This window comes from Noviherbaspirillum pedocola (assembly GCF_016632335.1).
GTDB lineage: Bacteria > Pseudomonadota > Gammaproteobacteria > Burkholderiales > Burkholderiaceae_D > Noviherbaspirillum_A > Noviherbaspirillum_A pedocola.
This window is the reverse complement of sequence record NZ_JAEPBG010000009.1, coordinates 56703-112833: the sequence shown is the minus strand read 5'-3', so window position 1 is coordinate 112833 and position 56131 is coordinate 56703. Positions and strand designations below refer to the sequence as shown.

The 56131-nt window shown below is 63.0% G+C and carries 53 protein-coding genes and 5 tRNA genes (2 of these 58 only partly in view); 20 read left to right on the top strand and 38 right to left on the bottom strand.

Going from position 1 to position 56131, the window contains the following annotated elements:
- The 4 genes in view from JJB74_RS19845 to JJB74_RS19830 are tightly spaced (at most 3 nt apart) and all read left to right on the top strand, a layout consistent with a single transcriptional unit that may run on beyond the window.
- Window positions 1–732, top strand: partial view of a branched-chain amino acid ABC transporter permease gene (locus JJB74_RS19845; RefSeq protein WP_200594749.1) — the 3' portion only. The gene continues 150 nt to the left of window position 1, outside the view; the window shows 732 of its 882 coding nt (coding positions 151–882); its start codon lies off the left edge, out of view; it ends in the stop codon at window positions 730–732.
- 3 nt (window positions 733–735) lie between these two features.
- Window positions 736–1605, top strand: coding sequence for a branched-chain amino acid ABC transporter permease (locus JJB74_RS19840; RefSeq protein WP_200594747.1), 870 nt, complete (start codon window positions 736–738; stop codon window positions 1603–1605).
- Window positions 1605–2366: an ABC transporter ATP-binding protein gene (locus tag JJB74_RS19835; RefSeq protein ID WP_200594746.1), complete on the top strand. Its 762-nt coding sequence runs from the start codon at window positions 1605–1607 to the stop codon at window positions 2364–2366. Before JJB74_RS19840 ends, JJB74_RS19835 begins: the two co-directional genes overlap by 1 nt.
- Window positions 2363–3076: an ABC transporter ATP-binding protein gene (locus tag JJB74_RS19830; RefSeq protein WP_200594744.1), complete on the top strand. Its 714-nt coding sequence runs from the start codon at window positions 2363–2365 to the stop codon at window positions 3074–3076. Before JJB74_RS19835 ends, JJB74_RS19830 begins: the two co-directional genes overlap by 4 nt.
- A gap of 83 nt (window positions 3077–3159) precedes the next feature.
- Here JJB74_RS19830 and pmbA read toward each other — a convergent pair whose 3' ends face one another.
- Entirely contained in the window at window positions 3160–4524 is a 1365-nt protein-coding gene (gene pmbA / locus JJB74_RS19825) for a metalloprotease PmbA (protein WP_200594742.1), read from the bottom strand.
- A gap of 68 nt (window positions 4525–4592) precedes the next feature.
- Here pmbA and yjgA point away from each other — a divergent pair, with 68 nt between their 5' ends.
- The 3 genes from yjgA to JJB74_RS19810 are packed head-to-tail and all read left to right on the top strand — an operon-like array spanning window position 4593 to window position 6488.
- Window positions 4593–5195, top strand: a complete 603-nt coding sequence (gene yjgA / locus JJB74_RS19820) for a ribosome biogenesis factor YjgA (protein WP_200594740.1) — start codon at window positions 4593–4595, stop codon at window positions 5193–5195.
- On the top strand, window positions 5185–5796 hold the full coding sequence (gene mog / locus JJB74_RS19815; protein ID WP_200594738.1) for a molybdopterin adenylyltransferase: 612 nt from the start codon (window positions 5185–5187) through the stop codon (window positions 5794–5796). Before yjgA ends, mog begins: the two co-directional genes overlap by 11 nt.
- Before the next feature lie 20 nt (window positions 5797–5816).
- A complete protein-coding gene (locus JJB74_RS19810) occupies window positions 5817–6488 on the top strand; it encodes an alpha/beta hydrolase (protein ID WP_200594736.1) in 672 nt (223 codons plus the stop codon).
- Between the two features lie 211 nt (window positions 6489–6699).
- Here JJB74_RS19810 and purU read toward each other — a convergent pair whose 3' ends face one another.
- Both purU and JJB74_RS19800 read right to left on the bottom strand, forming a co-directional pair.
- The gene (gene purU / locus JJB74_RS19805) at window positions 6700–7569 is read right to left on the bottom strand and encodes a formyltetrahydrofolate deformylase (protein WP_200594734.1); all 870 of its coding nucleotides are present in this window, start codon (window positions 7567–7569) and stop codon (window positions 6700–6702) included.
- 159 nt (window positions 7570–7728) lie between these two features.
- Window positions 7729–8283, bottom strand: coding sequence for a bactofilin family protein (locus JJB74_RS19800; protein ID WP_200594732.1), 555 nt, complete (start codon window positions 8281–8283; stop codon window positions 7729–7731).
- 298 nt (window positions 8284–8581) lie between these two features.
- Between JJB74_RS19800 and JJB74_RS19795 the strand changes: the two genes are divergently transcribed.
- The 3 genes from JJB74_RS19795 (at window position 8582) to JJB74_RS19785 (ending at window position 11766) form a co-directional block, all read left to right on the top strand.
- Window positions 8582–9622, top strand: a complete 1041-nt coding sequence (locus JJB74_RS19795) for an NADP-dependent oxidoreductase (protein ID WP_200594730.1) — start codon at window positions 8582–8584, stop codon at window positions 9620–9622.
- An 82-nt stretch (window positions 9623–9704) separates the two neighbouring features.
- A complete protein-coding gene (locus tag JJB74_RS19790) occupies window positions 9705–10775 on the top strand; it encodes a YjgN family protein (protein ID WP_200594728.1) in 1071 nt (356 codons plus the stop codon).
- A gap of 4 nt (window positions 10776–10779) precedes the next feature.
- A complete protein-coding gene (locus JJB74_RS19785; RefSeq protein ID WP_200594726.1) occupies window positions 10780–11766 on the top strand; it encodes a M48 family metallopeptidase in 987 nt (328 codons plus the stop codon).
- 95 nt (window positions 11767–11861) lie between these two features.
- Here the strand turns inward: JJB74_RS19785 and efp are convergent, their stop codons facing one another.
- The 8 genes from efp to JJB74_RS19745 all read right to left on the bottom strand — a co-directional run bounded on the left by efp (window position 11862) and on the right by JJB74_RS19745 (window position 20657).
- Window positions 11862–12419 carry an elongation factor P gene (efp, locus tag JJB74_RS19780; RefSeq protein ID WP_200594724.1) on the bottom strand — a complete coding sequence of 186 codons (558 nt, stop codon included), beginning with the start codon at window positions 12417–12419 and terminating at the stop codon, window positions 11862–11864.
- Between the two features lie 171 nt (window positions 12420–12590).
- Window positions 12591–13757, bottom strand: coding sequence for an elongation factor P maturation arginine rhamnosyltransferase EarP (gene earP / locus JJB74_RS19775; RefSeq protein WP_200594722.1), 1167 nt, complete (start codon window positions 13755–13757; stop codon window positions 12591–12593).
- Window positions 13758–13760: 3 nt separating this feature from the next.
- Window positions 13761–14555, bottom strand: a complete 795-nt coding sequence (locus JJB74_RS19770; protein ID WP_200594720.1) for a MetQ/NlpA family ABC transporter substrate-binding protein — start codon at window positions 14553–14555, stop codon at window positions 13761–13763.
- Between the two features lie 21 nt (window positions 14556–14576).
- Window positions 14577–15230 (bottom strand): methionine ABC transporter permease, encoded by a 654-nt coding sequence (locus JJB74_RS19765; RefSeq protein ID WP_200594718.1) that lies wholly within the window; start codon window positions 15228–15230, stop codon window positions 14577–14579.
- Complete coding sequence (locus tag JJB74_RS19760; protein WP_200594716.1) at window positions 15220–16269, bottom strand: methionine ABC transporter ATP-binding protein; 1050 nt, start codon at window positions 16267–16269, stop codon at window positions 15220–15222. The genes JJB74_RS19765 and JJB74_RS19760 overlap by 11 nt, the downstream gene beginning before the upstream one ends.
- Window positions 16270–16379: 110 nt before the next feature.
- Window positions 16380–18491 (bottom strand): diguanylate cyclase domain-containing protein, encoded by a 2112-nt coding sequence (locus JJB74_RS19755; RefSeq protein ID WP_234484348.1) that lies wholly within the window; start codon window positions 18489–18491, stop codon window positions 16380–16382.
- A 221-nt stretch (window positions 18492–18712) separates the two neighbouring features.
- Window positions 18713–20158 carry a YsnF/AvaK domain-containing protein gene (locus tag JJB74_RS33325; protein WP_234484333.1) on the bottom strand — a complete coding sequence of 482 codons (1446 nt, stop codon included), beginning with the start codon at window positions 20156–20158 and terminating at the stop codon, window positions 18713–18715.
- A gap of 58 nt (window positions 20159–20216) precedes the next feature.
- Window positions 20217–20657: a YsnF/AvaK domain-containing protein gene (locus tag JJB74_RS19745; RefSeq protein WP_200594712.1), complete on the bottom strand. Its 441-nt coding sequence runs from the start codon at window positions 20655–20657 to the stop codon at window positions 20217–20219.
- A gap of 219 nt (window positions 20658–20876) precedes the next feature.
- On the opposite strand from JJB74_RS19745, the gene JJB74_RS19740 reads away from it, so the two are divergent.
- A complete protein-coding gene (locus JJB74_RS19740; protein WP_200594710.1) occupies window positions 20877–21290 on the top strand; it encodes a hypothetical protein in 414 nt (137 codons plus the stop codon).
- A gap of 92 nt (window positions 21291–21382) precedes the next feature.
- Window positions 21383–22798 (top strand): amidase, encoded by a 1416-nt coding sequence (locus JJB74_RS19735; protein ID WP_200594708.1) that lies wholly within the window; start codon window positions 21383–21385, stop codon window positions 22796–22798.
- A gap of 149 nt (window positions 22799–22947) precedes the next feature.
- On the opposite strand, the gene JJB74_RS19730 is transcribed toward JJB74_RS19735, so the two are convergent.
- The 3 genes from JJB74_RS19730 to JJB74_RS19720 all read right to left on the bottom strand — a co-directional run bounded on the left by JJB74_RS19730 (window position 22948) and on the right by JJB74_RS19720 (window position 27057).
- The gene (locus tag JJB74_RS19730) at window positions 22948–24483 is read right to left on the bottom strand and encodes an ankyrin repeat domain-containing protein (protein WP_200594706.1); all 1536 of its coding nucleotides are present in this window, start codon (window positions 24481–24483) and stop codon (window positions 22948–22950) included.
- A gap of 404 nt (window positions 24484–24887) precedes the next feature.
- Window positions 24888–25502 (bottom strand): regulatory protein RecX, encoded by a 615-nt coding sequence (locus JJB74_RS19725; RefSeq protein WP_200594704.1) that lies wholly within the window; start codon window positions 25500–25502, stop codon window positions 24888–24890.
- 88 nt (window positions 25503–25590) lie between these two features.
- Window positions 25591–27057 (bottom strand): iron-containing redox enzyme family protein, encoded by a 1467-nt coding sequence (locus tag JJB74_RS19720; protein ID WP_200594702.1) that lies wholly within the window; start codon window positions 27055–27057, stop codon window positions 25591–25593.
- Window positions 27058–27323: 266 nt separating this feature from the next.
- On the opposite strand from JJB74_RS19720, the gene JJB74_RS19715 reads away from it, so the two are divergent.
- Complete coding sequence (locus tag JJB74_RS19715; RefSeq protein WP_200594700.1) at window positions 27324–28172, top strand: endonuclease/exonuclease/phosphatase family protein; 849 nt, start codon at window positions 27324–27326, stop codon at window positions 28170–28172.
- 151 nt (window positions 28173–28323) lie between these two features.
- Here JJB74_RS19715 and ugpQ read toward each other — a convergent pair whose 3' ends face one another.
- The 14 genes from ugpQ to gltX form a co-directional block, all read right to left on the bottom strand.
- Window positions 28324–29097 carry a glycerophosphodiester phosphodiesterase gene (gene ugpQ / locus JJB74_RS19710; RefSeq protein WP_200594698.1) on the bottom strand — a complete coding sequence of 258 codons (774 nt, stop codon included), beginning with the start codon at window positions 29095–29097 and terminating at the stop codon, window positions 28324–28326.
- A gap of 24 nt (window positions 29098–29121) precedes the next feature.
- A complete protein-coding gene (locus JJB74_RS19705; protein WP_200594696.1) occupies window positions 29122–30195 on the bottom strand; it encodes a sn-glycerol-3-phosphate import ATP-binding protein UgpC in 1074 nt (357 codons plus the stop codon).
- A 15-nt stretch (window positions 30196–30210) separates the two neighbouring features.
- A complete protein-coding gene (ugpE, locus tag JJB74_RS19700) occupies window positions 30211–31062 on the bottom strand; it encodes a sn-glycerol-3-phosphate ABC transporter permease UgpE (protein ID WP_200594694.1) in 852 nt (283 codons plus the stop codon).
- The gene (gene ugpA / locus JJB74_RS19695; RefSeq protein WP_200594692.1) at window positions 31059–31943 is read right to left on the bottom strand and encodes a sn-glycerol-3-phosphate ABC transporter permease UgpA; all 885 of its coding nucleotides are present in this window, start codon (window positions 31941–31943) and stop codon (window positions 31059–31061) included. The genes ugpE and ugpA overlap by 4 nt, the downstream gene beginning before the upstream one ends.
- 265 nt (window positions 31944–32208) lie before the next feature.
- A complete protein-coding gene (locus tag JJB74_RS19690; RefSeq protein ID WP_200594690.1) occupies window positions 32209–33141 on the bottom strand; it encodes a DUF808 domain-containing protein in 933 nt (310 codons plus the stop codon).
- 15 nt (window positions 33142–33156) lie between these two features.
- Window positions 33157–33993 (bottom strand): metallophosphoesterase family protein, encoded by an 837-nt coding sequence (locus JJB74_RS19685; protein WP_200594687.1) that lies wholly within the window; start codon window positions 33991–33993, stop codon window positions 33157–33159.
- On the bottom strand, window positions 33990–34922 hold the full coding sequence (locus JJB74_RS19680; RefSeq protein WP_234484326.1) for a diacylglycerol/lipid kinase family protein: 933 nt from the start codon (window positions 34920–34922) through the stop codon (window positions 33990–33992). The genes JJB74_RS19685 and JJB74_RS19680 overlap by 4 nt, the downstream gene beginning before the upstream one ends.
- A 231-nt stretch (window positions 34923–35153) precedes the next feature.
- A tRNA-Glu gene (locus JJB74_RS19675) sits at window positions 35154–35229 on the bottom strand.
- 37 nt (window positions 35230–35266) lie between these two features.
- Window positions 35267–35342 (bottom strand) — tRNA-Glu (locus JJB74_RS19670).
- A gap of 47 nt (window positions 35343–35389) precedes the next feature.
- Window positions 35390–35465, bottom strand: a tRNA-Ala gene (locus JJB74_RS19665).
- A gap of 544 nt (window positions 35466–36009) precedes the next feature.
- A tRNA-Glu gene (locus tag JJB74_RS19660) sits at window positions 36010–36085 on the bottom strand.
- 52 nt (window positions 36086–36137) lie between these two features.
- A tRNA-Ala gene (locus JJB74_RS19655) sits at window positions 36138–36213 on the bottom strand.
- A gap of 65 nt (window positions 36214–36278) precedes the next feature.
- Window positions 36279–37850, bottom strand: coding sequence for an ATP-binding protein (locus JJB74_RS19650; RefSeq protein ID WP_200594683.1), 1572 nt, complete (start codon window positions 37848–37850; stop codon window positions 36279–36281).
- Window positions 37851–38009: 159 nt separating this feature from the next.
- A complete protein-coding gene (gene gltX, locus JJB74_RS19645) occupies window positions 38010–39437 on the bottom strand; it encodes a glutamate--tRNA ligase (RefSeq protein ID WP_407672386.1) in 1428 nt (475 codons plus the stop codon).
- Window positions 39438–39555: 118 nt separating this feature from the next.
- Between gltX and metG the strand changes: the two genes are divergently transcribed.
- Both metG and JJB74_RS19635 read left to right on the top strand, forming a co-directional pair.
- Window positions 39556–41625 (top strand): methionine--tRNA ligase, encoded by a 2070-nt coding sequence (gene metG / locus JJB74_RS19640; RefSeq protein WP_200594679.1) that lies wholly within the window; start codon window positions 39556–39558, stop codon window positions 41623–41625.
- Between the two features lie 6 nt (window positions 41626–41631).
- Entirely contained in the window at window positions 41632–42111 is a 480-nt protein-coding gene (locus JJB74_RS19635; RefSeq protein ID WP_200594677.1) for a GNAT family N-acetyltransferase, read from the top strand.
- Window positions 42112–42210: 99 nt separating this feature from the next.
- Here JJB74_RS19635 and JJB74_RS19630 read toward each other — a convergent pair whose 3' ends face one another.
- A complete protein-coding gene (locus tag JJB74_RS19630) occupies window positions 42211–42723 on the bottom strand; it encodes an outer membrane protein assembly factor BamE (protein ID WP_200594675.1) in 513 nt (170 codons plus the stop codon).
- Between the two features lie 102 nt (window positions 42724–42825).
- Between JJB74_RS19630 and JJB74_RS19625 the strand changes: the two genes are divergently transcribed.
- Genes JJB74_RS19625 through panC form a run of 3 tightly spaced genes read left to right on the top strand, consistent with a single transcriptional unit; the run spans window position 42826 to window position 44789 of the window.
- Window positions 42826–43032, top strand: a complete 207-nt coding sequence (locus JJB74_RS19625; protein WP_200594673.1) for a DUF3460 family protein — start codon at window positions 42826–42828, stop codon at window positions 43030–43032.
- Between the two features lie 52 nt (window positions 43033–43084).
- Window positions 43085–43894 carry a segregation and condensation protein A gene (locus JJB74_RS19620; RefSeq protein WP_407672393.1) on the top strand — a complete coding sequence of 270 codons (810 nt, stop codon included), beginning with the start codon at window positions 43085–43087 and terminating at the stop codon, window positions 43892–43894.
- 49 nt (window positions 43895–43943) lie between these two features.
- Window positions 43944–44789 carry a pantoate--beta-alanine ligase gene (gene panC, locus JJB74_RS19615; RefSeq protein ID WP_200594670.1) on the top strand — a complete coding sequence of 282 codons (846 nt, stop codon included), beginning with the start codon at window positions 43944–43946 and terminating at the stop codon, window positions 44787–44789.
- A gap of 95 nt (window positions 44790–44884) precedes the next feature.
- Here the strand turns inward: panC and JJB74_RS19610 are convergent, their stop codons facing one another.
- The 9 genes from JJB74_RS19610 to JJB74_RS19570 form a co-directional block, all read right to left on the bottom strand.
- Window positions 44885–45169, bottom strand: coding sequence for a hypothetical protein (locus tag JJB74_RS19610; RefSeq protein ID WP_200594668.1), 285 nt, complete (start codon window positions 45167–45169; stop codon window positions 44885–44887).
- Between the two features lie 273 nt (window positions 45170–45442).
- Window positions 45443–48028: an ATP-dependent chaperone ClpB gene (gene clpB / locus JJB74_RS19605; protein WP_200594666.1), complete on the bottom strand. Its 2586-nt coding sequence runs from the start codon at window positions 48026–48028 to the stop codon at window positions 45443–45445.
- A 180-nt stretch (window positions 48029–48208) separates the two neighbouring features.
- Complete coding sequence (gene crcB, locus JJB74_RS19600) at window positions 48209–48583, bottom strand: fluoride efflux transporter CrcB (RefSeq protein WP_200594664.1); 375 nt, start codon at window positions 48581–48583, stop codon at window positions 48209–48211.
- Window positions 48580–49047 (bottom strand): molybdenum cofactor biosynthesis protein MoaE, encoded by a 468-nt coding sequence (locus JJB74_RS19595; RefSeq protein WP_200594662.1) that lies wholly within the window; start codon window positions 49045–49047, stop codon window positions 48580–48582. Before JJB74_RS19595 ends, crcB begins: the two co-directional genes overlap by 4 nt.
- Before the next feature lie 104 nt (window positions 49048–49151).
- The gene (gene moaD, locus JJB74_RS19590; protein WP_200594660.1) at window positions 49152–49409 is read right to left on the bottom strand and encodes a molybdopterin converting factor subunit 1; all 258 of its coding nucleotides are present in this window, start codon (window positions 49407–49409) and stop codon (window positions 49152–49154) included.
- On the bottom strand, window positions 49406–50638 hold the full coding sequence (locus JJB74_RS19585) for a molybdopterin molybdotransferase MoeA (RefSeq protein WP_200595006.1): 1233 nt from the start codon (window positions 50636–50638) through the stop codon (window positions 49406–49408). Before JJB74_RS19585 ends, moaD begins: the two co-directional genes overlap by 4 nt.
- 21 nt (window positions 50639–50659) lie before the next feature.
- Window positions 50660–52120 (bottom strand): threonine synthase, encoded by a 1461-nt coding sequence (thrC, locus tag JJB74_RS19580; protein WP_200594658.1) that lies wholly within the window; start codon window positions 52118–52120, stop codon window positions 50660–50662.
- 93 nt (window positions 52121–52213) lie between these two features.
- A complete protein-coding gene (locus JJB74_RS19575; RefSeq protein ID WP_200594657.1) occupies window positions 52214–53524 on the bottom strand; it encodes a homoserine dehydrogenase in 1311 nt (436 codons plus the stop codon).
- A gap of 67 nt (window positions 53525–53591) precedes the next feature.
- On the bottom strand, window positions 53592–54818 hold the full coding sequence (locus tag JJB74_RS19570) for a pyridoxal phosphate-dependent aminotransferase (RefSeq protein WP_200594655.1): 1227 nt from the start codon (window positions 54816–54818) through the stop codon (window positions 53592–53594).
- A 182-nt stretch (window positions 54819–55000) separates the two neighbouring features.
- On the opposite strand from JJB74_RS19570, the gene JJB74_RS19565 reads away from it, so the two are divergent.
- On the top strand, window positions 55001–55384 hold the full coding sequence (locus JJB74_RS19565; protein ID WP_200594653.1) for an Mth938-like domain-containing protein: 384 nt from the start codon (window positions 55001–55003) through the stop codon (window positions 55382–55384).
- Window positions 55381–56131: the beginning of a glycosyltransferase family 39 protein gene (locus tag JJB74_RS19560; protein ID WP_200594651.1), read on the top strand. It continues 926 nt past the right edge of the window; the window shows 751 of its 1677 coding nt (coding positions 1–751); the start codon lies at window positions 55381–55383; its stop codon lies beyond the right edge, outside the window. The genes JJB74_RS19565 and JJB74_RS19560 overlap by 4 nt, the downstream gene beginning before the upstream one ends.

Sequence of the window (56131 nt, the reverse complement as noted above, 5' to 3'; positions counted from 1 at the left end):
TTCGTCGACAAGCTGGCGCTGCCGCTATGGGCGGCGCTGATCGCGGCGATGCTGGTCACCGGCTTTATCGGCCTCATCGTCGATTACCTGGTGCTGCGCCCGCTGCGCGCACGCAATGCGCCGCATCTGTCGCCGATGATCGCGACCATCGGCGTGGCCATCATGCTGACCAACGTTGCGCAGGGCATCTTCGGCGCCGAGAACAAGCGCTTCCCGGTTGGCATCATTCCCGAGGAAAGCTTCGGCTGGGGCAATCTGCACATCACCGCGCTGCAGGTCGGCATCGTCGTCATTTCCTTCCTGCTGATGATCCTGCTGCTGGTGGTGATGCGCCGCACCCAGCTCGGCCGCGCGCTGCGCGCGATCGCGGAGTCGCCCAAGGCGGCCTATCTGCTGGGCATCAATGTCGAGGGCCTGTTCTACCTCACCTCCTTCGCCGCGGCGGCGTTTGGCGGTGCGGCCGGCGTGCTGGTCGGGCTGTCGTTCAATGCCATCTCGCCGTTCATGGGCCAGCCGATGCTGCATAAAGGCATTGCCGTCATCATCCTTGGTGGCATGGGCGACATACGCGGCGCCATGATCGGCGGACTCTTCCTCGGCTTCGCTGAAGTGCTGAGCGTGGCCTATGTATCGAGCGACCTGCGCGATGCGGTCGCCTTCGGCTTGCTGTTTTTGATCCTGCTGGTGCGGCCCTCGGGCATGTTCGGCAAGGTCCTTGAAAGAAAGGCTTAAATCATGGCCGAATGGTGGGACGGATTCTGGTCCACATACAACGCGGTGGTGTACGGCATCGGCGTGAACGCGATGCTGGCGCTTTCCATTTATCTGACACTGTCCTGCGGCTTGCTGTCGCTGGCCAATGCCGCCTTCATGGGCATAGGCGCGTATGCGGCCGCGATGATCAGCATGAATACCGAGCTGGCCTTTCCGGTCGCACTGGCCGCGGGCACGGTGTTGCCGGCGCTGGTGGCGATCATCATCGGCATTCCGGTGCTGCGCCTGTCCGGCGTGTACCTGGCCATGGCCACGCTCGGCTTTGGCGAGGTGGTGCGCGTCATCGTGCTGAACATGGAAATCACCGGCGGCCCGATGGGCCTGAATGGCATTCCGCAGAAGACCGAGTTCTGGCATATCGCGCTGCTGCTCGCGGCGACGATGTTCCTGCTGGCGCGGCTGCGCCGTTCCAAGATCGGGCGCGCCTTTGAAGCGATCAAGGAAGATGAGATCGCAGCGCGCCTGATGGGCGTGAACGTGGCCGGCTACAAGCTGCTGGCCTTCACGCTGGGCGCGGCCATCGCCGGCCTGGCTGGCGGTCTGAATGCGCACTACACCTTCACCATCGGACCGGGCAACTATGCCTTCGAGAATGCGGTGGACATCCTGACGATGGCAGTCTTCGGCGGCACCAGCAACCTGATCGGCCCGACGCTGGGTGCGACCATCCTGACGCTGCTGCCCGAAGTGCTGCGCCAGTTCCGCGACTTCCGGCTTGCGGCCAACGGCCTGATCCTGGTGCTGGTGATCCTGTATCTGCCCAAGGGCATCTGGGATCCGCGCCGCATCCGCGGCTATTTCCGCCGCCAGAAAATCGGAGGAGCGGCGTAATGCTGGAATTTTCGCAAGTCAGTAAAAGCTTCGGCGGCCTGCATGTGCTGCAGGACGTGAGCTTCAACGTGCCCGAAGGCGGCATCTATGGCCTGATCGGTCCGAACGGCGCCGGCAAGACCACGGTGTTCAACCTGATCACCGGCCTGTTGCGCCCCACCGGCGGCGGCATCCGCTTCAACGGCCAGGACCTGACACAGGTCGCGCCGCACCGCATCACCCAGCTCGGCATCGCGCGCACCTTCCAGAACATCCGCGTGTTCAAGGAAATGACGCTGCTGGAAAACGTGGTGGTCGGCATGCATGAGCATCTGCGCTACAGCCTGCCTGGCATCCTGTTCAACCTCGCTGGCTTTCGCGACAGCGAGAAGCGCGCGCGCGACCGGGCGCTGGAATTGCTGTCGTGGGTGCGGCTGGATCACAAGGCCGGCATGCTCGCCGACAGCCTGTCGTACGGCGAGCAGCGCAAGCTCGAGCTGGCGCGCGCGCTGGCGACCGAGCCCAAGCTCCTGCTGCTGGATGAACCGGTGGCCGGCATGAATTCCTCGGAAAAGACCGAGCTGATGACCGAGATCGTCAACATCAAGAACCGCGGCTACAGCGTGTTCATGATCGAGCACGACATGCGCTTCGTGATGGGCTTGTGCGAGCGCATCGCGGTGCTGAACTTCGGCCGCATCATCGCCGAAGGCGTGCCCGACGAGATCAAGAACAATCCGCAAGTCATCGAGGCCTATCTCGGCCAGGAAGAGCCGGCATGAAACCGATACTGAGCATTTCCGATCTGGCCGTCTCCTATGGCCATATCGACGCGGTCAAGGGCATCGACCTGACGCTCAATGAAGGCGAGATCACCGCGCTGGTCGGCGCCAACGGCGCAGGCAAGAGCACCTCGCTGCTGGCGATCTCGGGCTTGCTGAAGCCCAAGCGCGGCAGCGTCGTCTTCGACGGCGAGGACCTCACCCGGCTGTCGCCACACCGCATCGTCGAGCGCGGCGTGGTGCAGGTCGCCGAGGGTCGCGCGATTTTGACGACCCTGACCATCGCCGAAAACCTTGAGCTGGGCAGCTATGCGCGGCGCGACAAGAGCGGCGTGGCGCGTGACCTGGAATGGGTGTATTCGCTGTTCCCGGTGCTGAAGAGCCGGGCCAATGGCCTGGCGGGCAATCTGTCCGGCGGCGAGCAGCAGATGCTGGCAATCGGCCGCGCGCTGATGGCCAAGCCGCGCGTGCTGCTGCTGGACGAGCCGTCGATGGGCTTGGCGCCGATCATCGTGCAGGGGATTTTCCGTACGCTGCAGGAAATCAACCGCACCGGCCTGACCATCCTGCTGGTCGAGCAGAACGTGCGGCAGGCGCTGCGCATCGCGCAGCGCGGCTATGTGCTCGAGACAGGGAAGATCGTGCTGGCTGACAGCGGGCAAGCGCTGCTGGATGATCCGAAGGTGGTGGAGGCGTATCTGGGAGGTTGAGGCCTTCTTTCCCCGTAGGGTGGGCGCAGCCCACGCGTGGATCGAAGAACCGCGTGGGCTGCGCCCACCCTACGCATGAATGCCTAATTGCCCGCAATCGTCATGCTCTCGATGAGCACCGACCCTACCTGCTTGGTCCCGCGGATCAGAGTATCCGCGCCGATCGCCACGATCCCCTCGAACATGGTCTTCATGTTGCCGGCGATCGTGATCTCTTCCACCGGATACTGGATCACGCCGCCCTCGACCCAGTAACCCGATGCGCCGCGCGAATAATCGCCGGTCACGTAGTTCACGCCCTGCCCCATCAGCTCGGTCACCAGCAGGCCGGTACCCATCTTCCTCAGCATCGCCGCGAAATCGTCGCCTGCCTCGGTGCGCGTCGAGGTCATGGACAGGTTATGCGAGCCGCCGGCATTGCCGGTGGTCTTCATGCCGAGCTTGCGCGCTGAATACGAAGACAGGAAATAGCCCTGCACCACGCCATCGCGCACCACGTCGCGCGCAACCGTCCTCACGCCTTCCTCGTCGAAGGGCGAAGATCCGACCGCGCCGATCACGTGCGGGTCTTCCTTGATCTGCACATGGTCGCCGAACACCTGCTTGCCGAGGCTGTCGAGCAGAAACGTCGACTTGCGATACAGCGCGCCGCCCGACACCGCCTGCACGAAGGCGCCCAGCAGGCCCGCAGCCAGCGGCGCTTCGAACAGCACCGGGCATTTGCGGGTATCGAGCTTCCTGGCATTAAGCCGCGCCAACGCGCGCTCGGCGGCATAGCGGCCTATTGCTTCGGGCTCGGCCAACCTCGCCGGATTGCGTGATGAGGAATACCAGTCGTCGCGCTGCATGCCGGCGCCGCGGCCGGCGATGGGCACGGCCGAGATCGTGTGCCGGGAATACGGGTAGCCGCCGATGAAGCCGCGGGTATTGGCCGCGACGAAATGCGATTGCTGCGCATGCACGCCGGCGCCCTCGGAATTGCTGATGCGCTTGTCCACCGCGAAAGCGGCATTCTCAGCGCGCAGCGCGATCGCGATGGCTTCTTCAGCCGAGATCGACCACGGGTAGAACAGCTGCAAGTCCTTCGGATCACGCTCGATGACGTCTTCATCCGGCAGGCCGGCGCAATCGTCTTCGGCGGTGAAGCGCGCGATGTCGTAGGCCGCGGTCACCGTGTCGCGCAGAGAACGTTCCGAAAAATCCGAGGTGCTAGCATGGCCGCGCCGCACCGCGCCGCGTTCGCCGAGATACACCGTCACGCCGATTCCCTTGTCGCGGTTCTGTTCGATGGTCTCGACATTGCCGCGCCGCACCGATACCGACAGACCGTTGCCTTCGCTGATTTCCACCACGGCATCCGACGCGCCCTTTTCCTTCGCGAAGCGCAACACGTCCTGGGCAAGCTGCCGCAATTGATCCTGGCTGTAGACAAACGGGGAATCGTTCATGGGGCTTTTTCGGGGAAGGTGTAAAGCGGTTATCATAGCAGCCGTTCAATGAAAGCCGTTGCTCCATCATGCCTAATTCCAACCGGGGTTCGACCGGATTCCAGTCCAATGAATTCGACCAGGAATACGACCGCCCCTCCAAATCCCAGCGCAAGCGGGAAATGACTGCGCTGCAGGTTCTCGGCGCGGAACTCATCGCAGAACCACGCGAACGCGTCAAGCGCGTGCCCATGCCCGAAGATGTGCGTGACGCCATCCTCGAATGCCAGGGCATCAAGGATCACGAAGGCAGGCGCCGCCAGTTGCAATACGTCGGCAAGAAGATGCGCTCGCTGACCGAGGAAGAAGTCGACATCATCCGCAAGACCATCGACAGCTGGAAGGCGCCGTCACGCGCCGAGACCGCGGCGATGCATGCGCTGGAGCGCCACCGCGAGCGGCTGCTGGCCGACGATGGCGCGCTGACCGAGTTGCGCGCGCAGCATCCCGAACTCGATGTGCAGCACATGCGCACGCTGATCCGCAATGCCCGCCGCGAGCAGGCCGAAAACAAGCCGCCGAAAGCCTATCGCGAAATCTTCCAGATCCTGAAGGGATTCCAGGCGAGCGCGAAGGCCGCAGCCAGCGCGGCCGCCGAGTCCGAAGACGAGGAGTCTCCCGATGAAGAATGATGCCGATCGCGCCCGCATTGGCCTGGTGTCGATTTCCGACCGCGCATCAAGCGGCGTCTACCAGGACCAGGGCATCCCGGCGCTGCAGGAATGGTTGAAGTCGGCGCTGACAAGCGAGTTCGAAACCGAAACCCGGCTCGTCGCCGATGAGCGCGAAGCGATTGAAGCCGCGCTGATCGAGCTGACGGATGAGAAGCAATGCGACCTCATCGTCACCACCGGCGGCACCGGCCCGGCCCGGCGCGATGTGACGCCCGAAGCCACGCTTGCCGTGGCGACCAAGGAAATGCCGGGCTTTGGCGAACAGATGCGCCAGATCAGCCTGCATTTCGTGCCGACCGCGATCCTGTCGCGCCAGGTCGCGGTGATCCGTGAAACCGAAGGCCATGCGGCCCTGATCATCAATCTGCCCGGCCAGCCGAAATCGATACGCGAGACCCTGGAAGGCCTGAAGGATGCGGATGGCAAGCCTGTCGTGCCCGGCATCTTCGCTGCAGTGCCTTATTGCATCGACCTGATCGGCGGTCCCTATATCGAGACCGATGAAGCGGTGTGCAAGGTCTTCCGGCCGAAGTCCGCCATCCGCCCCAAGTCCGCCTGAACCCACGACAACGATCCAACATGACCGCTACCCTTCCCGCCGTACAAATCGATACCGCACCGAATCCCACCGCTTCCGTGATCTGGCTGCATGGCCTGGGCGCTGATGGCAATGATTTCGTGCCCATCGTGCGCGAGCTCGATCTCGCCGGCCTGCCGGCGATACGCTTCATCTTTCCGCATGCGCCGACGATGCCGGTGACGATCAACAACGGCTATGTGATGCGCGCCTGGTATGACATTCTCGGCACCGAATTGGTCAAGCGCGAGGATGAAAAGGGCTTGCGCGCTTCGCAGGCGCTGGTGGAATCCCTGATCGCGGTGGAACGCGCGCGCGGCGTGCCGTCGAACCGCATCGTGCTGGCCGGCTTCTCGCAGGGCTGCGCGATGACGCTGCAGACCGGCTTGCGCCATTCGGAAAAGCTGGCTGGTCTGCTGTGCCTGTCCGGCTATGTGCCGCTGGCCGGCGTGATCGCGGCCGAGCGCCATGCGGCCAATCATGCGACGCCGATCTTCATGGCCCATGGCCGCGCCGACAATGTGATTCCCGTAGCGCGCGCCGAGGCTTCGCGCGATCTGCTGGTATCGCTCGGTTATGAAGTCGAATGGCACGAGTACATGATGCCGCACTCGGTATGCCAGGAAGAGGTGGACGACATCAGCGCATGGTTCAAGCGGGTGCTGAAGGATTGAAGCGTTGATAGGCGTAGGTTGGGCTGACGAAGGAAGCCCAACGGCAGTCCGCACAGGCGCAGGCCTCACGTTGGGCTTGGCAGACCAATCTACCGAAAGAAGCCCAACATGCCAGCGGTCTGCGTACGCCCGATGTTGGGCTTGTCAGCCCAACCTACACAAATACGGCCGCGCGCAGAATGAGCGCACCCCGCCCGCGAAAACAGCGTTCCTACCGAAACACCACCGTCTTGTGCCCGTTGAGCAAGATCCTGTGCTCGACGAACCATTTCACCGCTCGCGCGAGCACCACGCATTCCACATCGCGGCCGATCGCCGTCAATCCTTCCGGCCCCATCGCATGGTCGACGCGCTCGACATCCTGCTCAATGATCGGGCCTTCATCGAGGTCGCTGGTAACGAAGTGCGCGGTCGCGCCGATGAGCTTCACGCCGCGTTCATGCGCCTGATAGTACGGCTTGGCGCCCTTGAAGCTCGGCAGAAAGGAATGATGAATATTGATCGCGCGGCCCTTGAGCGCTTCGCACATCTGCGGCGACAGGATCTGCATGTAGCGCGCCAGCACTACCAGGTCGATGTCATGCTCACGCACGATTTCCAGCACCCTCTCCTCCTGCGCGCGCTTGGCATCGCTGGAGGCGCTGGCGGCCAGCGGCAGATGATGGAACGGGATGTTGTAGCTCGCCGAGAGCTGATAGAAATCGGTATGGTTCGAGACGATCGCCGAAATCTCCACCGGCAAGAGGCCGCTCTTGTAGCGGAACAGCAGATCGTTCAGGCAATGGCCGATCTTCGAGACCATGATGATCACGCGCGGCTTCTTCAACGCGTCATGCAATTGCCAGTTCATGCGCATTCCATCGGCCAGCGCCGCGAAATCCGTACGCAGCGCCGCTTCTGTCACTGCCGTGTCCTCCGACGCGAAATGCACGCGCATGAAGAACAGTTCGGATTGCGCATCGCCGAACTGCGCGGAGTCGATGATGTTGCAGCCATGCTCGGCGAGAAAGCCCGAGACGCGATGCACGATGCCGCGCTGGTCCAGGCAGGAAAGGGTCAGGATGTATTCCGGGTGCGTCATGTTCTTGCTGGTCGAATTCGGAGGGGCAAAACGGAGCGTTTTGCCCCGTTGCAAAGGGCGCTATTCTCTCACGCCCGGCGCGACCACACGTGAAAACGCCGGCGTCCCTTGCGGAACGCCGGCGTTGGATGTCGATGCGAGGTCGGATGGACCGCGCGATCAGACTGCGGCTTTTGCCACCGACAGATTGTTGCGGTTGGCGCCGTCGAGGCCGACCTGCACATCGCCCGAAAGCTGGCCGCCCTCTTCGATGACGATCTTGCCGAAGCGGATCGTGCCGGTGACCTTGCCGGTGGAATGAATCACCAGCTTCTGACGCGCGGTGAGGTCGCCGTCGAAGGTACCGTTGATTTCGGCGACTTCAACCTGGACCGAGCCCTTGAAGGTGCCGCTTTCGGCGATCTGGATCACGCGCGATTCCATCGTGGCCTCGACCTGTCCCTCGACTACCAGGGTGTCGCAATCGGCGATTTCGCCCTTGAGCTTGATTTTCTGGCCAACGATCAGCTTGCTGCCGCCGCTGACTTCCGGGGTGTCGGATACGGATTGTCCGGGCGCAGTGGCCGGTGTGGCGGACGGCGGCATGCCGACCGGAGCCGGGCCACCCGGCTTGGCGACGCTAGGCTGGGCGCTGGACGCATTCATAGGCGAATTGGGAGTGGTATTGCCGGAAGCCGGCTCGCGCTTGCCAAATAGCGTTTCGGAACGAAGCATGGAATCTCCTGGATAAGACTGTAACTAGAACTTGAAATGGGTTTGGGTCGGAACGTTCCCTGACGTTCGCCGCTGCTGCCGCTCCCGTAGCCGCCGCGCGGCTCCATATTTCGACAACAGCATTCGCCTGGCAGGTCCATACGGTTGATGAACCGCAAAGTCATTGAGCGAATCTGGCTTTGGCCGGCATATGCCGATAAAGTTCCGACGATTTCGGCGCCTTGCTAAAAAAGCACGGTCGTTCCAGATTCAGTTATAGTGGCTGCCACTTCAACCTGATAACAAACAGGAGACTTCCATGACCGAACCAACCGTCAATCATCAATTCCGTCTTGCCGCGCGTCCGATGGGCATGCCCAAGGCGAGTGACTGGAATCAGACCACCGAGCCGGTGCGCGAACCGAGCGATGGTGAAATCGTCGTCCGGACCATCTATCTGTCGCTCGATCCGGCAATGCGCGGATGGATGAATGAAGGCAAGTCCTACATCCGCCCGGTAGGCATCGGCGAAGTAATGCGCGCTGGCGGCATCGGCGAAGTCATCGCCTCGAAGTCGCCGCGCTTTGCGGTTGGCGACGTGGTGTCGGGCGCGATCGGCGTACAGCAATACTGGATCGGCGCGGCCGACAACCGCGAAGCGGGCTTGTTCAAGGTCGATCCGAAGATGGCGCCGCTGCCGAAATTCCTGAATGCGCTCGGCATGCCCGGCATGACGGCTTACTTCGGCTTGCTCGAGGTCGGCATGCCGAAGGCCGGCGAAACCGTCGTGGTTTCCGGCGCTGCCGGCGCGGTTGGCCAAACCGTGGGCCAGGTGGCCAAGCATCGCGGCTGCCGCGTCGTCGGCATCGCCGGCGGCCAGGACAAATGCCGCTTCGTGGTCGAGGAGCTCGGCTTCGATGCCTGCATCGATTACAAGAGCGGCTCGGTCAAGGACGGCCTGAAGGCGCATTGCCCGGATGGCGTGGATGTCTACTTCGACAACGTCGGCGGCGACATCCTCGATGCCGTGCTCACCCGCATCAACATGAAAGCCCGCATCATCATCTGCGGCGCCATCTCGCAGTACAACAACACCACGCCGGTGAAAGGGCCGTCCAACTATCTGTCGCTGCTGGTGAACCGGGCGCGCATGGAAGGCATCGTGGTGTTCGACTACGCGGCGCGCTATCCGGAGGCGGTTGCCGAGATGGCCAAGTGGATGCGTGAAGGCAGCTTCAGAAGCCGCGAGGATATCGTGCAGGGCCTGGACAAGTTTCCCGAAGCGCTGAACATGCTGTTCGAAGGGAAGAATTTCGGCAAGCTGGTGCTGCAGGTCGCCCCGGAGCCGGCCACCGCCTAACATTTGCAATATCGGTTGACATTCCCGGGCGCCTGCCAAAGCATAGCCGGCGCTTCGTTCCAATAACAAGACAGGGAGTGCAATGGATATCACGATGCATCACGAGGCCGGCGCCGCGCCGGCCAAGCGCGAGGAAGCCTTTCATTTCACCGGCAGCGGAAGCGAGTACTTCCGCATCTGGGCCGTCAACAGTCTGCTCACCATGCTGACCCTGGGCATTTATTCCGCCTGGGCCAAGGTCAGGCGCAACCGCTACTTCTATGGCAATACGCGGGTTGCCGGCGCCAGCTTCGATTACCACGGCAATCCGATATCAATATTGAAGGGACGATTGATCGCAGCGACGCTGCTCGGCTCCTATCACTTTACCGGTCAGGCTTATCCGCTCGTGGCCGGGGTGCTGTTCCTGCTGATCGCGGCGGCGATGCCCTGGCTGCTGTGGAAGAGCCTGCAGTTCCGGCTCTACAACTCCAGCTATCGCGGCATACGTTTTGGCTTTCGCGGCAGTGCCGGCGGCGCTTATGTCGCCTATCTGCTGTGGCCGGCGCTCGCGATGATGACGGCCTACCTGCTGGCGCCGCTGGCGCATCAGCGCATCAAGCGGTTCCAGCACAGCGAGAGTCGCTTCGGCGCAAGCCAGTTCTCCTTCAATGCTGGCGTCGGCGGCTTCTACCGCGCGTACCTGGTCGTCGGCGCGATGGCGCTTGTGCTGTTCCTGGGCATGGGCCTGCTGATTGCCAGCTTCATGGCAAGCGCCATACCGCATTCCAACGCGTCGAGCGCGAACTTCCTCAGGTATGTGTTCCCAATGTTCCTTATCCTCTACGCCTGCTTTGTCGCCCTTGCCCCAGTCTTCACTGCGATGATCGAGAACCTGGTCTGGAACCATACCCGCCTTGATGCGCACCGCTTCGTCTGCCGCCTGGCATGGACGCGCATGGCCTGGATTGGCGTGACCAATCTGCTCGGCATCATCGTCACGCTCGGCATGTTCATTCCGTTCGCCAAGGTGCGCATGCTGAAGTACCGCGTGGAATCCATGGCCCTGCTGCCCGACGGCGATCTCGACGGTTTCCTTGCCGATGCGCAAGCCAGCGCTTCGGCCACCGGCGAAGGCATGGCCGACCTGCTCGACTTCGACCTTTCGCTGTAAGGCCATGACGATCGCTGCAAGCTATTTCGACGGCAAGAGCTCGCGCCGGCACCGCGTCACGCTGCATGTCGAGGATGAAATCGCTCGTATTCAGGGCGACGCCGAGCGCCGTTGTCCCCTGGCGCAACTGCGCGTCTCGGAGGCCACCCGCCATGGCGCGAGCATGGTTACCTTCCCCGACGGCGCTTATCTGGAAGTCGACGATGCCGCGGCCTTTGCCACGCTGCTGAGCGACACCGGCCATGTCGACGGCATCGTGGCGCGACTGCAGCAAAGCTGGCGCGCAGCGCTACTGGCAACGCTGGCGCTCGTATTGCTGCTCGCTGTCGGTTGGCGTTATCTGCTGCCGCCGCTAACCGCGGCGGCAGCAGCGGCCATTCCGCCGGCGGTGGAACAGTCGCTGGGGGAGCGCATGCTGGCGTTTCTCGACGATCGCCTGATGCGGCCGTCCAAGCTGCCGGCCGAGCGGCAGGAAGCGATTCATGAACGCTTCCTGCGCATGCTCCCCGATGACACGGTCGCGCCACCGGCGCTGCTGTTTCGCGCCAGCCGCATCGGTCCGAACGCATTGGCACTACCGGGCGCGCGCATCGTTCTTACCGATGAACTCGCGCAATTGCTTAAGGATGATGACGATGCGCTGATGGCGGTGCTGGCGCACGAGGCAGGACACCTGCGAAGGCGTCACCTGATGCGCCGCCTGGTGCACGACAGCGCTACCGGCGCCGCGATGACAGCCTTATTCGGCGATGCCTCCGGCCTGTTCGCCGCGCTGCCTGCGATGATGCTGGATACACGCTACAGCCGGGATGTCGAGCGCGAAGCCGATGACGAAGCCGCCATGCTGCTGCGCTCCAATGGCCTAGCGTCATCGAAGCTCGCCGATGCGCTGGAAAAGCTGTCCGCCGGACGGAAGGAGCCGCCGCCGTGGCTGGCGACGCATCCGCCGACGCCGGAGCGCATCGCGCGCCTGCGCGGCAGCCCGGACTGATACCCATCCCGATTCCCGATGCGCCAAAGACGAAGGGCATTGCAGCCTGAACTGCAATGCCCTTTCTGCAACCTGCGGCCGAAACCGCTGGGGTATTACTTCGCGCGGCTGCGGTATTCGCCGGTGCGGGTGTCGATCTCGATCTTGTCGCCCTGTTCCACGAACAGCGGCACCGGGACTTCAAAACCGGTGGCGATTTTCGCCGGCTTGAGCACCTTGCCCGAGGTGTCACCCTTCACGGCCGGCTCGGTGTAGGTCACTTCGCGCACGACCGAAGTCGGTAGTTCGACGGAGATCGCCTTGCCGTCGTAGAACACGACTTCAACCGCCATGCCGTCTTCGAGGTAGTTGATCGCGTCGCCCATGTTCTCGGCTTCGACTTCGTACTGGTTGTAGTCGGCGTCCATGAACACATACAGCGGATCGGCGAAGTAGGAATAAGTGGCGTCCTTGCGCTCGAGGGTGACGACGTCGAACTTGTCATCGGCGCGGAATACGGATTCCTGACCGCCGGTGGTCAGCAGGTTCTTCATCTTCATCTTCACGACGGAAGAGTTGCGGCCAGACTTGGTGAATTCGGCTTTCAGCACGACCATCGGCTGATTGTTGACCATGACGACATTGCCGACGCGGACTTCTTGTGCGGTTTTCATAGGTAATAAAAGGATTTTGAAAAACGTGGGAAAGATACTCTGCGCAACAGGACACTTGCCGGCAGGTCGCGTGGCGGCCGGGGAAACAACGCCGCTGCGCGCGAATACAAAGCCCGCAATTCTACCCGAAATCCATTCTGATCTGTTGCTTTGCGGCTGCTCGGCCGCGCCTCAAGCCTTGTGACGCGTGCGCACCTGCGCCGCGAAGCCCAGCAGCTTGCCCGCCAAGTCGCCATGTGCCGCAAGCCCTGCGCTCCACGCGCTCGCATGCGCGCGCAGCGCCGGCAGGGCTTTTCGGTACGCCGGCCAGGCGGCGCGCCAGTCGCCGTCGCCGTTCCAGGCGTGCCAGGCGCTCTTCACCGTGGCGGCCAGATCGGCCGGCATGCCGGCGCAGTAACGCGCAAGGAAAGCATCGAGCTTCACCAAGTGTGCGCCTTCTTCCTGCGGATAGATGTGCCACACCAGAGGCCGCTGTGCCCATTGCGCGCGCAACACACTGTCCTCGCCGCGAACGAAGTTCAGTGCGCAGCTCCACAGCAGGCGGTCATAACCGGGCTGATCGGTAAAGGGGATGGTCTGCAGCCGCAGGTTGCCGAACCGCAGCGGCACGCCGCGTTCGGGAAGCGCGCCGGCCCACGCGCGTATCGCATCGCTGGCCACGCCTTCGGGAACGAGCAGCAGGCTGCGCGCGGCATCGTCGCGCAGCGCATCCAGCAATGGCACCACCGGCGCATGCGGGTAGCAGAACAGCGAGATCAGGGTTTCATCCGGTTCCGGACTCACCCCGAGTTCGGCGAGCGAGCTGCGCATGCTTTCGGCATTTGCTTCGAACGCGGTGCGTCGCGCATCGAGATCTCGCTCGCGCAGCAAGCCGCCAGTGTTTTCGGTAAAACCCGGAAAGAAGAAATGCTTTGTCAGCGGCAGCATCGGATGCGGCGACGGCAGACGATGGCAACCTTCGACCCAGTCTTCGGCGCTCAGGTATTCCAGGTTGATCCACACTGGCGGCACCTGGCGCGCCGCCATCGCCGCGATCAACGCATCCGGCAGTCGGCAGCCAAAGGCTTCGATTACCACATCGGCCACTTCCGCCGGCGCAGGCAACGCCATGCCGGCGTGCCAGCGGCGTACCGTCACCGGCTGCGCCTGCTGGCTTTCGGCCGCCGGATCAATGCCATCGCAGATGCGCGCGAAGCTCTTCATGTCATCGACCCACAGCCGCACCGCCACGCCATGCTCGTCGGCCAGCTGTCGCGCCAGGCGCCAGCACACGCCGATGTCGCCATAGTTGTCGACGACATTGCAGAACAGATCGAGCGAGGCGACGGCTTCAACCATGACTTACCAGGACGGCACGACCGAGTTCTTGAACTGAGTCTGGATGAATTGCTTCACTTCCGGGCTGTGATAGGCCTTCACCAGGGTTGCCACCCAGGGCTTGTCGCGATCGGCGGTACGTACTGCGATCACGTTGGCATACGGCCCTTTCGGATCTTCCATCGCAATCGCATCGCGCAGCGGATTCAGGCCGGCGCTTTCGGCATAGTTGCCATTGACTGCGGCAGCATCGAGGTCATCCAGCGAGCGCGGCAATTGCGCCGCATCGAGTTCGACGATCTTCAGCTTCTTCGGATTGCTGGTGATGTCCAGCGGCGTGGCCTTCAAGCCGGCTTCGGGCTTGAGCTTGATCATGCCCTTCGATTGCAACAGCAGCAGGCCGCGGCCGCCATTGGTTGGATCGTTGGGCACGCCAAAGCGTGCGCCATCCTTCAATTCATTGATGGACTTGATCTTCTTCGAATAGATGCCCATCGGGAAAGTGATGGTGGTAGCCACCGAGCTGAACTTGTAGCCGCGATCGCGGATCTGCTGCTCGAGGTAAGGCAGATGCTGGTAGCTGTTCGCATCCAGGTCACCGGCAGCAAGCGCCGCGTTCGGCTGGACATAGTCCGAAAACTCGACGATGGACAGCTTCAATCCATCCTTCTCCGTCACCTTCTTCACCACTTCCATGATTTGCGCATGCGGCCCGGCGGTCACGCCGATCTTGATCGGCTTGTCCTGCGCCAGCGCCGGCGCGGCGCAGGCCACGGCAACCGCGATGGCCGCAACTTTGAGCAAATGACGACGATGCATGTTTTCTCCCTCTTCTGTTGATCAACGATGACGCAGCCTGCGGACCAGACGGTCCCCGAGCGACTGCACGAGCTGCACGAACACAATCAGTATCACCACCACCAGCAGCATGACTTCCGGCAGAAAGCGCTGGTAGCCGTAGCGTATGCCCAGGTCGCCCAGTCCGCCGCCGCCGATGGCGCCGGCCATGGCCGAATAGCCGACCAGGCTGACGAAGGTGATCGTGAGTCCGGCGACGATGCCCGGGAACGCTTCCGGCACCAGCACCTTCCAGACGATTTGCCAGGTGGTTGCGCCCATGGCCTGCGCGGCTTCGATCAGGCCGCGATCGACTTCGGCCAGCGAGGCTTCGACCAGGCGCGCGACGAAGGGCGCGGCGGCGATGGTCAGTGGCACGACGGCGGCGGCGGTGCCGATCGACGAGCCGACCAGCAAGCGCGTGAATGGAATTACCGCCACCAGCAGGATGATGAACGGCGTCGAGCGCACCGCATTCACCAGCAGTCCCGCAATGCGATTGAATCCGGGGCTGGGCAGGATGCCGCGCCCATCGGTCAGATACAGCAGGATGCCGAGCGGCACGCCGACGGCCGCGCCGAGCACGCCCGAGATGCCGACCATCACCAGGGTTTCCCAGAACGCGGACAGGAACAGATCGAGCATTTCAGAGGACATGGTTGAGCTCCTCGATAGTCACGCCGCGCTCGCGGAAGAACGCGGTGGCGCGGCCAACATCGGCCGCCTCGCCGGAAGCCAGCACCGCCAGCGAACCAAAGGCCTGGCCCTGGATTTCATCGATCTGCCCATGCAGGATCGAAAAGTCGATGCCGAAGCGGCGCACCGCCTCGGACAGCAGCGGCTCATCCACGCCAGCGCCGGTGAAGGCAAAGCGGAACAGATGGTCGCGCCCGGCGCCGGCCTGCGTTTGCGCCAGGCGCGCACGCAGCCGCTCCAGCAAGCCGCGCGGCAATTCCTGCGCGATCACATCGCCGATCAGGGCGCGCGTGACTTCATGCCTGGGCTCACGGAACACATCGAGCACATTGCCCGACTCGATCACCCTGCCCGCATCCATCACCGCGACCCGGTCGCACACCGCCTTGATCACTTCCATCTGATGCGTGATCAATACGATGGTGAGATTCAGCTCGCGGTTGATCCTGCGCAGCAGCTCGAGTATCGAGCGCGTGGTTTCCGGATCGAGCGCCGATGTCGCTTCGTCCGACAGCAGCAGCTTCGGTTGATTCGCCAGCGCCCGCGCGATGCCCACGCGCTGCTTCTGGCCACCGCTGATCTGCGCCGGATAGCGCTGACGGTAATCCGACAGGCCAACCAGCTCCAGGAGCGGCGGCACGCGCTTTTTGATTTCCTCGCGCGGCACGCCGGCCAGCTCCAGCGGCAAGGCGACGTTGTCTTCGACGGTGCGCGAAGACAGCAGATTGAAATGCTGGAAGATCATGCCGATGTCGCGGCGCGCGGCGCGCAGTTCGGCTGGCGCCAGCGCGGTCATGTCGCGACCGTCGATGACGATGCGTCCCTCGCTGGGACGATTCAGGAGATTCAGCGTGCGCACCAGGGTGCTCTTGCCGGCGCCGCTCTTGCCGATGATGCCGAAGATCTCGCCGCGCGCGATCGACAGGCTGACATCCCGGACCGCGTCCACCGTGCCATGGCTGGCGGCGAAGCGTTGAGAAACCGATTGAATTTCGATCATGGGAGAAAACGACGGGCCGCTTCATGACGGCCCGGCGATGGTTGCGAATTGCGAAATCGCAAATTCTAGCCTGTGTGCAGCGCCTGCCTTCAGGCTTTTTTCGCGAAAGCTTATGCCGAGGGCGAATTTGCCGTGTCGCCCGCAGCAACGCAATAACAATTCTTGCCCAGGCGCTTGGCCTGGTACATCGCGCTGTCGGCCCGCGACAGCAAGGCACCGATGGCCTCGTTCGCATCCGGCTCGTGCAGCGCAATGCCGATCGATCCACTCAAGCTCACCGTTGCGGCCCGCAATACAAAGGGTTGCCGCAGTTGCGCCAGCAGCTTTGCCGCCACCTCGATCGCATCGTCGGCGCTGCTCAGCATTTCCAGCAGCACCACGAATTCGTCGCCGGCCAGCCGCGCCACGGTGTCGGTACGGCGCACCGTGCCGACGATGCGATGCGCGAGCAAGCGCAGCAGCTCGTCGCCGGCGTCATGGCCGTAAGCGTCGTTGACGCCCTTGAAACCATCGAGATCCAGGAAGAACACCGCCAACGGCTTGCCGATGCGGCGTGCGCGGGCAACAGCCTCGGGCATCGTCTGCATCAGAGCGCGGCGGTTCGGCAGATCGGTCAGCGTATCGCGATTGGCCATGCCTTCCAGCGATGCATGCAGCATCTTGCGTTCGGTGATGTCATGCATGAAGACAACGAACAGATGGCTGTTGCGGCGCGGGACATGGCCGATCGATATCTCGACCGCGATCTCTTCGCCGTCGCGGCGAAGCACCGGCATGTCCCGGCGATGGTTGATCAGCTCGGATTCGCCGCTTGCCACGAAGCGCGCGAGCTCGCTCAGCCAGCTGGCGCGCATATCCTCCACCAGCAGCAGCTCGGGCAGCGACTTGCCGAAGGTCTCGCTCCTGCGCCAGCCGAGCAGGCGTTCTGCCTGTTCATTCCATTCCAGGATCAGGGCGCGCTCATCGATGGCGATGAAGGCATCGTTGGCGTTGTGCAGCATCGCGCGCAGCTCGGCTTCGCTTTCCTGCAGTTGCAACTGGATTTGCTGCTGACGTTCCAGCGCCTGCTGCAATTGCTCGGCCTTGGCGGCAAGTTCAGTGGTGCGCTCGCCCACCGTGCGTTCCAGGCTCTCATTGAGCCCGTGCAGGGCTTCCAGGTGACGCTGCTCGCGCTCGGCATTCGCGGCCAGCGTGGAAGACAGCAGATGCATTTCATGAAAGTCGCTGACGATGGGAATCCGGGCCGATCGGTCCAGACTGTGCCGCTCGATGGCGACAGACAAACGGTGCAGCGGCCGCGCCATGTGCCGCGCGAACAGCCAGCCGAGCGTGCCGAGCAGAAGCGTCAGTACGATGCCGGCGGCAGCGATGGTGCCCTGCAGCGCGCGGAAGTCGGCCAACGCCATCGCATAGGGCTGGCGCACCAGCACCGCCCATTTCAGGCTCGGCCCTTCGATGTTGGCGCCGGTCATGGCATAGCCCGTGAGATAACGCTGGCCATCGACGGTCTCCACCAGGGCGCCATTCCTGCCCGCCATCGCTTCATGGAAGCTTTGCGCGGCAATGGTCTTTTCCTCCATGCCTTGCGGTCCGAGAAGAATCATGCCGTCATCCCTGACGACGAAGATCTCGGTCTGGTACTGGTCGCGCACTGGGGCCAGCAGCGTGCGCGCCATGCGCCGCGCCCAGTTCCAGCTCAGGTGCACCGCCAGAACACCGCGCGGCGTGCCGTCGCTGCCGGCGACCGGCGAAGCAATGTCGACGAAACGCCAGGGATCGGGGTGCTGCGGGAGCTTTTCGGCCAGAAGCATGGCCGGGTGGTAATCGAAGACCTTGACGCCGCCGCTGGAATCGTGGAACCAGTTGCGGCCGCTGACATCCGCGCCTTCCAGCGTCTTGCCGGTGGCGGCAAATACCAGGCCGTCGGGCCGGGCCAGGCCGATCCAGGCGTAATCAGGTTCGGTCGCCTGCAGGCTTTCCAGCGCCATGCGGGCTTCGGCCGGGCTGCGCGCGTCGCGCACTTCAGGCAACTGCGCCAAGAAGCTCACATCGCTGACGGCCGCGCGCATGCGCCGGTCCAGCGAATCGCGCATCTGCCAGGCGATCTGCTGCAGGCGCACCGCCGATTGACGCTGTGCATAGTTGCGGGCGAAATGGTCGATCAGCCCTGTCAGCGCCAGCACGGTCACAAGCACTGTCGCACTGATGCTCAGCGTGATCATGGACGTCAGTCGCGGTCGATGCGGCGCGGGGGTATATGGCATGGGAGGAAAGAGAAAGCGGCAAGCGCCGTTGCGCAAGGCCGAAAGCGCCGGCGATTATAGCAACCCCGTCCTTGACTATCGGTTTCTGGAACCCGATACCCGCTGCATCATTATTCGTTTCAAAAACAAAAATGCCCGCCGGGCGGCGGGCATCATCACGAAAGCGCGAAAGAGCAGGATCAGCGCTGGCCGGTCATGCGTTCCCAGCCGTGACGCACTGCCGCCTTGAAGCGGTTCCAGTCGCTGCCGGGATACCGGGTCTGCCAGTCGCTGCGGGCATTGGTTTCAATGTCGTCCCAGGAACGGCCCTGGTAGCGATTGTCCGAAGCCAGCGTCGAACCATACTGGTAGGCCGGTTGATAGTCCTCATAACGGCCGCCGAGGCTGGCGTAGTTGCTGTCATAGTCGCTGCGCCAATCGGTGTCGTAACCCGACATCGCGCCTGTCATGCCGGCCGTGCTGGTACCGGTGCCGGTGGCGTAGGAACCGGTGGTGCCGGTGCTCCCGTAGGTGGAACCGGTGCTGGATCCGGTCATGCGATCCCAGCCATGGCGTACCGCGGCCTTGAAACGCTCCCAGCTGCTGCCCGGATAGCGGGTTTCCCAGTCGCTGCGGGCATTGGTTTCAATGTCATCCCAGGAACGGCCCTGGTAGCGGCTGTCGGAAGCCAGCGTCGAGCCGTACTGGTAGGCCGGTTGGTAATCCTCATAGCGGCCGCCAAGCTTGGCGTAGTTGGTGTCGTAATGGCTGCGCCAATCGGTGTCGTAACCGGACATGGAGCCAGTCATGCCAGTAGAACGGGTGGTGCCTCCGTCGCGCTGCACGTCGACAACGGTCTCGCGCACGGTGTCCGAGACTTTCTGCGTATCGGTCGTGGCGGTTTTGCCGACCACGACTTCTTCCACCACACGCGCCGTCTTGTTGACCACCGCTTTCTCCGCGGTTTCGCGCACTTCAATGGTCTTGTCCTGGAACGCGGCGAGATCCGCTTCGGATGCCGGACGGTCCACCGGGCGGCGCTCGATGTTGGCATGCTCTTCGCGCAGGGTCACGGACTCATTGACCGGCGTTTCCTGGGTGCGGGCCACGACGCGCACCGTGCCGAGGTCGACCTGGCGCTTGCCCACTTCAAGCTCTTCCTTGACCACCGGGATCACGCGCTCGCGTTCACGCGCCACTTCATCCGCGGTGTACGGCGCGGCATCGCTGCGATAGCCCTCGTAGCCGCCGCTGCGCCATTCGGCGACGCGCTTTTCGATATCAACCGCTCCCACCGCTGCCAGCGCTTCGCGCGCCATCTGCACCCGGGATTCATCGTCCACGGTCACCGCCACCACGGCACCGCCGCGACGAACCGCCTCGGAATAATGGCCGGCCTCGTCATGGTCCGGACCGAAGATGTCGGCGAAGAAGTTGCGCACGCTTTCCATGAAGCCGACGTCATGACCGGTGGTCGTGGTGCTGGTGGTGCTGGTGGTGCCCATGGTGCCGGTGGTATCGCTGATGTCCGCGCTGTGAGCCTGGACCTGCACATCGTTGCTGGAAAATCCGCGCGCGATCAATTCCTGCCGCGCCTGTTCCGCGTGGCTGTAGGTGTCGAATACGCCAATGACTGTCTGGTTCATTTCGTCGCTCCTTTTCGTTGAATTGCCGTTTGGGTGTTGCCTTGCGCGATCAATGCGACTATTCAGCCTTCCAGCTTCCGCTGTCTGCGTCATACCGCTCGACGACCGCCTCTTCCCGCCTTACCGTTGCCTGCTGCGTGCTGCTTCCGGCCACCCGGCGCGTGGTAATGCGCACTTCTTCCACGAGAACCAGGTGCGTGGTGACGACTTCCCTGAACACCGGTATCACCAGCGTGTCGCCTTCCTGCCGCGGCTCGGACTTGCCTTCCACGACGCGGTTGACCGGCACCCGGGTAACACTGACTTCTTCCTGCTGCAGCGGCACGTCGAAGGTCTGCACATCCTCGTGCACGATCTTCCTGACGCGCACTGCGCCGGTGTTCACTTTGACCTTGTCCACTTCGAGCCGTTCCTCTACCACTGGCAACACCTGCTCTGCGCCGGTTGCGGAGGACGGCGCATCGCCGGGAAGGGAAGCTTTGCCTTTCTGCTCGTTCATGGTTGTGGCCATCCAGCTCTTGAGAGTGGCCATTCTTCACCTACTCCCGCTGCGGCGTAATCAGACGAAGGCTTCAAACGCTGTAAGCAGATTCTTACGCTCGACAGCACCGACACATCCGGTTACCAGAATGCGCGCTCTCCGATGCGCCATGGCGGAGGAAACGCGGTTTAATGGTCGCCCCGATCGCAGACATGCGAAGACATGTGGAGACATGCAATGAACAGCTTGCGCAACACCCTCGTTGGGCTGACGCTGCCGATCGTGCTGCTGGCAAGCACGCCGGCCATGGCGCGCATCGATACCGGCATGCCCATGGCAATGCAGGGTACTTCGCCGGGCTATCCGTATCCGCCACCAGGCTATGTGTCGCCGCCGCCGCGCTTTCTCGATCCGCCGCCGCCAGCCTATGTCTATCCACCCGGTGCGCCGGTCTATCCACAGCCGGGTTATGGCTATCCCGCGCCCGGCTATGTTTATCCTTATCCGCCGCCCGGCTACGGCTATCCGCGGCCCATGCATCCGCCCTACCCGCGCCATCCGCCGCCACCGGACTGGCGCGATCACGACCGCGACCGTGACGGCGTCCCCGACCGCTGGGATCGCCGGCCGGACGATCCCTGGCGGCGCTAGTGTCCTTGGCGAGCCGCGCTTGCGCGTCTGCAATGCCCGGGTTATCGTCGCCATCCCCGCGGCGCGTGGCGCCGCATTGCCTGGAATGCGCGATGAATCAAGAGATCTGTGACATGAGCGCCGCCGCGATGGCGGCGGAAATCCGCGCCGGCCGCCTGTCGGCGCGCGAAACGATGGCAGCCCATCTGGCGCGCATCGACGCCTTGAACCCGACGCTCAATGCGATCGTTACACTCCATGCCGAACAAGCGCTCGCCGCCGCGGCAGCAGCCGATGAAGCGCAGGCACAGGGCAAGCCGCTCGGTCCGTTGCACGGCTTGCCGGTGGCGCACAAGGACCTGTTCATGACGCAGGGCATGCGCACCACCTTCGGCTCGAAGGTGCACGAGCATTTCGTGCCGAGCCGCAGCGCACTGCTGGTGGAGCGGCAGCAGGCCGCCGGCGCGATCAGCATCGGCAAGACCAACACGCCCGAATTCGGCGCCGGCTCGCAAACCTTCAACGCGGTGTTCGGCGCGACCCGCAATCCCTACGACATCAGCAAGACCTGCGGCGGCTCATCCGGCGGCTCGGCCGTGGCGCTGGCCACCGGCATGGTCGCGCTGGCTGATGGCACCGACATGGGCGGTTCGCTGCGTTGCCCGGCGAACTACTGCAACATCGTCGGCCTGCGTCCCTCGGTCGGACGGGTGCCGGAATTTCCGGTGCAGAACGGCTGGGGCAGTCTGTCGGTGAATGGGCCGATGGCGCGCAGCGTGGCTGATCTTGCGCTGTACCTGTCGGTGCTTGCCGGTTACGACGCGCGAGACCCGCTATCCATCAGCGAGGATGGCGCGATCTTCCGCGCGCCGCTGGAAGCCGACATGCGCGGCAAGCGCATCGCCTGGTGCCCGGACTTCGGCGGTCTGCCGGTGGATGCGGAAGTCGCGCGCGTGCTCGATGCGCAGCGACGCGTGTTCGAGGATCTCGGCTGCATTGTCGAAGACGCCTGCCCGGACTTTCGCGATGCGCACGAGATCTTCATGACACTGCGCGCCTATGCGTTCGAACTGCAGTTCGGCGCAATCCTGGACCGGCATCCCGGCATGCTGAAGGACACCGTGGTCTGGAACATCGAAGCCGGCCGCAAGCTGAGCGCGCCACAGTTGGCGCGCGCGGAAAAGCTGCGCACGGCGCTGTTCATCCGCATGCATCGCTTCATGGAGACCTTCGATGCCATCGTCGCGCCGGTGAACCAGGTGCCGCCATTCGATATCGACCAGCCTTATGTAGACGAGATTGCCGGCGTGAAGATGGAGAATTACATCGACTGGATGCGCTCGTGCTATCTCGTCAGCGTCACCACGCACCCGGCCATGTCGGTGCCGGCCGGCTTCACCGCAGGCGGCTTGCCGGTGGGCATACAGCTCATCGGACGGCATCGCGGCGAATGGGAGTTGCTGCGCATGGCGGGGGCGTTCGAGGCGGTGAATGGCACGGGGCGTGTCAGGCCGAGGCTTGATCTGTGATGCCTGGTGCAGGGCGATGCGCGGCGCACCAGGCGATGCTGCGGGGAGTAATCGATGGCAGCGCTTGGGTGGACCGATCGGGCGGACCGATTGGCTCGGGCGCACGAGTGGAAGGCGGACCAATGGACGCTGGACCAATCGCAGGGTTGTCAGCTCGCCCGCGTCGAGTTGATCATCTCCATGTAAGCCCCATTCTCTTGCGAGCCCAGCTCCCACAGTGCTTGCATCACCTCGGTTTTACCTTGAAAGAACGCGTGTGCCAGTGCAGCAGAGCCTTCGCAGTCAACCTGGTCCACGCTGGCGCCCAGACGCACCAGCGCACGCACCGTCGAGAGATGGCCTGCCGCGGCGGCATGCATCAGCGCGGTAGCGCCGTTTTTATTGGAAGCGTCCGGAGCCGCTCCCAGACGCACCAGCTGCTCTACCGTGTTGGTTTGACCGCGGTGGGCTGACCACATCAACGCAGTTCGACCATCCAGGTCCGATGCATTCACCTCGAGACCGCGTTTGCTCAGTGCCAACACCATGGCGGTTTGGCCTTCCCTGGCAGCAATCATCAATACGTTCATGCCCGCACCATTGACGATGCCCAGATCGGCGTTCAGTTCCAGTAGCGCCTCCATCATCGCGAGATCGCCGTTGAAGGCTGCATGCGACAGTGCGCTCTTGCCGTAATGACCGCGTGCATTGACCGAAACGCCTTCCTTCACGAGTGCTCGTACCGTTGCAACGTGACCGTTCGCAGCGGCAGCGATCAACGCAGCCTCCTTTTCCGTAGGCGCTGCATTCTTGCATGCCTGCGTTCCTATCAGCTCCAGAACGATTTCCGTTCGTCCGGTTCCGGCCGCAAGCATCAGCGCAGTCTCGCCTTTTGCATTGGCTGCATGCAAGCTTGCACCTAATTCCACCAATGCCCGTACGACTCCAACATCATTGTTTTGGATTGCACGCAGCAACACCGTTTCGCCCTTCTCGTCGACAGCTTCCATTTGCGCGCCCAATGCCACCATCTCCCTCAGCATGACAACATTGCGGGCGTCTGCAGCCGCCATCAGCGGCGTTTCCCCATGCCAGTGGGGAGCATTCACTTGGGCGCCCAGCCTAACCAACTCCCGCAACATGGCGATGTTGCCGTTCCGCGCTACTGAATAGTTCAAAACGTTATAGCCGGCGGAGGAAAATGCGCGCGGGTCAACACCAGCACGAACGAGCGCCTGCACGTATTCAACCTTTCCGTCATCGGCCATGAAAGTTAGCAAATCCCACGCTTTAATAGTTTGTTGCCATTGCCCCTGTCTAGCGCTTGCCGGCAGCCAGCTGTTCAGCAAACGTTCCAGCAGCTTTGCATCCCTGGCCTGCTCTTCAGCGCTGAGCGCTTGCATATGCGCGGGGCTCGCATCGCTCGTCGCATCGGATGTGGACGCGGCAGATGCCGGCGTTGACGACGATGGTGAAGGTGAGTTAGTTGCACCGCTGTCCGGCAGCGACGGCCGCGAGTGCAATGTCGGCATCTTGCCGGGCGTTGCCACCATGCTGGTGGGCACGTCCGTTATCAGGCTTGCGCTTGCCGCCGCAGGGCCGACCGAAGCGGGGTTTTTGTGCAGCGGCGCGGTGCGCACGTTGGTGAATGTTTCGGACTGCGGATGAATCGAAGAGTTGGGCGTAAGGGAATACGAAGAGTCCATAAGTTGTTTTCCTTGGGATCGCGACAGCGAGGATGGATATGGCCATGCAGCAAATCAGGCGACCGTTCGTGGCAATACGACCTCGACGGTTCAGAAGGGCGAACAAGGTTTAACAAACGGATATCGAACAGCGGCTATTGATCAGATACCGGACATGCCCGCACCGCTGACGGCTGATGTGCATGAACACGACCGCCTGCAGAATTGCGCTGCCCGATGCATCAGCCGGCGCTGCAGGAAATCGATGCATACACGGCTCGCGAGGAGCATCCAGGGTTTGCAGAGGGGAAAGGAAGGAAAAGGCAGGAACGTGAACGTGCGCGCGCCATGATCACGCAGGCTTGCGAAGGCGGGAAGGCGGCGGGTCTGGTCAGAGGGTCACGCAAGAGGGTCACGCCGCAGCTTCAGGCATCCTCAACCCAATTCGCATCCTGCCCCAGCGACTCGATCGCCACGCGAATCGCTTTCGCCGAGAAACCGCGGTAGGCCAGAAAGCGGTAAATCTTCATTTTCAATTCCGGCGTCATGCCGGTCTTCTGCAACTGCGTCTTGAACTTCGCCGCCGCATGAATCACCCGCTCTTCTTCCGGTTCAAGCTGGCGCACCTGTTCCTTCGCCATATCGGCGTCGATGCCCTTTTGCCGCAGCGTCATCTCGATACGCATATTGCCCGCGCGCTTGGCAATGCCGCGTGAACGCAGCTCGGCGAAGCGCTCGTCGTTCTGGTAGTTGTTGCCGATGACGAAGGCCATCGCATCCTCGATCTCATCCGCTGCATAGCCGCGGCGCTCGAGGCGGGAACGCAGCGTCGCGGCGCTGTAGTCCTGGCGCGCCAGCAGCGATACCGCATAGGCCTTGGCCGATTGCTGCGGCTTGTCGCGGCCGGCTTCGGCTTCGGAGCCCTTGCGCCTGCGCCGATCGGATGTGCGGGTGATCTCGGGCGCGGCGCTTTCCCTGCCCTCCTCGCCATTGTCCGGCAAGGCTTCGGGACGGCCGGAGTTGCGATTGTTGATAGGCATGGCGTACATCCCGGTGGAAAAGCGATGCGCGATCATACTGCATCGGCTCGCAGGCATTGGTTGCCCTGCCTGGCGCTGCAAACAGGTTTCAGGCCAGCATGCCGCTGTAAATGCGCGTGGCCATCAAGCCCGCCGCGCCATGGTGCAAGGCCGGCGCCATCAGCCGCGACAGCAGGTCCATGCGTTCCTCGCGGCTTTCCATCTCGGCCAGCCGGTCTTCCAGGAGGCGCAGCTCGGCGCTGAATTCATCCACCGCAGTGGCCGGCGCACGCTGGCCGCGTGACCTCAACACGCCGCGCGCGCGCGCATTGGCCGGCGTCGTTGGCTGTTCCAGCATGCGCGAACGCGCGCGGAAGCTCAGTTCGCGTGGCGCGCCTTGCCAGTCGCCGGCGATCCACTCGCGGATGGCCGTCATTTCATAGCCGGTGAATACGCCGAACATGCGTGCGCCGGGTCCATCGATCAAGCGCCAGAAGCGGCTCTGCTGCGGGTCCTCGTTACGCCGGATCCAGCCGTGCTGCTGCAGCGCCTCGAGGAAGGCCGGCACCTGCTGCGGTTCGGCCAGCCAATCGTTGACGGTGCGTCCGGCGATGCGGCAGTAATCGGAATGCGCCTCGCGGCCGACCTGGCTCTTCGCGGCAAGTATCGCTTCGACTTCGCGCTGCAGATCGAATTCGCGGATGACCGAATTCGTGCTCGCGCCCAGCATGTTGAGCTTGTAGCCGCGCGCCACTCGCGCAAGAAAATCGGAACGATCGCCTATGCGCGGCATCATTTCGAGCAGGCCATCCAGGGCTTTGCGCGCATGGCCGCTGTCGGCATTGTCGACGGTGACATGCAGCGTGAAATACATCGGGTCGATGCCGAGCTCGTCGAGTTCATAGGCGCAGATTAGGAGATGCAGCGGCAACTGCTCGTAGCCGAGATTGAAACCGATGATTTCGGGCAGGAAGCGTTCCGCATGCTGTGCCAGCGCCAGCTGAATCGCACCCTGCACGAAGTTGGCTTCGGGCAGCGCTTCCCAACGTTCGCAGCCATGCGCGGCCAGCAGACGCTTGAACAGCAGCACATGGTTGCGTTCAGGCACGCCATTGCCCAGTTCCTCAAGATAAATACGGATCAGCGGCAACAGACGTGCATCGTTCCAGCGCCGCGTCAATCCATACAGCCAGGCGCCATCGACCAGCTTGGTCGGCGCCACGCCTTTGAGAAAGTGCAGTGCATGCGCCTTGCCGGAGAAATAGGCGCGCGGCGCGCCATTGCGGCGTGCCGCCAGGTATTCGCGATACTGACGCCCTACCTGCTGGGTACTGCCCAATATCCATTCCGGGATGTCGGCCGGATCGGCCGGCAGGTCACAGGGCAGCGCATCGGCCAGCTCGAGCTGCCGCTCCAGGTATTCGACGGCGCTGTGCAACGCGGAAGGCTCGGGATCTTCCCGCAGCAGTGCAAAGTACACATCGCGCGAAGGCGCATCGCTGGCGCGTTCCGGCGTGGACAGCGACAGGCATTGCAGGGCTTCGGGCAAGGCTTTCGACAGGCTTGGACTCAACATGGTGTGTGTTCCGCGGTTGCATGTGCGCCGGAATATTTCCCGCCGGCTGTATTTATCGACAAACAGTAACCGAATTATGGTGAGGAAGACATGCAGCAACAATCGGCGTACTTCGCCAAACAGGGTCGGACGATGCCTACACGCGCGATGCGCAGTTTTCCGATTGCGGCGCGGCAAGCGGAATTGTTCGCCTTGCAGTGCTCTCTTAAGTCGAACGATCCCGGAAACGGTATTGATCCCAGGACTGCCCTATGCAGGAGGATGCGATGCAGTTGATCACCTGGAACATTCAGTGGGGACGCGGCTGCGATGGTCGTGTCGATCTGCAACGCATCGTCGATGAGGCGCGCAAGCTGGCTGACTTCGATGTGCTATGCCTGCAGGAAGTGGCGGACAACTTTCCAGCGCTCGATGGTTCAAGCGGAGAAGATCAGTTCCGCATGCTGGCCGAGCTGCTGCCCGGTTATCTGGCCTTCAATGGCTATGGCATTGATCTGCCGGCCCTGGACGGGTCGCGCAAACGCTTCGGCAACATGATCCTGTCGCGGCTCCCGGTGCGTCAGGTGTTCCGGCACTCGCTGCCGGCGCCGGCCGATGCGAGCACGCAAACCATGGGACGCATGCTGCTCGAAGCCGTGATTGAAGCGCCGTTCGGGCTCGTGCGCGTGATGACGACGCATCTCGAATACTATTCGGCCGCGCAACGCACCGCGCAGGTCGAAGCGGTGCGCGCAATTCAGGCGGAAGCCTGCGCACAGTCGCGGCACTTCTTTCCTTTCGACACTTCTGAAGGCACGTTCCAGAGTCTGCCCCGCCCGGCATCGGCGATTCTCACCGCCGACTTCAATTACAAGCCGAGCGATGCGCTGCACCGGCATATGCAATTGCCCTTCGGCGATGGCGCGCAGCCGTTTATTGATGCCTGGGAAAGCCGCTGGCCCGGCGTACCGCATCCGCCGACGCTGGGCGTATGGGACCGCGAGCAATGGCCCGAAGCCTATACGAGCGATTTCATCTATGTCACGCGGGATCTCGCGCCCCGGATCGTGGATGTGAAGGTGGATGGACAAATCAAAGCTTCGGATCATCAGCCGGTGATGATCCGGCTGGAGTAGCGGGCAGCGGCGGATCGATGCCTCTTCGGAGCTTAGGCTGCGTAGCTGCGTAGGTTGGGCTGGCAAGCCCAACATCGGGCTTCCGCGAGCCGCGAGCATGTTGTGCTTCCTTCGTCAGCCCAACCTACGCATATTTACGGGTCTTCAACCCTCAAACGAAATCCGGCCCGATCAGATCGATGCGGTCGGTGCAGAGCGCATCTACGCCCCAGCTGAACAATTCCCGCGCCCGTTCCGGCTCATTGACCGTGTAGCAGAACAGCGCATACCCGGCATCCTTGATTTCCCTTGCCAGCTCGGGCGTGAGCTTCGCATGGCTGGTGTGCAGCGCGACCGCGTCGATGGCGCGCATGCGCTCACGCCAGTCTTCCGGCACTGCGGAAAACAAATGCGCGCGCGGTATCTCCGGCGCGACTTCATGTGCCGCGCGCAAGGCCTCATGCGAGAAGGATGAGATCAGCGGCACCAGCGCATCCGGCTCGTCGCGACCGGCCGCGGCCTGCGCGCCCAATGCCGCCAGCGCGCGCTGCAGCGTGGCCGTGGCGATGCGCCCGGTCTCGATTGCATGCCCCGGCGCCGGCTTGATTTCCACGTTCATCCAGATGCGGTTGGCAAAGCAGAAGTCGATCGCCTCGGCAAAGCGCGGTACCGGTTCGCCGGCAAACGCCGGCGAGAACCAGCTCCCCGCATCCATGCTCGCCAGCAGCTTGGCGCTGGTTTCGGCGACATTGCCGCTGCCCGGCACGGTGCGGCCGAAAGCCGGGTCGTGCATGAGCACAGGCACATGGTCGACTGACAGCATCACATCGAATTCGACCGCGCGAAAGCCGCGCTCGAAGCCGGCGCGCAAGCCGGCGATGGTGTTTTCCGGCGCCAGCGTGCCGCCGCCGCGATGCGCGGCGATCCGATACGGATAAGTCCACATGGTTTGGTCTCCTTGTGCTGCGTTTCAGCTACCGATGCGGCGGCTGCTGGCGGCATCGAACCAGTGCAGGGCTGCCGCATCGAAGCCGGCCGACACCCGTTCACCGCTGGCAACCTTCGCATCGGCCGGTGCGCGCAGCACCAGCGCCTGGCCGCCGACGCGGCCGTGCACCAGCAGGTCCGCGCCCAGCGCTTCGACCATCTCGACATCGATGTTCATGCCGGGGCGGCCCAATATCAGATGCTCGGGCCGCACGCCGAGGATGCACTCGGATACGCCACGCGGCGCCTCGCCCGCAGGCAGCGCGATCGCATCGCCGTCGAGCAGGAAACGCGCGCCGCCCGCCTCCACCCGGCCCGGCAGCAAATTCATCGGCGGCGAGCCGATGAAGCTGGCGACAAACGTAGTGGCCGGCTGCGCATACACTTCCGCCGGCGTGCCGATCTGTTCGGCGCGCCCGGCGTTCATCACGATCATGCGCTGGCCCAGGGTCATTGCCTCGACCTGGTCATGCGTCACATACAGGCTGGTGGTGCCGAGCGCGCGATGCATCTTCTGGATCTCCAGCCGCATCTGCACCCGCAGTTTCGCATCGAGATTCGACAGCGGTTCGTCGAACAGGAACACCGCCGGCTCACGCACGATGGCACGTCCCATCGCCACGCGCTGGCGCTGGCCGCCGGAAAGCTGGCGCGGCGTGCGCTGCAGCAGCGCGCCTAGTTCCAGGATCTTCGCCGCCTTCTGCACCCGCGTATCAATGTCGGACTTGGTGAACTTGCGGATCTTCAAGCCGTAAGCCATGTTGTCGTACACGCTCATGTGCGGATACAGCGCGTAGTTCTGAAACACCATCGCAATGTCGCGGTCCTTGGGCTCGAGCGCATTGACCACGCGCTCGCCGATGACGATGTCGCCGCCGGTGACTTCCTCCAGTCCGGCAACCATGCGCAGCAGCGTCGACTTGCCGCAGCCGCTTGGTCCGACCAGCACGATGAATTCGCCGTCGGCGATATCGACATCGATGCCGTGGATCACATCGACCGCCTTCGCACCGCGGCCGTAACTCTTCCTGATGTCCTTCAGATGCACCTGCGCCATGCTTGTTCCCGCTTTCTATTTTTCCGAGTCGACCAGGCCCTTGACGAACCAGCGCTGCATCACGACCACTACCAGTCCGGGCGGCAGCATCGCCAGCATCAGCGTGGCCATCACCAGGTTCCATTCGATGGCCGCGTCCCCGCCGGTGATCAGGCGACGAATGCCGATGCCGATCGGGTACATGCTTTCATCGGTGGCGATCAACAGCGGCCACAGATACTGGTTCCAGCCATAGATGAACATGATCACGAACAGCGCCAGCAGATTGGTGCGCGACAGCGGCCACAGCACATCGATGAAGAAACGCATCGGCCCGGCGCCATCGATGCGCGCGGCCTCGGCCAGCTCATCGGGTACTGTCAGGAAGAATTGCCGGAACAGGAAGGTCGCGGTGGCTGAGGCCATCAGCGGTATCGATAGACCGGCGTAACTGTTGAGCATGCCGAGGTCGGACACCACCTGGTAGGTCGGCGTGATGCGCACTTCCACCGGAAGCATCAGCGTGATGAAGATCATCCAGAAGAACAGGCCGCGCCCCGGAAAGCGGAAATAGACCAGCGCGAAGGCCGAGAGCATCGAGATCGCGATCTTGCCGAAGGCGATCATCAGTGCCGAGAGCAGCGTGACCCACATCATGCGGCCGACCGATGCCACCGCGGTATTGCCGGATGCGCCGGAACCGAGCACCTGCGCATAGTTGTGCAGCATCTGTGTGCCAGGCACCAGCGACAGCGGCGAAGCCGTGGCCTGTTCCGCGGTCTGGGTGCTGGCGATGAAGGCGACATACACCGGAAAGGCGACGATCAGCACACCCAGCAGCAGCACCAGGTGGGACAGCAGATCGAGCCCGGGACGCTTTTCTATCATGCGTACTGCACCTTTCTTTCAACGTAGCGGAACTGGATCACGGTCAGCAGGATGACCACTGTCATCAGGATCACCGACTGCGCGGCCGAGCCGCCGAAGTCGCCGCCCTTGAAGCCATCCTGGAACACCTTGTACACCAGGATCTCGGTATCCTTGCCCGGCCCGCCCGAGGTGGTCGCTTCGATGATGCCGAAGGTATCGAAAAAGGCATAGACGATGTTGATGACGAGCAGGAAGAAGGTGGTCGGCGACAGCAGCGGAAACGCGATCGTGAAGAAGCGCCGCACCGGACCGGCGCCATCGATGGCCGCGGCTTCAATCAGCGATTTCGGTATCGCCTGCAGGCCGGCAAGGAAGAACAGGAAGTTGTAGCTGATCTGCTTCCAGGTCGCCGCGATCACGATCAGCAGCATGGCCTGCGTGCCATTCATCGTGTGGTTCCATTCGATGCCGACGGCGCGCAGCGCATGGGTGAGAAGTCCCAATGTCGGGCTGAGCAGGAACATCCACAACACGCCGACCACGACCGGCGACACCGCATACGGCCAGATCAGGAAGCTGCGATAAATCGCCGAGCCGCGCACGATGCGGTCGGCGAAGGCTGCGAGCATCAGCGAGATCGACATGCCCAGCACTGCTACCGAAACCGAAAACACCGCGGTGGTGCGGAAAGATTGCAGATAGTTGTCGTCATGCCAGAGCGCGGCGAAGTTCTCCATGCCGACGAATTGCGTGCTGCCGCCGAAGGCATCCTGCAGCAGCACCGATTGATACAGCGCCTGCGCGGCGGGCCAGAAGAAGAACAGCAGGGAAACGATGATCTGCGGCGCAATCAGCGCATAAGGCAGCCAGGCAGAGCGGAAGCGGGCGCGTTTTTCCATCGGAATAGCGGTTGGCGCCGGTGCCGGCCGGCTGGGAGCATGACCGCGCAGGAAGGCTTGCTCGTGTCGCGGAGTTGCCGAAATATAACTGACGAAACCTGACGGTGCAATCGCGTCGCGCAAGGTATGACACTTCGAAGTGCTTGCCGGCGGAGTCCAGAATACAAACTCTGCTTGCGCGTGAGCATTCGTAGGGTGGGCGCGAGCCCACGCGTCTGCTCGCACAACCGAAACGCGTGGGCTCGCGCCCACCCTGCGCGCGGATTCACCGCGCGAACAAACGCTTGCCGATTGCTACAAGAGCCATCACGATACCGCCCGCGATCACGCCGACGATCACATTGCCGCCGACCGACACCAGTGAGCCGAGCAGATTGCCGATGCCGGGCAGCGCATCGACATGATGCTTCGCGCCATGCAAGAGCCGGCCGAGCGGCGGCAAGCCATGCACCAGGATGCCGCCGCCGACCATGAACATCGCCGCGGTTCCGGCCACCGACAGCAGCTTCATCAGCCACGGCGCAAAACTGAGCAGGGCCGCGCCGACCGCGCGCAGCAAGCGCGCCCCGCCCTCGCCGCGACGGCGGCTGAGATACAGGCCGGCATCATCGAGCTTCACGATCGCCGCGACGAAGCCGTACACGCCTATGGTCATGAGGATCGCAATGCCGACCATCACCACAATCTGCGTGGACAGCGCCGCGCCAGCGACGGTGCCGAGTGTAATGGCGATGATCTCGGCCGACAGGATGAAGTCGGTCCTTACCGCGCCGCTGATCTTGTCCTTCTCGATTGCAAGCATGTCGACCGAGGGGTCGGCCAACGCGGCTTCGAGTTTCTTCGTCTCTTCATCCGCCGCATGCGGCAGGAAACGATGCGCCAGTTTTTCAAAGCCCTCGAAGCACAGATAGGCGCCGCCCAGCATCAGCAAGGGCGTGACCAGCCAGGGCGCGAAGGCGCTGATGGCCAGCGCCGCCGGCACCAGGATCGCCTTGTTCCTCAGCGAGCCCTTGGCCACGGCCCACACCACCGGCAGTTCGCGATCGGCGTTCACGCCAGTGACTTGCTGCGCATTCAGCGCAAGATCGTCGCCGAGCACGCCTGTGGTCTTTTTCGCCGCGACCTTCGCCATCAGCGACACATCGTCGAGCACACCGGCAATGTCGTCGATCAATGCCAGCAGATTGCTTACCGCCATGGACTACCCTCCTTGTTATTCACTTGTTGCCACTTGCTGCGGCATGTTGCCGCGGTCCAGATCGAGTCGGTGCTGCGTCACCGGGACGAAGCGCTGCGTTGCGCTATCGAAGTCCCAGCGTTCGACGGTGCAGGTCATGTCGTTGCGCGCATGACGGATCAGATTGATCGAGTTCGGCGCGCCGTGCCGGACGCGCGATGAGAGCGCTGTGCCGGCCTGCACGGCCCAGATGCGGCGCGCCAGGCCATGTCCGGCTTCATGCAGCGCACACACATAGGGCAGATGGATATGACCGCCGAGCACGCAATCCGCGCCGGCCTCGGCCCAGCGCCGCATCGCGGGCAGATGGCCGTGCAGCAGGTTCTTGTGGTCCTCGGGTCGAGTCACGCAGATGGGCTGATGGGTGACCACCAGCCGCAACTGCCGTGGCTTGGCAAGCGCCAATCGCCGCGCCACGCGCTCGATCTGCTGCTTAGAGACTTCACCATCGGCGTGGCGGTATGGCCGGGTGGTGTTGACCGCGAGCGCGAGCAGATCGGTGCTCTCGAATTCCGGTTCGAGAGCGTTGCCGAACGCAGCGCGATAGCCCGCATACGGCGCCAGCATGCGAGCCGCGACATTGAACAGCGGGATGTCGTGGTTGCCGGGCAGCGCCAGCAGCGGTATCGCAGGCAGGCTGTCGATGAAGGCGCGCGCCGCGGCGAACTGGCTGCGGCGCGCCCGCTGCGTGATGTCGCCGGAGAGCACCAGCAACTGCGGCGCCTGCTCGCGTATGCAATCCCGCAGCGCTTGCAGCACCGGGAGTTGCTCGGTGCCGAAATGCGTATCGGAAATCTGGATGATCAGGCTCATTGCGCGTCGCAATGCGCCGGCAGGGGCTTGAGCAGATACAGCGGCTGCGACGACACCTCGAAACGCAGCGGCGGCTGCAGCTGCAGGATCTCGCCATCCACCGCGAGCTTGATCGGATGCGCATCGCGCCCTTCATGGCGCACCGTCAGCGCGTCGGTGCCGAAGCTCAGGACTTCCCTTGCGCTGCCCAGGCTGCCGAGTGCGCCGAAAAGCGCCAGCTTCAGCAGGCTCATGCGCCCTACTGGACGCAGCGCCAGCGCGACCATGCGCCCGGTGCCGATGTCCGGGGCTTCGCGCATGCCCAGGCTTTCCATCTGCAATCGGTTGTTGCCGATGAACAGTGTCGGTGTTTTCATCAGGATGCGACGTCCACGAGTTTCCATTTGCAGCTGCAGCGCATTACGCTCGCGCAGCAAACCGATCAAGCCGGACAGGTAGGCAACGACACGGCTGCGGCCGAATTCCCGTTTTGCGGTTTCCCTGTCCTCCAGCAGTTTCGGGTACAGGCCGAGGCTCGCGTTCACCAGGATCACCCTGTCGTTGACCAAACCGACCTGCACCGGCTGCGGCTTCGCGCTCAGCAGTAGTCGTACCGCGGCGTCAGTGTCCTCGGGAATGCCATGCGAGCGGCCGAAATAGTTGAAGGTGCCCTGGGGCAGCACGCCGAAAGGCAGTCCGGTAGGAAGCACCGCGTTGGCTACGGTGTTGATCGTGCCATCGCCGCCTGCAACCACGATCGCGCCCTCGCGCTCGGTGGCACGCTGCAGAACCGATCGTACGGCATTACCGAGTTCACGCCGGTGGCGCACCAGGGTCAATTGATACTCTCGCCGCGCGCCGCCCAGAACTCGCTCCAGCGCGGCGTGGACTTCGCGAATGCGGTGCTTGCCTGAGGCGGCATTCTGAAGGATGAACAGCGGCTGCGACATGGATGGCATCTCCTTTCCCATGAGGGATGAAGCTCGACGGTACAGCGGACTGTGTGACAGTTTCTGTCTGCCAGGTCACATCGGGAATGGATAGAGGGCAGGATTTCTGGGAGGGTATGGCAGGCAAAGACGAAAGATGCGGCAGGACGATGCAGATTCTTGCATGCTGGTCGAGACAGATTTGCAAGTGGAAAAAAAAAGAGGAACGCTTTCGCGTTCCTCTTTTTCATTTGGCGTCCCCTAGGGGATTCGAACCCCTGTACTCACCGTGAAAGGGTGATGTCCTAGGCCTCTAGACGAAGGGGACAGTGAAATGCGAGGCTCTTCTGAAACCCCGGTAAAGCTGGCGTCCCCTAGGGGATTCGAACCCCTGTACTCACCGTGAAAGGGTGATGTCCTAGGCCTCTAGACGAAGGGGACAAGTAACTGTCCATACTGGCCATGCCAAACTGCAGCATTACTTCACTTGGTGGAGGTAAGCGGGATCGAACCGCTGACCTCTTGCATGCCATGCAAGCGCTCTCCCAGCTGAGCTATACCCCCCTGTGCGAAGAAGCGCGATTGTAGCCTAACAATTCCAGGGTTGCAAATCGATTTGCGGATGGGTGCGAGCGACGGGTTGTAGGGTGGGCAAAGCCCACGCGGATGGGTTGTGCGTCGTGCCTTGTAGGGCGCTTCGATGCCTTCTGCCTGCTCTGCCCTTCTTCGAGCATCCACGTCGCGCCTTGCATGGCGCTCCGATTCGTTCTGCTTGCTCTGCCCTTCTTCGATCATCCACGTCGCGCCTTGCATGGCGCTTCGATTCGGCCGGCGCGGAGCAGTGCTCCGCGAAACCCCGGCCTCATCCAAATAAAAAAGGACGCTTTCGCTCTTACCGTGGGGCCGTTGAGTTTGCCCCTCATCGACCACCCACGGCTGGCCTTGCAAGGCCAGCCGTTCTCCACGTAGCGCCCTGCAGGGCGCTACGCTTCAGCCAGCGCGGAGCAGTGCTCCGCGAAACCCTGGCCTCAGCCCCCGCGATGCGCGCAGGCGCATCGCTTTACGGGGACGCCAAATAAAAAAGGACGCTTTCGCGTCCTTTTTTATTTGGCGTCCCCTAGGGGATTCGAACCCCTGTACTCACCGTGAAAGGGTGATGTCCTAGGCCTCTAGACGAAGGGGACAATGATCTGTCCTTCCCGTTCCGCAACGCTTCACCACACCCATGTGAAACGCTGGTGGAGGTAAGCGGGATCGAACCGCTGACCTCTTGCATGCCATGCAAGCGCTCTCCCAGCTGAGCTATACCCCCCCGAACAGGCGGCGAATTATAGCAAAGGCTTTCCGCAAAACACAAATCGGGATTTGCATTTCGATTTACGCCCCACCGACAAGTTTCAATGCAGTCCGGCTGCACGACTTTGCGGCAAGCAATCCAGCGAGTTCATCAAGCCGCGCCGGCTTGACCAGGTAGTGATCGAATCCCGCCGCCTCGGCCTTGATACGGTCGGAAGGCTGGCCGTATCCGCTCAGCGCGAGCAACAGGCAATCATTACCGCCGGGCTGTGCGCGTACATGGCGCGCCAGTGCATAACCATCGATTTCAGGCAGACCAATGTCCAGGATGCAGGCTTGCGGCACGCCCTCCGACAAGCCTGCCATCGCGGCACGGGCGTCGTAGCACACCGTCACCGCGCATCCGCATCCCTGCAGCAGCGATGCCAGCGTATCGGCGGCGTCGACGTTGTCATCGACCACCATGACAGTCATACCGCCAAGTTCGCCGGTGCGACGATCCGCCGGCACAGGCTTCGGGCGGGCATCGCTGGCTTCCATCAGCGCGGGCAGCCGGACCGTGAAGCAACTTCCCTGCCCTGCCCCGGTGCTGGCCACCTCAACGCGACCGCCATGCAATTCGACCAGGTTCTTCACCAGCGCCAGGCCCAGCCCCAGGCCGCCCTGCGAGCGGTCCGGCGAGCGCTCCGCCTGGGTGAACAGTTCGAACACATGCGGCAGCAGCGGCGGCGCGATGCCGATGCCATTGTCCGCGATGGACAGCGCGACCATTCCGCCTTCATAACGGATACGCAGCGCGATGCTGCCGCCGTCGGGCGTGTACTTCGCGGCGTTGTTGAGCAGGTTGACGATGACCTGCACTACGCGGGAGTGGTCGGCGCGTATCCACGTCGGGCCCGATTCCGTTCTGACGGTCAATAGATGATGGCGCGACGCAATCAGCGAGCGCGCCTGCTCGATGGCTTCATCCACCAGTTCATGCAGGTCGCAAGTCTGTATGTCGAGTTTGATGAGTCCGCGGGTCACGCGCGACACATCAAGCAGATCGTCTACCAGGCCAGCCATGTGCGACGCCTGCCTGCCGATCATCTGCCCGATTTGCAAGACGCGCTCCCGATCGAGCTCCACCGATTTCAGCAATTCCGCTGCAGCGCTGATCGGCGCAATCGGGTTGCGCAATTCATGGGCGAGCATCGCAAGGAACTCATCCTTGCGCCGGTCCGCCTCGCGCAGCGCTTCGGCGGCGCGCTTTCTTTCGGTGACGTCGCGCACGATGGCAATGAGCACGTCCTCGCCATCGATCTCGACGATATTGGCCGAGGCTTCGACATCGATGATCGTGCCGCTCGAGGTGCGCAGTTGCCCGGGATAGTCGCGCACCATGCGCTCGCGCAGCAGTTGCGCGGCATAGGCGCGGCGCTGTTCGCCGCCGTCATCCGGCCAGATGCCGACTTCGAAGGAAGTGCGCCCGATCACGTCCTCGCGCTTCAAGCCGAGCAGGCGCTCGAATCCCGGGTTGACGTCGATGAACACGCCGTCGGACAGACGACTGAAGGCGATGTAATCCGGCGAGGCGTAGAAGATGCGGCGATAGATTTCCAGTTCATTGCGCCGATCCAGCGTCGCCAGTGTCTCCTTGCTTGGCTTTTTCATGGCAGCCTTGTCTTTGTGTTTGGTGCGCGTGACGGTTGATTGTTACCGGACGCGACCTAACTCTGCCATAAATCCGCTTATCGCGCGAATCAAACGAGATGTGATTATTGTGTCCATGCGGACAGCGGTTCCACCGCCCGCATCTGCCCTTTCCGGCGTTCAGAGATGCGCAGCAAGCCGCCCCGCCACAACATCCCGCCCAAACAACTCCACCACCGCATCAATGGACGGCGTCTGCAATTGCCCGGTCAGCAGCAGGCGCAGCGGCATCGCCAACTGCGGCATCTTCAGCTTGTGCGCGGCCAGCACTTCCTTGAGCATCGCCGACAGCGCGGCGCGGTCCCAGGCCACCGTGGCGATGCGCGCCGCATAGTCGGCCAGCGCCGGGCGCACCGCCTCTGTCAGATGCTGGGCCAGCAGCGCCGCATCCGGCTGCGGCTGGCGGTAGAACAGCATCGCCGCATCGGCCAGCTCGACGATGGTGCTGGCGCGCTCCTTCATCAGGCCAATCACCGCCTCCAGCGGCGGCGCGCCTTCGAACACCGCGCCGTCGCGCTCGAGCTGCGGTTGCGCAAGCTGCGCCAGGCGCGCATTGTCAGCGGCCTTGATGTAGTGGTTGTTCAGCCAGGCCAGCTTTTCCGGGTTGAACTGCGCCGGCGACTTGGTCAGGTGGTCCAGGTCGAACCATTTGCAGAACTGCTCGACGCTGAAGATTTCCTCATCGCCATGGCTCCAGCCCAGGCGCGCGAGGTAGTTCAGCATCGCCTCGGGCAGATAGCCCTGGGCCGGGTATTCCATCACGCTGACCGCGCCGTGGCGCTTGGACAGCTTTTCGCCGTCGGCTCCGAGGATCATCGGCACATGGCCGTAGATCGGCGGCGTCGCGCCCAGGGCTTTCAGGATGTTGATCTGGCGCGGCGTGTTGTTCACATGGTCGTCGCCGCGGATCACGTGGGTGATCTTCATGTCCCAGTCGTCGACGACGACGCAGAAGTTGTAGGTCGGCGTGCCGTCCGAGCGCGCAATGATCAGGTCGTCGAGTTCGCGGTTGCCGATCGTGATCAGGCCCTTGACCGCATCTTCCCAGGCGACGTCGCCGTCAAGCGGATTGCGGAAGCGCACCACCGGCTTCACGCCCTCGGGAATGGCTGGCAACGTCTTGCCCGGCTCGGGCCGCCAGGTGCCGTCGTAGCGCGGCTTCTGGCCGGCGGCGCGCTGGCGCTCGCGCATCGCTTCGACTTCCGCGGGCGTGCAGTAGCAGTAATAGGCGCTGCCTTCCTGCAGCATCTGCCCTATCACCTCGCGGTAACGGTCCATGCGCCGCATCTGGTAGAACGGGCCTTCGTCGTGCTCCAGGCCCAGCCACTGCATGCCGTCCAGAATCGCCTGCACCGCTTCCGGCGTGGAGCGCTCCAGGTCGGTATCTTCGATGCGCAGGATGAACACGCCGCCGAAGCGTCGGGCATAGGCCCAGGAAAACAGCGCGGTGCGGGCGCCGCCGAGGTGGAGATAGCCGGTCGGGCTGGGAGCGAAACGGGTGCGTACGGTCATGGCTTGGCGGGATGCGGCAGGAGAAAAAAGCGCCATTCTAACTTGGCAACCCTGTTCAGGCGTGGCGCAGAACAGCAGGCGAGCCCGCCGCAGCCCTCGCCCGCCGCCGCTGCTAAAATGCGCGTTTCCCTTTCCGCATCCGATTTCCTCTTCTATGAATCAGCCGCGCAAGCTCTTCGTCACCACCGCCCTGCCCTATGCCAATGGCGCCTTCCATATCGGCCACATCATGGAATACATCCAGGCCGACATCTGGGTGCGGTTCCAGCGGATGCAGGGCAACGAGGTGAATTTCGTCGGCGCCGACGATGCCCATGGCGCGCCGATCATGATCGCGGCCGAGAAAGCCGGCGTGTCGCCGCAGCAGTTCGTGGCCAATATCGCCGCCGGCCGCAAGCAGTATCTCGACGGCTTCCACATCGCCTTCGACAACTGGCATTCCACCGACGGCCCGGAAAACCATGAGCTGTCGAGGGAGATCTACCGCCGCCTGCGCGATGACGCGCAGCTGATCTCGGTGAAGACCATCGAGCAGTTCTTCGATCCGGTGAAGTCCATGTTCCTGCCGGACCGCTACATCAAGGGCGAGTGCCCGCGCTGCCATGCGAAGGACCAGTATGGCGATTCCTGCGAAGTCTGCGGCGCGGTGTATGCGGCCACCGAGCTGATCAACCCGTATTCGACGCTGACCGGCGCCACGCCGGTGATGAAGTCGTCCGAGCATTTCTTCTTCCGCCTGTCCGATCCGCGCTGCGTGGACTTCCTGCGCGAATGGGCGCTGGACGGCAAGCGGCTGCAGCCGGAGGTGGCGAACAAGGCTCGCGAATGGCTGGAAGGCGACAACGGCCTCGGAGACTGGGACATCTCGCGCGACGCGCCGTATTTCGGCATCGAGATTCCGGATGCGCCGGGCAAGTACTTCTATGTCTGGCTGGATGCGCCGATCGGCTATCTCGCCTCGCTGAAGAATTATTTCAACAAGACCGGCCGCGACTTCGACGCCTTCATGGCCGATCCGGCGACTGAGCAATACCATTTCATCGGCAAGGACATCACCTATTTCCACACGCTGTTCTGGCCGGCGATGCTGAAGTTCTCGGGTTTCCGCGCGCCGGACAATGTTTTCGTGCACGGCTTCATCACGGTGTCCGGCGAGAAAATGTCGAAGTCGCGCGGCACCGGCATCTCGCCGCTGCGCTACCTGGAAATCGGCATGAACCCGGAATGGCTGCGCTATTACATCGCGGCCAAGCTGTCGGCCAAGGTCGAGGACGTGGACTTCAACCCGGAAGACTTCATCGCCCGGGTCAACAGCGACCTGATCGGCAAGTATGTGAATATCGCCAGCCGCGCCGCCGGCTTCATTACCAAGCGTTTCGAAGGCCGCATCAGCGCGGAATGGAACAAGGCTCCGGAACCGGTGCTCGAGCGCCTGCGCGCCGCCGGCCCGGAAATCCGCGAGCTGTATGAAGCGCGCGAGTACGGCAAGGCGCTGCGCGCGGTGATGGAGCTGGCCGACGCGGTCAATGCCTATGTCGATGCGAACAAGCCGTGGGAATTGGCGAAGAATCCGGAAAATGGCCAGAAGCTGCAGGAAGTCTGCAGCCTGCTGATGGAAGCCTTCCGCATTCTCACCATCTATCTGAAGCCAGTGCTGCCGCAACTGGCGACCCAGGTCGAAGCGCTGCTCAACATCGCGCCGCTGCAGTGGAGCGATGTCGGCCAGCCGCTCGCCGCCGGCCACCGCATCAATCCGTATGCGCACCTGATGACCCGGGTCGAGCCGAAAATGCTGGATGCGCTGTTCGAGCCGCCGGCCGCTCCTTCCGCTCCTGCCGCTGCCGCCAAGGAAGCCGCATCCACCGACATCGAAGCGCTGGCACCGCAGATCACCATCGACGACTTCGCCAAGGTCGACCTGCGCATCGCCCGCATCGTCAATTGCGAAACTGTCGAGGGCTCGGACAAGCTGCTGCGCCTGACGCTGGATGTCGGCGAAGGCCGGCATCGCAACGTGTTTTCCGGCATCAAGTCGGCCTACAAGCCGGAAGACCTGGTCGGCAAGCTGACGGTGCTGGTGGCCAACCTGGCGCCGCGCAAGATGAAGTTCGGCGTATCCGAAGGCATGGTGCTGGCTGCGTCGGCCGCCGATGAAAAGGCCAATCCCGGCATCTACATCCTCAATCCCTGGCCCGGCGCTGAACCGGGCATGCGCATCCGCTGATACGCCATGGACCCGGTGCTGCGCGAAGCGACGCTGGACGATGCGCCACTGCTCGCCGAACTGACCCGCGCCGCCTGGCGCGATACGGTGGCGGTGACCTCCAGCGGCCACCGCGAAACCGCATTGCAGGCAGCCGCGCACCTGCAGCGCGGCGGCGCCTTCATCCTGCTGATCGACGACATGCCGGCGGGCTCGGTGCGCTGGCTGCCGCAGGAAGGCGATGCCGATGTCTGGGAAATCATGCGCATGGGCGTGCTGCCGCGGTTTCGCGGCCATCATCTGTCGCAGCATTTGCTGGAAGCGGTGGTGCATCATGCGCAGGCCTGCGGCGTGGATGAACTCAGGCTCGCCGTGCGCGCCGACGCTTCACGCCTGCTCGACCTCTATGCCGCCTACGGCTTCGAACTGGCGCCAGAACTGGATTATGCGCACGCCAATCCGCTCGAGCCGACGCCGATGGTGATGCGCTGCCGGCTGCGGCGCTGAGCGCGCGACGCATTCGTAGGGTGGGCGCAGCCCACGCGTGCGCTCGATCATCGCGTGTATTCGATCACCGCGTGGGCTGCGCCCACCCTACAAACCCCTTCACCAATTCGTCTTCGGATCCGGCGACGCCGACGTTCCGGTCACACGGCCGGTGCCGCGGTCGAAATGCACATTGAACAATTGCGGCTTCTGCGTGGCGTCGAGATAGCGCCAATCCCAGACCTCCTCGTTCTTCAGCGCGAACTCGGCCACGGTGCGCGGCTTGCCGAGCAGGCGGCGCACTTCTTCCTTCGTCATGCCGGGACGCACGCGCGCGAAGTTTTCCGGCGTCAATGCCTGGCGCCAGTCGACGAGCTTGCCCTGGCTGTCGATCGTGAACATCCAGGTGCGATAGCCTTCGGGTCCGCGCGGATATTCCAGCACGCGGCTGCCATCGTTTTCTTCCCAAACGCTTTCCGGCTGGCCCATCACGGTGCGCACATCCATTTCGGTGGACTGACCGCGCGTCAGCTTGTCCAGGCCGAATTCCTGGATCGGCCGGCCTTCGCGATCGCAGCCGAAGCACAGTAAGCCGCCGAGCAGCGCGAGCAAGGCAAAAAGCCCAGTTTTCATGTATTCCTCCCAAAGATGTTTTACCCGCAAAATGCGGCCCGGAGCCTGCATGGAGACAGGGTAGAATAGCGCCTGCTTTTGTTTCCCACTTTGCATACAACCATGAGCGCGACCAAGAAGACCACCGGTTACCAGTCCGAGTTCACCCAGTTTTTGAACGAATTCAAGGAACATCATCCGACCACCGAAGCAGAGCAGCGCGCCGGCCGTGCCCGCCTGTGGGACCAGGCTCCGGTCGACCTCGATACCCAGGAACGACTGAAAGCTTCCCGCGTCAAGCAGAATTCCTACGTCTACCAGAACCACTGAAGACACGAGCGAGAGCGCTGTGAGCAGCACCCTGGAAGAGCTTCCCGTCGCGATTGCCGATACCGCCTTGCCGGAAGATGCGGCCGCGCCGCTGGCGAAGCTGTACGGCGAGCCGCTGCTGAAGCTGCCCAACGATCTGTACATTCCGCCGGATGCGCTCGAGATCATTCTCGAAAGCTTCGAAGGACCGCTCGATCTGCTGCTGTACCTGATTCGCAAGCAGAACTTCAACATCCTGGATATCCCGATGGCGCAGGTCACGCAACAGTACCTGGGCTATGTCGAGCAGATCCGCGAGCGCAACCTGGAGCTCGCCGCGGAATACCTGCTGATGGCGGCCATGCTCATCGAGATCAAGTCGCGCATGCTGTTGCCGGTGAAGTCCGCCGACACCGGCGAGGAAGCGGCGGATCCGCGCGCGGAGCTGGTGCGGCGGCTGCTGGAATACGAGCAGATGAAGCTGGCCGCGCACGGCATCGACGCGCTGCCGCAAATCGGCCGCGACACCGTCGTTCCCAGCGTGCATATCGAAAAGAGCGTGGCGCTCCGGCTGCCGGATGTGGATTTGAACGATCTGCAGGCGGCCTGGGCGAATGTGCTGCGCCGGGCGCGCCTGGTCGCGCATCACACCATCACCCGCGAGGAACTGTCGGTGCGCGAGCACATGACCGGCATCCTGCGCCGGCTGCAGAGCAGCCGCTTCGTCGAGTTTGCTGACCTGTTCGACCCGTCGCGCGGCGTGCCGGTGGCGGTGGTGAACTTCGTTGCCATGCTCGAACTGGCGAAGGAAACCCTGATCGAAATCACACAGGCCGAAGCCTTCGCGCCGATCTACGTGCGCCTGTCCTATACGCCGAACTGACCTACCCTTTCCGCCTTCGCCGTCGCGGCGACCAGTCCAAAGAGCCTTCATGAAAATCATTTCTTCCATCGATGAATTGCGCGACCAACTGCGCGGCCAATTGCGCACCGCGTTCGTTCCCACCATGGGCAATCTGCATGAAGGCCATTTATCGCTGATGCGGCTGGCGCGCCGGCATGGCGATCCGGTCGTGGCTTCGATTTTCGTGAATCGCTTGCAATTCGGTCCGAACGAGGATTTCGACAAATATCCGCGCACTTTCCACGCCGACGTCGAAAAACTGGAAAAGGAAGGCGTGTACGTGCTGTTCGCGCCGACCGAGAAGGACATGTACCCGGAGCCGCAGCAATACCGGGTGCAGCCGCCGGACGACCTCGGCAACATCCTCGAAGGCGAATTCCGCCCCGGCTTCTTCACCGGCGTCACTACCGTGGTGCTGAAGCTGTTTTCCTGCGTGCAGCCGCGCGTGGCGGTGTTCGGCAAGAAGGATTACCAGCAATTGATGATCGTGCGGAACATGGCACGGCAATTCGCGCTGCCGACCGAGATCATCGCCGCCGATACCTGGCGCGCCGAGGATGGGCTGGCGCTGTCCTCGCGCAATTCCTACCTGTCGCCCGAGGAAAGGGCTGAGGCGCCGACGCTGTACCGGCTGCTGAATGAAGTGGCGGAACAGGTGCGTCAACAGGGCCAGCAGCCGGATGTGTTCACGCTGGAGCGCGAAGCGATGGCCCGCCTGGCGGCGCGTGGCTGGAAGCCGGACTACATTGCGATTCGCAAGCGCGCCGACCTGCAGCCGCCCTCGGCCGGCGACCTGGCGCAAGGCGCACCGCTGGTGGTGCTCGCGGCGGCAAAGCTTGGCATCACGCGCCTGATCGATAATCTCGACATCTGATCCCGCCATCTGCCACATGGCCCGCGCTGTCCTATGCCGCGGGCCGCTGAAAGCCGCTCCTGCCGCATCTCTTTCTCCCTTCCGCCTGTTCCGCCCTACGCACGGATTGCCTGTGCGCCTTCCCGCAACCGTCTCTCAGCCATACCGGCTCTTTTTGCAGCGTCGAAATAAAGTCTCACCGAATCAATTGCTTGAACACCGGCGCACAGGCTTATCAACAAGCTTGACCACAGAAATTGTGGAAAAGCCGGTTGGATTTGCTGTGCATGGGAAGTGGGAAGAAATTGCAACAAGTCTTCTCCGCGCAGGCGAAGATTTGATCCATCCGTAAATTCTTCAGGAAAACAGGCGCTTAGCCGGGAACTCACAAGCTTGTCCACATGCTTGTGCACGGTTTCTGTGGATAATTTCGCTCAGCTCTGCAGTGTGCGAATGCAATTGCCTATTGGACAAAGCTGCCGATAGGAAATTTTTAATCGTCTTTAAAATCAGTCACTTGGAAGAGTCTTCCCGAGCTTATCAACATACTTACTCACATTTTGTGTGGATAAGATTCGGAACTTTTCTTACGTTGGCGCAACGCGCCTTTCTGTCGAGTCCCAATAAAAAACGCCGGCGAGTTGCCGGCGTTTTCCACCCCTGAAAGATCGGGATCAGGCAGGGATCTTCTCGAAGCGCAGTTCCCCGTTGCGAGCCTCTATCTGGATCGTATCCTTCGGCCCGAAGCGGCCTTCGAGGATGGCTTTCGACAGCGGATTTTCGATCTCCTGCTGGATCGCCCGCTTCAACGGCCGCGCGCCATACACCGGATCGAATCCCGCCTCGGCGATCTTCTGCAACGCCGCTTCGTTGATTCGCAAATGCATGTCCATCTTCGCCAGCCGGCTTTCCAGCGTGGCCAGCTGGATTTTCGCGATCGCGCCGATATTCTTCTCGTCCAGCGCATGGAATACCACGATCTCGTCGATGCGGTTGATGAACTCCGGCCGGAAGTGGTTGCGCACTTCGGCCATCACCGCCAGCTTCACCAGTTGCGGATCGCTGTCCTCCATCGACTGGATCTTGTGCGAGCCGAGGTTCGAGGTCATCACGATCACGGTGTTCTTGAAGTCCACCGTGCGACCCTGGCCATCGGTCATGCGGCCGTCGTCCAGCACCTGCAGCAGCACATTGAACACATCCGGATGCGCCTTCTCGATCTCGTCGAGCAGGATCACGCTGTAAGGCTTGCGCCGCACCGCCTCGGTCAGATAGCCGCCTTCCTCGTAGCCGACATAGCCCGGCGGCGCGCCGATCAGCCTGGCCACCGAATGCTTCTCCATGAATTCGCTCATGTCGATGCGGATCAGCGCTTCCTCGGTATCGAACAGGAAGGAAGCCAGCGCCTTGCACAGCTCGGTCTTGCCCACGCCGGTGGGGCCAAGGAACATGAAGGAACCATACGGCCGGTTCGGATCGGCAAGACCTGCGCGCGAGCGCCGGATCGCATCCGATACCGCGACGATGGCTTCATGCTGGCCGACCACGCGCCGGTGCAGATCGTCTTCCATGTGGATCAGCTTGTCGCGTTCGCCCTGCATCATCTTCGACACCGGGATGCCGGTCGCGCGTGACACCACTTCGGCGATTTCCTCGGCGCCGACCTGGGTGCGCACCAGCTTCGGCTTGGCTTCCGCAGCTTCGCTGGCATCAGCCTGCTTCAGCTGATTTTCCAGCTCCGGCAGCCGGCCGTACTGCAGCTCGGAGACCTTCTGCCAGTCGCTCTTGCGCTTGGCTTCCTCGATCTGCAGGCGCACCTTCTCGAGTTCCTCGCGGATATGCTTGCTGCCCTGCACTTCGGCCTTCTCCGCCTTCCAGATTTCCTCGAGGTCGGCATACTCGCGCTCCAGCCGGCTGATCTCTTCCTCGATCAGCGCAAAGCGCTTCTGCGATGCCTCATCGGTTTCCTTGCGCACCGCTTCGCGCTCGATCTTCAGCTGGATCAGGCGGCGGTCCAGACGGTCCATCACTTCCGGCTTGGAATCGATCTCGATCTTGATCTTCGAGGCGGCCTCGTCGATCAGATCGATCGCCTTGTCCGGCAGGAAGCGGTCGGTGATATAGCGGTGCGACAGCTCGGCCGCGGCAACGATGGCCGGGTCGGTGATCTCGACGCCGTGGTGCACTTCATAGCGCTCCTGCAGGCCGCGCAGGATCGCGATGGTCGCTTCCACGCTCGGCTCGTCGACCAGGATCTTTTGGAAGCGGCGCTCGAGCGCGGCATCCTTCTCGATGTACTTGCGATATTCATCCAGCGTGGTCGCGCCTATGCAATGCAGCTCGCCGCGCGCCAGCGCCGGTTTGAGCATGTTGCCGGCATCGATCGCGCCTTCGGCCTTGCCGGCGCCGACCATGGTGTGCAGCTCGTCGATGAAGACGATGGTTTGTCCCTCGTCCTGCGTCAGTTCCTTGAGCACCGACTTCAGCCGCTCCTCGAATTCGCCGCGGTATTTCGCGCCGGCGAGCAGAGAGGCCATGTCCAGCGACAACACGCGCTTGCCCTTCAGGCTGTCCGGCACTTCGCCGTTGACGATGCGCTGCGCCAGGCCTTCGACGATCGCGGTCTTGCCCACGCCGGGCTCGCCGATCAGGACCGGATTGTTCTTGCTGCGTCGCTGCAGGACCTGGATCGCGCGGCGGATTTCATCATCGCGGCCGATCACGGGATCGAGCTTGCCATTGCGCGCGCGCTCGGTCAGGTCCAGCGTGTATTTCTTCAGCGCTTCGCGCTGGCCTTCGGCATCCTGGGAATTCACATTGCCGCCGCCGCGCACCGCGGTGATTGCCGCTTCGAGCGCATTGCGCGCCAGGCCGTTTTCGCGGGCAGCGCGGCCGGCTTCGGATTTGTCCTCGGTCAGCGCCAGCAGCACCATTTCGCTGGCGATGAACTGGTCGTTGTGCTTCTGCGCTTCGCGGTCCGCCAGGTTCAGCAGCGCCTGCAGCTCGCGGCCGACCTGCACTTCGCCGCCGGTGCCGGACACCTTGGGCAAGCGCTGCAACGCGCTCTTCAGGGAATTGGTCAGGCCGCCGATGTTCACGCCAGCGCGCTGCAGCAGCGAGCGCGTGCTGCCTTCCTCCTGGTTCAGGAGCGCGGTCAGCAGATGCACCGGGTCGATGTATTGATTGTCATTGCCCACCGCCAGGCTTTGGGCGTCGGCGAGGGCTTCCTGCAGTTTGGTTGTGAGTTTGTCGAGTCGCATCGGAATGCTCCAAATATTTCGTCTGACCGTGAGATTTGGGTGGATGCCTGCTTTTCAAGCATGCTTTCGAGGCCGGCGATGCGAAAGACTGTAGCGGCCGCGGCGTGGCGGCGACCGCATCCAGATCAAAAAAGGACGCGTCCGCCCGCGTGGCGGGGAGTGCGAATCGGGCGGAAAAGATCAGGAAGCCAGCGCGCGCTGCGTGGCGAAGCCGGCGATGCAGAAGCCGATCGAGCCGATCAGGTGCATGCCGATATGCATCAGCGCCCAGCCGAATTGTCCGCGCTGCAGCAACGCCATCGATTCGGCCGAGAAAGTGGAAAAGGTGGTGAGGCCGCCGAGAAAGCCGGTGATGGCGAACAGGCGCCAGGCGATAGGCAAGCCGGAGTGGCTCTGGAAGAAAGCGACCGCGATGCCGATCAGATAGCCGCCGAGCAGGTTAGCCGCCAGCGTGCCCCAAGGCACCATGTGCCGCGCCGAATTCAGCCACAGGCCCAGTCCCCAGCGCAGCCAGGCGCCGAGGGCCGCGCCGACGCCGACCGCGACCCAGCTCATGCGTCCGCCCCGGCGTTCTGCCATTTCTTCAACGCCGCATCGTCCGAGACGCGGGCATCGACCCAGCGCGCGCCTTCGGGCGTCTGTTCCTTTTTCCAGAACGGCGCTTCGGTCTTCAGGTAGTCCATGATGAATTCGCAGGAGGCAAAGGCTTCACCGCGGTGGGCCGACAGCGTGGCAACCAGCACGATCTGCTCCTGCGGTCGCATCGGTCCGATGCGATGAATCACCAGCGCATCGACGAGATTCCAGCGCGCCTTTGCGCGCGCGACGATGTCCTCCAGCGAGCGCTCGGTCATGCCGGGATAATGCTCGAGCTCCATCTCGGCCACGGTCGAGCCTTCGTTGATGTCGCGCACCGTGCCGATGAACATCGCCACCGCGCCAACCTCGGGATGACCGGCGCGCAGCGCGGCCACTTCGCGGCCCGCGTCGAAATCTTCGGATTGGACTTTCACCGGCATCGAAATCTCCTTGTTCTCGTAGGTTGGGCTGACGCAGGAAGCCCAACATGCTCGCGGGCCGCAGACGTCCGATGTTGGGCTTGGCAGCCCAACCTACATCGTGTTCAACCGCCGGTCACCGGCGGAAAGAACGCCACCTCGTCGCCATCGGCAAGCAGCGCTTCCTCGCCCGCCATCGCCTGGTTCTTCGCCATGCGCAACGAGCGTCCCGGCGCCAGCGCCTCGCTCCATGCATCACTGCGCTCGCGCAGATGCGCGCGCAGCTGACCGACGGTCGCAATGCCTTCCGGCAGCTCCAGGGTCTCGGCCGAAGCGCCCAGGGCTTCGCGCACGCTGGCGAAAAAACGCAGCTGTATCTTCATGTCGGGTAAAGCATCTGGTTGAACGGGATGAAGCGCAGCATGTCGCCCCTGGCAATCGGCTGGCCCGGCGCCACGTCGATGAGGCCATCGGCCCAGACGGTGGAAGTCAGCACGCCCGAACCCTGGTTGGTGAACAGGTCCAGGCCGCCTTCGGCATTGACGCGTACCCGCAGGAATTCATTGCGCCGATCGGGCTTGGCCCAGTCGAAGTCGGCACGCAGCAGGAAGGATTGCGGCTCGGCACTGGCAGCTCCCGCCAGCTTCAGCACGAAGGGCCGCACGAACAGCAGGAAGGTGACGAAGCTCGACACCGGATTGCCGGGCAGCCCGAGGAAGAAGGCGGCGTCTTCATCGCCCTGCCCGCGGCGCACTTCGCCGAAGGCCAACGGCTTACCCGGCTTGACCGCGATCTGCCACATGTTCAGCCGCCCTTCGGCCTCTACCGCCGGCCGGATATGGTCTTCCTCGCCGACCGAGACGCCGCCCGAAGTGATGATCAGGTCATGCTCGCGCGCGGCAGCGCGCAGCGTGTCGCGCGTGGCGGCGAGCGTATCGGGCACGATGCCGTAATCGGTGATCTCGCAGCCGAGGTTTTCCAGCAGGCCGCGCAGCGTGTAGCGGTTCGAGTTGTAGATCGCGCCGGGCTTGAGCGGCTCGCCCGGCATCGCGAGTTCATCGCCGGTGAAGAAGACCGCCACGCGCGGCCGGCGCAGCACCGGCAGTTCGGCCAGGCCGACCGACGCCGCCAGGCCCAGTTCCTGCGCGCGCAGGCGGGTGCCGGCGGGCAGGATCACGCTGCCGGCTTCGATATCCTCGCCGCGCAAACGGATCCAGTCGCCGGACTGCGGCGCATGTTTGATGCGCACCCGGTCGCCGCCCTCGCCGGTGACGAGTTCGCATTGCTCCTGCATCACCACCGCATCCGCGCCCGGCGGAATCAGCGCGCCGGTGAAGATGCGCGCGGCGCTGCCCGGCGTGAGTTCGGCGCCGACATGGCCGGCCGGGATGCGCTGGGCAATCGGCAGCAAGGCATCGCCGCTGGCGCAATCGGCGGCGCGCACCGCGTAGCCATCCATCTGGGTATTGTCGGCGGGCGGCACGTCGAGCAGCGAGCGCTGGTCAGCGGCCAGCACCCGGCCGTTCGCCGCCAGCGTCGAAATGGTTTCGGTCGCCGTGATCGGCCGCACCGCGCCCATCAGGAAATCGAGCGCCTGCCGCACGGTGAGCATCGCTTGCTTGTTCATGGCGTTTTACAGTCCGGTATGTTCGAGGATGTAATCCTTGACCCTGGCGGCGTCCGCGGGCATGACCACGAAACGCTGCGGCAGGGCTTCGATGTTTTCGAAGCCGGCCGGACGGTCGGCATCGCGGCCCAGGGCTTCCTGGATGGTTTCATTGAACTTCGCCGGCAGCGCGGTCTCGAGCACGATCATCGGCACACCTGCGGTCGCATATTCACGCGCCACCTTCACGCCATCGGCGGTATGGGTGTCGATCAGCAGGCCGCGCTTGGCATGCACATCGCGGATGGTCGCGAGCCGGTCCTGGTGGATGGACTTGCCGGAAGCAAAGCCGTACTGCGCGACCTTGGCAAATTCATCGCCATCGCTGCCCGGTCCGCCGGACAGATCGAAGCCGCCATGCGTTTCCACCTTCCTGAACAGCGCTGCGACGCGCGCGCTGTCATGGCCGACCAGATCGAAGATGAAGCGCTCGAAGTTGGACGCCTTGCTGATATCCATGCTCGGGCTGGTGGTGTGATAGGTCTCGGCCGACTTGCGCACCCGGTACACGCCGGTGCGGAAGAACTCGTCGAGCACGTCGTTCTCGTTGGTCGCGACGATCAGCTTATCGATCGGCAAGCCCATCATGCGCGCGATGTGGCCGGCGCAGATATTGCCGAAGTTGCCGGACGGGACCGTGAACGACACCTTCTGCTCGTTCGATCGGGTTGCCAGCAGATAGCCGCGGAAGTAATACACGACCTGCGCCACCACGCGCGCCCAGTTGATCGAATTGACCGTGCCGATCTTTTGCCGCGCCTTGTATGCATGATCGTTGGACACCGCCTTGACGATGTCCTGGCAATCATCGAACACGCCTTCAACGGCGATGTTGTAGATGTTCTCGTCCTGCAGGCTGAACATCTGCGCGGTCTGGAACGCGCTCATCTTGCGATGCGGCGACAGCATGAATACGCGTATGCCCTTCTTGCCGCGCATTGCATATTCGGCAGCGCTGCCGGTGTCGCCCGAAGTCGCGCCGAGGATGTTCAGCTCCTCGTTGCGCTTGGCCAGCGTGTACTCGAACAAATTGCCGAGCAGCTGCATCGCCATGTCCTTGAACGCCAGCGTCGGTCCGTTGGACAAGGCCTGCAGCAGGATGGTCGCGCCATTCTTCTCTTCCAGCGGCAGCAGCGGCGTGATCAGATTCGGGTCTTCCCCTTCGCGGGCATTGCGATAGACCTCGGCGGTGTAGGTCTTCGCCGTCAATGCGCGCAAATCGGCTTCGGGAATATCGGTAGCGAACTTGCGCAGGATTTCAAAGGCCAGCTCGGCATAGGACAGCTTGCGCCAGGCATCGAGCTCGGCGCTGGACACCTGCGGATATTCCTGCGGCAGATACAGGCCGCCGTCCGGCGCCAGGCCGGCCAGCAGGATTTCGGAAAAGCTCTGGGCTGCGGCATGGCCGCGGGTCGAGATGTAGTGCATGGGGACGGGGCTGGGCGACGGGATGCGGAATTATAGGATGAACAAGGGCGCGGCATCGGCCGCGCCCGTTGTAAGGATGGAAGGCCGGAAGCTTTACGCCAGGCTTTCCATGCGGATGCGGTTGATCTTGCCGGAAACGGTGGTCATGGCCTCGATGCGAGCGATTGCGGCATCGACCTGCTTTTCCTGGCAGCGATGGGTGAGCAGGATCACATCGGTGTCGCTCTCGCCTTCGCCCGGCTCCTTCTGCAACATCGCATCGATCGAGATAGACGCGTCGGCCAGGATGCGGGTGATGTCGGCCAGCACGCCGAGCTGGTCGGCCACGCGGATGCGCAGGTAGTAGCTGGAAGTAATTTCTGCCATCGGCAGCACCGGGATATCGGCCATTGCATCCGGCTGGAAGGCCAGATATGGCACGCGGTGGTTCGGGTCGGCGGTGGCCAGGCGGGCAATGTCCACCAGGTCGGCGATCACGGCCGAAGCGGTCGGCTCGGCGCCGGCGCCCTTGCCGTAATACAGCGTCGCGCCCACCGCATCGCCCTGCACCAGCACCGCGTTCATCGCGCCTTCAACGTTGGCGATCAGGCGCTTGGCCGGGATCAGCGTCGGATGCACGCGCAGCTCGATGCCGGCGTCGGTGCGGCGCGCAATACCCAGGAGCTTGATGCGATAGCCCAGCTGCTCGGCGTAGCGGATGTCGACGGCGTTGAGCTTCGTGATGCCTTCGACGTAGGCGCGGTCGAACTGCACCGGGATGCCGAAAGCGATCGCCGACATCAACGTAGCCTTGTGCGCGGCGTCGATGCCTTCGATGTCGAAGGTCGGATCGGCTTCGGCATAGCCCAGCGCCTGGGCTTCCTTGAGCACGGTGCCGAAGTCCAGGCCCTTTTCGCGCATCTCGGACAGGATGAAGTTGGTGGTGCCGTTGATGATGCCGGCGACCCACTGGATGCGGTTGGCCGACAGGCCTTCGCGCAGCGCCTTGATGATCGGGATGCCGCCGGCGACCGCGGCCTCGAAGGCCACCATCACGCCCTTTTCCTGCGCGGCGCGGAAGATCTCGGTGCCATGAATCGCCAGCAGCGCCTTGTTCGCGGTGACGACATGCTTGCCGTTGGCAATGGCCTTCATCACCAGGTCCTTCGCAATGCCGTAGCCGCCAATGAGCTCGACCACGATATCGATGTCGGGATGATTCACCACCGTGTTCGCATCGCTGACGACTTCGCACTGCCCGCCCGTCATTTCGGTCGCGCGCGCGGTGTTCAGGTCGGCCACCATCACGATCTCGATGCCGCGGCCCGCGCGACGGCGGATCTCTTCCTGATTGCGCTTCAATACGTCGAAGGTGCCGCCGCCGACGGTGCCTATGCCTAACAAGCCTACTTTGATGGGTTTCATGCGGTTTCTCGTGATGGTGATGCCAGGGATGATGATGCTCGGCTCCCGCGCGCGGCGGGAGCTTGGCTCAGACGCCGTGCCGGCGGCGATAGCCGTCGAGGAAACGGGCGATGCGGCCGATGGATTCGGTCAGGTCGTCGGTGTTGGGCAGGAACACGACGCGGAAATGGCCGGTGTCGGTGCAGTTGAAACCGGTGCCCTGCACGATCAGCACCCGTTCCTCGGCCAGCAATTCATACGCGAACTGCTGATCGTCGGCGATCGGGTACATGCGCGCATCGAGCTTCGGGAACATGTACAGCGCGGCCTTCGGCTTGACGCAGGTCACGCCCGGAATCTCGGTCAGCATCCGGTGCGCGAGGTCGCGCTGGCGCGTGAGCCGGCCGTTCGGGCCAACCAGCTCATCGATGCTCTGATAGCCGCCAAGCGCGGTCTGGATCGCGAACTGCCCGGGAACGTTGGCGCACAGCCGCATCGACGCCAGCATGTTCAGGCCTTCGATGTAATCCTTGGCATGGCGCTTTTCACCGGAGACCACCATCCAGCCGGCGCGGTAGCCGCAGGAACGATAGTTCTTCGACAGGCCGTTCATCGTGATGAACAGCACGTCGTCGGCCAGCGAGGCCAGCGAGGTATGCGTGGCGCCGTCGTACAGCACCTTGTCGTAGATCTCGTCAGCGAACACGATCAGCTGGTGCTGACGCGCGACTTCGACGATTTCCTTCAGCAGCTCCACCGGATACAGCGCGCCGGTCGGATTGTTCGGATTGATGACGACAATGGCGCGGGTATTGGAATTGATCTTCTTCTTGATGTCGTCGATGTCGGGCAGCCAGCCGGCGCCTTCGTCGCAGACATAGTGCACCGGCTTGCCGCCGGACAGGCTCACCGCCGCGGTCCACAGCGGATAATCCGGCGCCGGCACCAGCACCTCATCGCCGCTGTTGAGCAGCGCGTTCATGCTCATGACAATCAATTCGGAAGCGCCATTGCCGAGATAGATGTCGTCGATGGTGACGCCGGCGATGTTCTTCTGCTGGGTGTAATGCATCACCGCCTTGCGCGGCGCGAACAGACCCTTGGAATCGGTATAGCCCGAGGCGTTGGACATGTTGCGGATCATGTCCTGCACAATCTCATCCGGCGCATCGAAGCCGAAGGCGGCGAGGTTGCCGATGTTGAGCTTGATGATCTTGTGACCATCCTCTTCCATCTGCCGCGCCTTCTCGAGCACGGGTCCACGGATGTCGTAACAGACGTCAGCGAGCTTGTTGGATTTCTGTATCGGTCGCACGGGGTGCATTCCCTTGAAGTCGCGGCGCTGGGCGTGGAATGCTGCGCCGCCGAAAAGCGTCCATTTTGCCGAAACCCTCCCGGTTAATCAATCAATTGCGCCGGAGCGCCTGGCAAAAGCCGTTACAATGCCCGTTTTCCTTTTGACCACCGACGCCGCCTTACGGGCCACGTTTCCACGTCATGAAGCTACACGCCACCTCCACCCAGCAATATCAAACCGTCACCGGCTACGACGACAGCGGTGTAGAGATCAATGCAACCCATTACGGCTACAGCCTGGTCGTCATGCCCGAGGTCGCGCCGGTTGCCTGGCCGGTCACCTCCTTCGATGCGCTGACAAAGGAAGATTTCGCGCAGATCGAAGCGGCCGAGCCGGATGTAGTCATCCTTGGCACCGGCGCGCGCCAGCGCTTCATCCACCCGAAGCTCGTCGCCGGCCTGGCCGCGCGCCGCGTCGGCGTCGAGACGATGGATAACCAGGCGGCCTGCCGCACCTACAACATCCTCATGGCCGAAGGCCGCAAGGTCGCGCTGGCGCTGATTCTGGACACCGCGCGCCCATGAAGGAATTGCACCGTCAGAAAACCCTGGTCTGGATACTGCTCATCGCCTTTCTCGCCGCCTGGATGTGGTCGCTCGGCGCGCGCACCCTGGTGCCCACAGATGAAGGCCGCTACGCCGAGATGGCGCGCGAAATGGTCGCCACCGGCGACTGGATCACCACCCGCTTGAACGGCATCAAGTATTTCGAAAAACCGCCGCTGCAGATCTGGGCCACCGCGCTCGCTTACGAACTTTTCGGCCTGGGTGAATGGCAGGCGCGGTTGTGGACCGGGCTGTGCGGTCTCTTCGGCATCGCGCTCGTGGCCGAGGCCGGCCGCAGGATGTGGAACGGCAGCGTCGGCTTCGTCGCGGCCGTGGTGCTGGGCTCCTCCTTCTTCTGGATCGGCCTGGGCCATGTGAACACGTTGGACATGGGACTGTCGGCGATGATGACGCTGTCGCTGGCCAGCCTGTTGATCGCGCAGCGCGACGAAGCCCGGCCGCAGGAACGGCGCAACTGGATGCTGGCCTGCTGGGCCGGCATGGCGCTTGCGGTGCTGTCCAAGGGTTTGATCGGCATTGTGCTGCCCGGCGCGGTGCTGGTGCTGTACACCGTCATCGCCCGCGACTGGAGCATCTGGCGCCGGCTGCATCTCGTGCCCGGCCTGATCCTGTTCTTTGCAATCACCACGCCCTGGTTCGTGCTGGTTTCCTTGCGCAATCCGGAATTCGCCTGGTTCTTCTTTGTGCACGAGCATTTTCAGCGTT

Bases quoted from the DNA above. Each gene is read 5' to 3' on its own strand.
- ugpE (WP_200594694.1), bottom strand. From the start codon at position 31,062: ATGATAGAAAAGCGTCCCGGGCTCGATCTGCTGTCCCACCTGGTGCTG.
- JJB74_RS19770 (WP_200594720.1), bottom strand. From the start codon at position 14,555: ATGCATCGTCGTCATTTGCTCAAAGTTGCGGCCATCGCGGTTGCCGTG.
- JJB74_RS19625 (WP_200594673.1), top strand. From the start codon at position 42,826: ATGAGCGCGACCAAGAAGACCACCGGTTACCAGTCCGAGTTCACCCAG.
- JJB74_RS19800 (WP_200594732.1), bottom strand. From the start codon at position 8,283: ATGCTTCGTTCCGAAACGCTATTTGGCAAGCGCGAGCCGGCTTCCGGC.
- JJB74_RS19650 (WP_200594683.1), bottom strand. From the start codon at position 37,850: ATGAAAAAGCCAAGCAAGGAGACACTGGCGACGCTGGATCGGCGCAAT.
- JJB74_RS19690 (WP_200594690.1), bottom strand. From the start codon at position 33,141: ATGGCGGTAAGCAATCTGCTGGCATTGATCGACGACATTGCCGGTGTG.
- JJB74_RS19755 (WP_234484348.1), bottom strand. From the start codon at position 18,491: ATGATCACGCTGAGCATCAGTGCGACAGTGCTTGTGACCGTGCTGGCG.
- JJB74_RS19715 (WP_200594700.1), top strand. From the start codon at position 27,324: ATGCAGTTGATCACCTGGAACATTCAGTGGGGACGCGGCTGCGATGGT.
- JJB74_RS19565 (WP_200594653.1), top strand. From the start codon at position 55,001: ATGAAGCTACACGCCACCTCCACCCAGCAATATCAAACCGTCACCGGC.
- JJB74_RS19760 (WP_200594716.1), bottom strand. From the start codon at position 16,269: ATGATCGAAATTCAATCGGTTTCTCAACGCTTCGCCGCCAGCCATGGC.
- earP (WP_200594722.1), bottom strand. From the start codon at position 13,757: ATGGTTGAAGCCGTCGCCTCGCTCGATCTGTTCTGCAATGTCGTCGAC.
- JJB74_RS19630 (WP_200594675.1), bottom strand. From the start codon at position 42,723: ATGAAAACTGGGCTTTTTGCCTTGCTCGCGCTGCTCGGCGGCTTACTG.
- JJB74_RS19735 (WP_200594708.1), top strand. From the start codon at position 21,383: ATGAATCAAGAGATCTGTGACATGAGCGCCGCCGCGATGGCGGCGGAA.
- crcB (WP_200594664.1), bottom strand. From the start codon at position 48,583: ATGAGCTGGGTCGCGGTCGGCGTCGGCGCGGCCCTCGGCGCCTGGCTG.
- JJB74_RS19720 (WP_200594702.1), bottom strand. From the start codon at position 27,057: ATGTTGAGTCCAAGCCTGTCGAAAGCCTTGCCCGAAGCCCTGCAATGC.
- JJB74_RS19795 (WP_200594730.1), top strand. From the start codon at position 8,582: ATGACCGAACCAACCGTCAATCATCAATTCCGTCTTGCCGCGCGTCCG.
- JJB74_RS19705 (WP_200594696.1), bottom strand. From the start codon at position 30,195: ATGGCGCAGGTGCATCTGAAGGACATCAGGAAGAGTTACGGCCGCGGT.
- JJB74_RS19585 (WP_200595006.1), bottom strand. From the start codon at position 50,638: ATGCTCACCGTGCGGCAGGCGCTCGATTTCCTGATGGGCGCGGTGCGG.
- JJB74_RS33325 (WP_234484333.1), bottom strand. From the start codon at position 20,158: ATGAACCAGACAGTCATTGGCGTATTCGACACCTACAGCCACGCGGAA.
- JJB74_RS19765 (WP_200594718.1), bottom strand. From the start codon at position 15,230: ATGTCCTCTGAAATGCTCGATCTGTTCCTGTCCGCGTTCTGGGAAACC.
- JJB74_RS19740 (WP_200594710.1), top strand. From the start codon at position 20,877: ATGAACAGCTTGCGCAACACCCTCGTTGGGCTGACGCTGCCGATCGTG.
- JJB74_RS19835 (WP_200594746.1), top strand. From the start codon at position 1,605: ATGCTGGAATTTTCGCAAGTCAGTAAAAGCTTCGGCGGCCTGCATGTG.
- panC (WP_200594670.1), top strand. From the start codon at position 43,944: ATGAAAATCATTTCTTCCATCGATGAATTGCGCGACCAACTGCGCGGC.
- ugpA (WP_200594692.1), bottom strand. From the start codon at position 31,943: ATGGAAAAACGCGCCCGCTTCCGCTCTGCCTGGCTGCCTTATGCGCTG.
- JJB74_RS19725 (WP_200594704.1), bottom strand. From the start codon at position 25,502: ATGCCTATCAACAATCGCAACTCCGGCCGTCCCGAAGCCTTGCCGGAC.
- JJB74_RS19810 (WP_200594736.1), top strand. From the start codon at position 5,817: ATGACCGCTACCCTTCCCGCCGTACAAATCGATACCGCACCGAATCCC.
- ugpQ (WP_200594698.1), bottom strand. From the start codon at position 29,097: ATGTGGACTTATCCGTATCGGATCGCCGCGCATCGCGGCGGCGGCACG.
- metG (WP_200594679.1), top strand. From the start codon at position 39,556: ATGAATCAGCCGCGCAAGCTCTTCGTCACCACCGCCCTGCCCTATGCC.
- yjgA (WP_200594740.1), top strand. From the start codon at position 4,593: ATGCCTAATTCCAACCGGGGTTCGACCGGATTCCAGTCCAATGAATTC.
- gltX (WP_407672386.1), bottom strand. From the start codon at position 39,437: ATGGCGCTTTTTTCTCCTGCCGCATCCCGCCAAGCCATGACCGTACGC.
- JJB74_RS19680 (WP_234484326.1), bottom strand. From the start codon at position 34,922: ATGTCGCAGCCGCTGTTCATCCTTCAGAATGCCGCCTCAGGCAAGCAC.
- efp (WP_200594724.1), bottom strand. From the start codon at position 12,419: ATGAAAACCGCACAAGAAGTCCGCGTCGGCAATGTCGTCATGGTCAAC.
- clpB (WP_200594666.1), bottom strand. From the start codon at position 48,028: ATGCGACTCGACAAACTCACAACCAAACTGCAGGAAGCCCTCGCCGAC.
- thrC (WP_200594658.1), bottom strand. From the start codon at position 52,120: ATGCACTACATCTCGACCCGCGGCCATGCCGCAGCCCAGAGCTTTTCC.
- JJB74_RS19785 (WP_200594726.1), top strand. From the start codon at position 10,780: ATGACGATCGCTGCAAGCTATTTCGACGGCAAGAGCTCGCGCCGGCAC.
- JJB74_RS19790 (WP_200594728.1), top strand. From the start codon at position 9,705: ATGGATATCACGATGCATCACGAGGCCGGCGCCGCGCCGGCCAAGCGC.
- JJB74_RS19730 (WP_200594706.1), bottom strand. From the start codon at position 24,483: ATGGACTCTTCGTATTCCCTTACGCCCAACTCTTCGATTCATCCGCAG.
- JJB74_RS19830 (WP_200594744.1), top strand. From the start codon at position 2,363: ATGAAACCGATACTGAGCATTTCCGATCTGGCCGTCTCCTATGGCCAT.
- moaD (WP_200594660.1), bottom strand. From the start codon at position 49,409: ATGAAGATACAGCTGCGTTTTTTCGCCAGCGTGCGCGAAGCCCTGGGC.
- mog (WP_200594738.1), top strand. From the start codon at position 5,185: ATGAAGAATGATGCCGATCGCGCCCGCATTGGCCTGGTGTCGATTTCC.
- purU (WP_200594734.1), bottom strand. From the start codon at position 7,569: ATGACGCACCCGGAATACATCCTGACCCTTTCCTGCCTGGACCAGCGC.
- JJB74_RS19745 (WP_200594712.1), bottom strand. From the start codon at position 20,657: ATGAACGAGCAGAAAGGCAAAGCTTCCCTTCCCGGCGATGCGCCGTCC.
- JJB74_RS19685 (WP_200594687.1), bottom strand. From the start codon at position 33,993: ATGAGCCTGATCATCCAGATTTCCGATACGCATTTCGGCACCGAGCAA.
- JJB74_RS19575 (WP_200594657.1), bottom strand. From the start codon at position 53,524: ATGAAACCCATCAAAGTAGGCTTGTTAGGCATAGGCACCGTCGGCGGC.
- pmbA (WP_200594742.1), bottom strand. From the start codon at position 4,524: ATGAACGATTCCCCGTTTGTCTACAGCCAGGATCAATTGCGGCAGCTT.
- JJB74_RS19595 (WP_200594662.1), bottom strand. From the start codon at position 49,047: ATGCCGGTGAAAGTCCAATCCGAAGATTTCGACGCGGGCCGCGAAGTG.
- JJB74_RS19840 (WP_200594747.1), top strand. From the start codon at position 736: ATGGCCGAATGGTGGGACGGATTCTGGTCCACATACAACGCGGTGGTG.
- JJB74_RS19635 (WP_200594677.1), top strand. From the start codon at position 41,632: ATGGACCCGGTGCTGCGCGAAGCGACGCTGGACGATGCGCCACTGCTC.